The sequence below is a fragment of the Corynebacterium tuberculostearicum genome (assembly GCF_022347385.1).
Lineage (GTDB): Bacteria > Actinomycetota > Actinomycetes > Mycobacteriales > Mycobacteriaceae > Corynebacterium > Corynebacterium tuberculostearicum_M.
Window position 1 is genome coordinate 1 of the sequence record NZ_JAKRDT010000002.1, and the last position, 56,030, is coordinate 56,030.

General features: G+C 62.5%; 55 protein-coding genes and 3 pseudogenes (1 of these 58 running past the window's edge). 36 read left to right on the plus strand and 22 right to left on the minus strand.

Going from position 1 to position 56,030, the window contains the following annotated elements:
* From MHK00_RS01165 to MHK00_RS01250, 18 genes and pseudogenes are all read left to right on the plus strand, one after another.
* A pseudogene (locus tag MHK00_RS01165) lies at positions 1–593 on the plus strand (ribonuclease E); the annotation flags it as partial.
* A 226-nt stretch (positions 594–819) separates the two neighbouring features.
* A complete protein-coding gene (rplU, locus tag MHK00_RS01170) occupies positions 820–1,125 on the plus strand; it encodes a 50S ribosomal protein L21 (RefSeq protein WP_005324077.1) in 306 nt (101 codons plus the stop codon).
* Positions 1,126–1,167: 42 nt separating this feature from the next.
* Positions 1,168–1,446 (plus strand): 50S ribosomal protein L27, encoded by a 279-nt coding sequence (rpmA, locus tag MHK00_RS01175; protein ID WP_005324079.1) that lies wholly within the window; start codon positions 1,168–1,170, stop codon positions 1,444–1,446.
* 236 nt (positions 1,447–1,682) lie between these two features.
* Entirely contained in the window at positions 1,683–3,215 is a 1,533-nt protein-coding gene (gene obgE / locus MHK00_RS01180) for a GTPase ObgE (protein ID WP_250410100.1), read from the plus strand.
* Between the two features lie 59 nt (positions 3,216–3,274).
* Positions 3,275–4,507 (plus strand): glutamate 5-kinase, encoded by a 1,233-nt coding sequence (gene proB, locus MHK00_RS01185; protein WP_250410101.1) that lies wholly within the window; start codon positions 3,275–3,277, stop codon positions 4,505–4,507.
* 33 nt (positions 4,508–4,540) lie between these two features.
* On the plus strand, positions 4,541–5,470 hold the full coding sequence (locus tag MHK00_RS01190; protein ID WP_250410102.1) for a D-isomer specific 2-hydroxyacid dehydrogenase family protein: 930 nt from the start codon (positions 4,541–4,543) through the stop codon (positions 5,468–5,470).
* Entirely contained in the window at positions 5,470–6,375 is a 906-nt protein-coding gene (locus tag MHK00_RS01195) for a D-isomer specific 2-hydroxyacid dehydrogenase family protein (protein WP_179386872.1), read from the plus strand. The genes MHK00_RS01190 and MHK00_RS01195 overlap by 1 nt, the downstream gene beginning before the upstream one ends.
* Entirely contained in the window at positions 6,375–6,872 is a 498-nt protein-coding gene (locus tag MHK00_RS01200; protein WP_250410103.1) for a DUF1707 SHOCT-like domain-containing protein, read from the plus strand. The genes MHK00_RS01195 and MHK00_RS01200 overlap by 1 nt, the downstream gene beginning before the upstream one ends.
* A gap of 72 nt (positions 6,873–6,944) precedes the next feature.
* Complete coding sequence (locus MHK00_RS01205; RefSeq protein ID WP_250410104.1) at positions 6,945–8,213, plus strand: glutamate-5-semialdehyde dehydrogenase; 1,269 nt, start codon at positions 6,945–6,947, stop codon at positions 8,211–8,213.
* Between the two features lie 23 nt (positions 8,214–8,236).
* Entirely contained in the window at positions 8,237–8,854 is a 618-nt protein-coding gene (gene nadD / locus MHK00_RS01210) for a nicotinate-nucleotide adenylyltransferase (protein ID WP_005329234.1), read from the plus strand.
* A 146-nt stretch (positions 8,855–9,000) separates the two neighbouring features.
* Positions 9,001–9,444, plus strand: coding sequence for a ribosome silencing factor (gene rsfS / locus MHK00_RS01215; protein WP_250410221.1), 444 nt, complete (start codon positions 9,001–9,003; stop codon positions 9,442–9,444).
* 6 nt (positions 9,445–9,450) lie between these two features.
* Positions 9,451–10,149, plus strand: coding sequence for a histidine phosphatase family protein (locus MHK00_RS01220; protein ID WP_250410105.1), 699 nt, complete (start codon positions 9,451–9,453; stop codon positions 10,147–10,149).
* Positions 10,149–11,024: a DegV family protein gene (locus tag MHK00_RS01225; protein WP_250410106.1), complete on the plus strand. Its 876-nt coding sequence runs from the start codon at positions 10,149–10,151 to the stop codon at positions 11,022–11,024. Before MHK00_RS01220 ends, MHK00_RS01225 begins: the two co-directional genes overlap by 1 nt.
* Positions 11,025–11,123: 99 nt before the next feature.
* Positions 11,124–11,822 carry a ComEA family DNA-binding protein gene (locus MHK00_RS01230; protein WP_250410107.1) on the plus strand — a complete coding sequence of 233 codons (699 nt, stop codon included), beginning with the start codon at positions 11,124–11,126 and terminating at the stop codon, positions 11,820–11,822.
* A gap of 18 nt (positions 11,823–11,840) precedes the next feature.
* Positions 11,841–13,253, plus strand: a complete 1,413-nt coding sequence (locus MHK00_RS01235; protein ID WP_250410108.1) for a ComEC/Rec2 family competence protein — start codon at positions 11,841–11,843, stop codon at positions 13,251–13,253.
* Between the two features lies 1 nt (position 13,254).
* Entirely contained in the window at positions 13,255–14,232 is a 978-nt protein-coding gene (gene holA / locus MHK00_RS01240; RefSeq protein ID WP_250410109.1) for a DNA polymerase III subunit delta, read from the plus strand.
* 10 nt (positions 14,233–14,242) lie between these two features.
* On the plus strand, positions 14,243–14,632 hold the full coding sequence (locus MHK00_RS01245; protein ID WP_250410110.1) for an ankyrin repeat domain-containing protein: 390 nt from the start codon (positions 14,243–14,245) through the stop codon (positions 14,630–14,632).
* Entirely contained in the window at positions 14,629–15,276 is a 648-nt protein-coding gene (locus MHK00_RS01250; protein ID WP_150851841.1) for a LysE family translocator, read from the plus strand. The genes MHK00_RS01245 and MHK00_RS01250 overlap by 4 nt, the downstream gene beginning before the upstream one ends.
* Here MHK00_RS01250 and MHK00_RS01255 read toward each other — a convergent pair.
* Together MHK00_RS01255 and MHK00_RS01260 are read right to left on the minus strand one after the other, a co-directional pair.
* A complete protein-coding gene (locus MHK00_RS01255) occupies positions 15,273–16,604 on the minus strand; it encodes a type II restriction enzyme (RefSeq protein ID WP_250410111.1) in 1,332 nt (443 codons plus the stop codon). The genes MHK00_RS01250 and MHK00_RS01255 overlap by 4 nt on opposite strands.
* Complete coding sequence (locus tag MHK00_RS01260; protein WP_250410112.1) at positions 16,597–17,439, minus strand: DNA adenine methylase; 843 nt, start codon at positions 17,437–17,439, stop codon at positions 16,597–16,599. Before MHK00_RS01260 ends, MHK00_RS01255 begins: the two co-directional genes overlap by 8 nt.
* A 333-nt stretch (positions 17,440–17,772) precedes the next feature.
* Between MHK00_RS01260 and MHK00_RS01265 the strand changes: the two genes are divergently transcribed.
* Entirely contained in the window at positions 17,773–18,351 is a 579-nt protein-coding gene (locus MHK00_RS01265; RefSeq protein WP_150851156.1) for a TetR/AcrR family transcriptional regulator, read from the plus strand.
* Between the two features lie 118 nt (positions 18,352–18,469).
* Here MHK00_RS01265 and rpsT read toward each other — a convergent pair whose 3' ends face one another.
* A complete protein-coding gene (gene rpsT, locus MHK00_RS01270; RefSeq protein WP_005324114.1) occupies positions 18,470–18,733 on the minus strand; it encodes a 30S ribosomal protein S20 in 264 nt (87 codons plus the stop codon).
* Positions 18,734–18,959: 226 nt separating this feature from the next.
* Complete coding sequence (locus tag MHK00_RS01275) at positions 18,960–19,496, minus strand: type II toxin-antitoxin system PemK/MazF family toxin (RefSeq protein ID WP_005324116.1); 537 nt, start codon at positions 19,494–19,496, stop codon at positions 18,960–18,962.
* Positions 19,497–19,514: 18 nt separating this feature from the next.
* Between MHK00_RS01275 and lepA the strand changes: the two genes are divergently transcribed.
* A complete protein-coding gene (gene lepA / locus MHK00_RS01280) occupies positions 19,515–21,365 on the plus strand; it encodes a translation elongation factor 4 (RefSeq protein ID WP_005324118.1) in 1,851 nt (616 codons plus the stop codon).
* A 202-nt stretch (positions 21,366–21,567) separates the two neighbouring features.
* Here the strand turns inward: lepA and MHK00_RS01285 are convergent.
* Positions 21,568–22,557, minus strand: a pseudogene (locus tag MHK00_RS01285) (HNH endonuclease signature motif containing protein).
* Positions 22,558–22,714: 157 nt separating this feature from the next.
* Between MHK00_RS01285 and MHK00_RS01290 the strand changes: the two are divergent.
* The 6 genes from MHK00_RS01290 to MHK00_RS01315 all read left to right on the plus strand — a co-directional run bounded on the left by MHK00_RS01290 (position 22,715) and on the right by MHK00_RS01315 (position 28,570).
* Entirely contained in the window at positions 22,715–24,091 is a 1,377-nt protein-coding gene (locus tag MHK00_RS01290) for a M20 metallopeptidase family protein (protein WP_005326385.1), read from the plus strand.
* Positions 24,092–24,133: 42 nt separating this feature from the next.
* On the plus strand, positions 24,134–25,372 hold the full coding sequence (locus tag MHK00_RS01295) for a sensor histidine kinase (RefSeq protein ID WP_250410114.1): 1,239 nt from the start codon (positions 24,134–24,136) through the stop codon (positions 25,370–25,372).
* Positions 25,369–25,980, plus strand: a complete 612-nt coding sequence (locus MHK00_RS01300) for a hypothetical protein (protein WP_005326387.1) — start codon at positions 25,369–25,371, stop codon at positions 25,978–25,980. The genes MHK00_RS01295 and MHK00_RS01300 overlap by 4 nt, the downstream gene beginning before the upstream one ends.
* Positions 25,977–26,642 carry a response regulator gene (locus MHK00_RS01305; RefSeq protein ID WP_250410115.1) on the plus strand — a complete coding sequence of 222 codons (666 nt, stop codon included), beginning with the start codon at positions 25,977–25,979 and terminating at the stop codon, positions 26,640–26,642. Before MHK00_RS01300 ends, MHK00_RS01305 begins: the two co-directional genes overlap by 4 nt.
* A gap of 66 nt (positions 26,643–26,708) precedes the next feature.
* A complete protein-coding gene (locus MHK00_RS01310) occupies positions 26,709–27,920 on the plus strand; it encodes a sensor histidine kinase (protein ID WP_250410116.1) in 1,212 nt (403 codons plus the stop codon).
* Positions 27,917–28,570: a response regulator gene (locus MHK00_RS01315; protein WP_250410117.1), complete on the plus strand. Its 654-nt coding sequence runs from the start codon at positions 27,917–27,919 to the stop codon at positions 28,568–28,570. Before MHK00_RS01310 ends, MHK00_RS01315 begins: the two co-directional genes overlap by 4 nt.
* Here the strand turns inward: MHK00_RS01315 and MHK00_RS01320 are convergent.
* Both MHK00_RS01320 and MHK00_RS01325 read right to left on the minus strand, forming a co-directional pair.
* Positions 28,567–28,947, minus strand: coding sequence for a hypothetical protein (locus MHK00_RS01320; RefSeq protein WP_250410118.1), 381 nt, complete (start codon positions 28,945–28,947; stop codon positions 28,567–28,569). The genes MHK00_RS01315 and MHK00_RS01320 overlap by 4 nt on opposite strands.
* Positions 28,947–30,779, minus strand: coding sequence for a BCCT family transporter (locus MHK00_RS01325; RefSeq protein WP_250410222.1), 1,833 nt, complete (start codon positions 30,777–30,779; stop codon positions 28,947–28,949). Before MHK00_RS01325 ends, MHK00_RS01320 begins: the two co-directional genes overlap by 1 nt.
* A gap of 275 nt (positions 30,780–31,054) precedes the next feature.
* Between MHK00_RS01325 and MHK00_RS01330 the strand changes: the two genes are divergently transcribed.
* From MHK00_RS01330 to thpR, 3 genes are all read left to right on the plus strand, one after another.
* Positions 31,055–32,437, plus strand: a complete 1,383-nt coding sequence (locus tag MHK00_RS01330; RefSeq protein ID WP_250410119.1) for a YeeE/YedE thiosulfate transporter family protein — start codon at positions 31,055–31,057, stop codon at positions 32,435–32,437.
* Between the two features lie 85 nt (positions 32,438–32,522).
* Entirely contained in the window at positions 32,523–32,645 is a 123-nt protein-coding gene (locus MHK00_RS11905) for a hypothetical protein (RefSeq protein WP_255342548.1), read from the plus strand.
* A 3-nt stretch (positions 32,646–32,648) separates the two neighbouring features.
* A complete protein-coding gene (gene thpR, locus MHK00_RS01335) occupies positions 32,649–33,191 on the plus strand; it encodes an RNA 2',3'-cyclic phosphodiesterase (protein WP_250410120.1) in 543 nt (180 codons plus the stop codon).
* On the opposite strand, the gene MHK00_RS01340 is transcribed toward thpR, so the two are convergent.
* The 6 genes from MHK00_RS01340 to MHK00_RS01365 all read right to left on the minus strand — a co-directional run bounded on the left by MHK00_RS01340 (position 33,188) and on the right by MHK00_RS01365 (position 40,571).
* The gene (locus MHK00_RS01340) at positions 33,188–34,879 is read right to left on the minus strand and encodes an FUSC family protein (RefSeq protein ID WP_250410121.1); all 1,692 of its coding nucleotides are present in this window, start codon (positions 34,877–34,879) and stop codon (positions 33,188–33,190) included. The genes thpR and MHK00_RS01340 overlap by 4 nt on opposite strands.
* Before the next feature lie 67 nt (positions 34,880–34,946).
* Positions 34,947–36,404 carry an ATP-binding cassette domain-containing protein gene (locus tag MHK00_RS01345; RefSeq protein WP_250410122.1) on the minus strand — a complete coding sequence of 486 codons (1,458 nt, stop codon included), beginning with the start codon at positions 36,402–36,404 and terminating at the stop codon, positions 34,947–34,949.
* Positions 36,401–37,222 (minus strand): ABC transporter permease, encoded by an 822-nt coding sequence (locus tag MHK00_RS01350; protein WP_023020977.1) that lies wholly within the window; start codon positions 37,220–37,222, stop codon positions 36,401–36,403. Before MHK00_RS01350 ends, MHK00_RS01345 begins: the two co-directional genes overlap by 4 nt.
* Entirely contained in the window at positions 37,222–38,190 is a 969-nt protein-coding gene (locus MHK00_RS01355; RefSeq protein WP_250410123.1) for an ABC transporter permease, read from the minus strand. Before MHK00_RS01355 ends, MHK00_RS01350 begins: the two co-directional genes overlap by 1 nt.
* Entirely contained in the window at positions 38,187–39,767 is a 1,581-nt protein-coding gene (locus MHK00_RS01360; RefSeq protein ID WP_250410124.1) for an ABC transporter substrate-binding protein, read from the minus strand. The genes MHK00_RS01355 and MHK00_RS01360 overlap by 4 nt, the downstream gene beginning before the upstream one ends.
* 39 nt (positions 39,768–39,806) lie before the next feature.
* Entirely contained in the window at positions 39,807–40,571 is a 765-nt protein-coding gene (locus tag MHK00_RS01365) for a GntR family transcriptional regulator (protein ID WP_250410125.1), read from the minus strand.
* Positions 40,572–40,771: 200 nt separating this feature from the next.
* Here MHK00_RS01365 and MHK00_RS01370 point away from each other — a divergent pair, with 200 nt between their 5' ends.
* Positions 40,772–41,308: a hypothetical protein gene (locus tag MHK00_RS01370; protein WP_250410126.1), complete on the plus strand. Its 537-nt coding sequence runs from the start codon at positions 40,772–40,774 to the stop codon at positions 41,306–41,308.
* On the opposite strand, the gene MHK00_RS01375 is transcribed toward MHK00_RS01370, so the two are convergent.
* The 4 genes and pseudogenes from MHK00_RS01375 to MHK00_RS01390 form a co-directional block, all read right to left on the minus strand.
* Positions 41,305–42,324, minus strand: a complete 1,020-nt coding sequence (locus MHK00_RS01375; RefSeq protein ID WP_250410127.1) for an LLM class flavin-dependent oxidoreductase — start codon at positions 42,322–42,324, stop codon at positions 41,305–41,307. The two genes, MHK00_RS01370 and MHK00_RS01375, sit on opposite strands and share 4 nt — an antisense overlap.
* 310 nt (positions 42,325–42,634) lie before the next feature.
* Positions 42,635–42,766, minus strand: a pseudogene (locus MHK00_RS01380) (IS110 family transposase); the annotation flags it as partial.
* Positions 42,767–43,072: 306 nt separating this feature from the next.
* Entirely contained in the window at positions 43,073–43,894 is an 822-nt protein-coding gene (locus MHK00_RS01385) for a hypothetical protein (RefSeq protein ID WP_250410128.1), read from the minus strand.
* Positions 43,894–44,454, minus strand: a complete 561-nt coding sequence (locus tag MHK00_RS01390) for a hypothetical protein (protein WP_250410129.1) — start codon at positions 44,452–44,454, stop codon at positions 43,894–43,896. Before MHK00_RS01390 ends, MHK00_RS01385 begins: the two co-directional genes overlap by 1 nt.
* Positions 44,455–44,587: 133 nt before the next feature.
* Between MHK00_RS01390 and MHK00_RS01395 the strand changes: the two genes are divergently transcribed.
* Entirely contained in the window at positions 44,588–45,421 is an 834-nt protein-coding gene (locus MHK00_RS01395; protein ID WP_250410130.1) for a DUF1266 domain-containing protein, read from the plus strand.
* Positions 45,422–45,785: 364 nt separating this feature from the next.
* Here MHK00_RS01395 and brnQ read toward each other — a convergent pair whose 3' ends face one another.
* The 3 genes from brnQ to MHK00_RS01410 all read right to left on the minus strand — a co-directional run bounded on the left by brnQ (position 45,786) and on the right by MHK00_RS01410 (position 50,484).
* Positions 45,786–47,186 (minus strand): branched-chain amino acid transport system II carrier protein, encoded by a 1,401-nt coding sequence (gene brnQ / locus MHK00_RS01400; protein WP_250410131.1) that lies wholly within the window; start codon positions 47,184–47,186, stop codon positions 45,786–45,788.
* 204 nt (positions 47,187–47,390) lie between these two features.
* Positions 47,391–48,521, minus strand: coding sequence for a MalY/PatB family protein (locus tag MHK00_RS01405; protein WP_250410132.1), 1,131 nt, complete (start codon positions 48,519–48,521; stop codon positions 47,391–47,393).
* A gap of 52 nt (positions 48,522–48,573) precedes the next feature.
* Positions 48,574–50,484 carry an ABC transporter ATP-binding protein gene (locus tag MHK00_RS01410; protein ID WP_250410133.1) on the minus strand — a complete coding sequence of 637 codons (1,911 nt, stop codon included), beginning with the start codon at positions 50,482–50,484 and terminating at the stop codon, positions 48,574–48,576.
* A 190-nt stretch (positions 50,485–50,674) separates the two neighbouring features.
* Here MHK00_RS01410 and MHK00_RS01415 point away from each other — a divergent pair, with 190 nt between their 5' ends.
* Together MHK00_RS01415 and idi are read left to right on the plus strand one after the other, a co-directional pair.
* Positions 50,675–51,223, plus strand: a complete 549-nt coding sequence (locus MHK00_RS01415; protein ID WP_005326421.1) for a hypothetical protein — start codon at positions 50,675–50,677, stop codon at positions 51,221–51,223.
* Positions 51,220–51,756 carry an isopentenyl-diphosphate Delta-isomerase gene (gene idi / locus MHK00_RS01420; protein ID WP_250410134.1) on the plus strand — a complete coding sequence of 179 codons (537 nt, stop codon included), beginning with the start codon at positions 51,220–51,222 and terminating at the stop codon, positions 51,754–51,756. The genes MHK00_RS01415 and idi overlap by 4 nt, the downstream gene beginning before the upstream one ends.
* 13 nt (positions 51,757–51,769) lie before the next feature.
* On the opposite strand, the gene MHK00_RS01425 is transcribed toward idi, so the two are convergent.
* Positions 51,770–53,074 carry a carboxylesterase family protein gene (locus MHK00_RS01425; protein WP_005324175.1) on the minus strand — a complete coding sequence of 435 codons (1,305 nt, stop codon included), beginning with the start codon at positions 53,072–53,074 and terminating at the stop codon, positions 51,770–51,772.
* A gap of 38 nt (positions 53,075–53,112) precedes the next feature.
* On the opposite strand from MHK00_RS01425, the gene MHK00_RS01430 reads away from it, so the two are divergent.
* A complete protein-coding gene (locus MHK00_RS01430) occupies positions 53,113–53,328 on the plus strand; it encodes a hypothetical protein (RefSeq protein WP_005324176.1) in 216 nt (71 codons plus the stop codon).
* Positions 53,321–53,560: a hypothetical protein gene (locus MHK00_RS01435; RefSeq protein ID WP_005324177.1), complete on the plus strand. Its 240-nt coding sequence runs from the start codon at positions 53,321–53,323 to the stop codon at positions 53,558–53,560. Before MHK00_RS01430 ends, MHK00_RS01435 begins: the two co-directional genes overlap by 8 nt.
* Before the next feature lie 35 nt (positions 53,561–53,595).
* On the opposite strand, the gene malQ is transcribed toward MHK00_RS01435, so the two are convergent.
* A complete protein-coding gene (gene malQ, locus MHK00_RS01440) occupies positions 53,596–55,719 on the minus strand; it encodes a 4-alpha-glucanotransferase (RefSeq protein WP_250410135.1) in 2,124 nt (707 codons plus the stop codon).
* A 94-nt stretch (positions 55,720–55,813) separates the two neighbouring features.
* Here malQ and MHK00_RS01445 point away from each other — a divergent pair, with 94 nt between their 5' ends.
* Positions 55,814–56,030 carry the beginning of an AMP-dependent synthetase/ligase gene (locus MHK00_RS01445; RefSeq protein WP_250410136.1) on the plus strand. The gene runs 1,616 nt beyond the window's last position, so the window shows 217 of its 1,833 coding nt (coding positions 1–217); the start codon lies at positions 55,814–55,816; its stop codon lies off the right edge, out of view.

The following is a 56,030-nucleotide window of genomic DNA, read 5'->3' on the forward strand; positions in this document are numbered from 1 at the left end:
GCGACGGTAACGCTAGCGGGGCTGAAGCCCAGCACGGACAGAAGGCCTCGCGCGAAGAGCGCAAGGCTCGCGGGCGTGGCCGCCGTCGCTCAGTGCGCACCCAGCCGGCCAAGCGCCGGAGCACCTCGCGCGTCCCGCATGAGGTCAAGGAAAAGGCGCAGGAGCACGAGCACAAGCAGGCGGGCGGGTCCGCCGAGCAGCGCCATGAAAAGGCCGCTGGCGCCGCATGCGCGGGGCGCGCCGGTGGCAAGGGCCGTGGGCGTCGCCGTGCCGTGCGCCAGGCCGCTCCTAAAAAGGCGGTAGCAGAGAATCCGAAGGTAGCGAAGACCACCCGAGACCGTTCGACGCAGCAGGATGGCTCGCCGGATCGTTCCGGTGCTGGCCAGCGGGCGACCACGGGCGATACCAAGGTGCTGCGCCGCGGAAAGAAGAGGGCGGTGCGCAAGAAGGGGGCGTCGGCAAGCGCCAAGGCCCCAAAGGCGCAGGATAACGCCGGGCAGAAGCAGTCTTCCGCGAGCGGTGCGCACAAGGAAAAGTCGCGCGCTAAGTCTGGGCGTGGCCGACGCCGCGTAGCACGGCGACGCACGTCTTAGGGCTACGCCACGCGGGCACAAAAAGCGTGGTTTGTATTTTGTGCCCGCTACGGGGTAGTCTTTGACAGTCGCTGTTTAGTACTCACGGCGCTGGATCAGTCCGACACTCACTTAGTGAGCTGTGCGGGCATGTTCGCGCGGGAACTAAACGCAATGTGTAAGTGTCCATTCGGAACGCGGCCTCCCCGGCTGCTTCCGAGCGAGTTTAGATAAGGGGTAACCCTCTATGTACGCGATCGTCAAGACCGGCGGCAAGCAGTACAAGGTTGCTGAAGGTGACCTCGTCAAGGTCGAGAAGATCGAGGGTGAGCCAGGCTCTGCCGTAGCTCTCACCCCGGTTCTGCTCGTCGATGGCGCCGATGTTAAGTCCAAGGCTTCCGACTTGGAGAAGGTTTCTGTTTCCGCAGAAATCGTTGAGCAGGGTAAGGGCCCGAAGGTCGATATCCTGAAGTACAAGAACAAGACTGGTTACAAGAAGCGTCAGGGCCACCGTCAGCCTGTGACCACCTTGAAGATCACCGGTATCAAGTAAGCCTTAACCGGCTGTAATTATCCCTAAAGGAGGGAAAACCACATGGCACACAAGAAGGGTGCTTCCAGCTCCAGCAACGGTCGCGATTCCGAGTCCAAGCGTCTCGGTGTCAAGCGCTTCGGTGGTCAGCAGGTTAATGCCGGCGAGATCATCGTGCGTCAGCGCGGTACCAAGTTCCACCCAGGTGAGAACGTAGGCCGCGGCGGCGACGATACCCTGTTCGCGCTTGCAGCTGGCTCCGTTGAGTTCGGTATCAAGCGTGGCCGCCGTATGGTCAACATCGTTCCGGCTGAAGAGGTTGCTGCAGAGGCAACTGCCTAACTAAGGCCGCTGAGGTTAATCCTCGAGTCTGCCCCAGTGAGGGTGGCTCGAGGATTTTCTGGTTTTGTGGATACCGAAACGAGGCTCCACTCGGGTAATAGATACACCACGCTGGCGGACACAACCGATGGGATGGCCCACGAGGTAGGCCGTCTCTGTCAGCTGCGGTTGGAGTCCAGCCCAAGACACGCATTACACTGGCGGGGACAAAGATTTAACTAACGGAGGGTTTGACCATGGCACGTTTTATTGACCGCGTTGTCCTGCACCTGCAAGCAGGCGACGGTGGACACGGCTGTGTGTCTGTCCACCGCGAGAAGTTTAAGCCTTTGGGCGGCCCAGATGGCGGCAATGGTGGCCACGGTGGCGACATCATCCTCGAGGTTTCTGAACAAATCCATACGCTTATGGATTTCCACTACCGCCCGCATATTAAGGCGCAACGCGGCGGCAATGGTGCCGGCGATATGCGCAATGGTGGTCGCGGTGAAGACCTGATTTTGGAGGTCCCGGCTGGAACGGTGGTTCGCACCGAAAAGGGCGAAACCTTGGCGGACCTTACTGTTCCGGGAACGCGGTTTGTGGCTGCAGAAGGCGGGTTTGGCGGTCTGGGCAATGCCGCCTTGGCCTCAAAGAACCGCAAGGCACCGGGTTTCGCTCTACAGGGTGAGCCGGGTCAAGCACATGATCTGATCCTTGAGCTGAAATCTATGGCGGATGTAGGGCTGGTGGGCTTTCCATCGGCAGGTAAGTCATCCTTGATTTCGGTGCTGTCGGCCGCGAAACCCAAGATCGGTGATTATCCCTTTACTACGCTGCAGCCGAACCTTGGCGTGGTGGATATGGGAGATAGCTCCTTTACTATCGCAGACGTGCCGGGGCTTATCCCAGGCGCGGCCGATGGCAAGGGGCTCGGTCTAGACTTTTTGCGCCATATTGAACGCACAGCGGTGCTTGCCCATGTGGTGGATACCGCCACCATTGAGCCCGGCCGTGATCCGGTCTCTGATATTGAGGCGATGGAAAATGAGTTGGCAAAGTACCAGGAGGCTTTGCAGGAAGATACTGGTTTGGGGGATCTGCGTGAGCGCCCCCGCGTCATCATTTTGAATAAGGCAGATGTGCCTGAGGCCGAAGAGCTGGCGGAATTTGTCAAGGATGATCTGGAAGAGAAGTTTGGCTGGCCTGTCTTTATTATTTCGGCAGTCGCTCGCAAGGGTCTGGACCCGCTGAAGTTCCGGCTCATGGATATGGTGACCGAGCACCGCAAGGCCCAGCCGTTGCCAAAGAAGGATAAGAACCACACCGTTATCCATCCCAAGGCGCAGGGCCATAAGAAACATACCGGCGCGTTTGCTGATTTCACCGTGAAGCCTGATCCTGAGGTCGAGGGTGGCTTCATTGTTGAGGGCAAGAAGATTGATCGCTGGATTACCCAGACTGACTTTGAAAATGATGAGGCAGTGGGCTTCTTGGCGGACCGCCTGGCCAAGGCCGGCGTGGAGGATGAGCTGCGCGAGCAGGGTGCTGTGGAAGGCTGCCCGGTGACTATCGGCGGCATTACCTTCGAGTGGGAGCCGATGACTGGCGGTGATCCGACGATGGCCAGCCGCGGCGAAGATGCTCGCCTTAAAGGAACCGCCCGTGCTTCTGCAGCGGAGCGCAAGCGCGCCTCTCAGGCACGCCGTGGTCTTATCGATGAATACGATTACGGCACCGATGAAGAGGTCACTCGGGAGGGTGCTAATCGGGATAGGTGGCAGGGCTAGTTCCAGATCCCCCTATTCTTGGGGTGTGCTGGAGGGTGGGCTTTGTAAACTCGGTTGGCATGTCTTCTGATCAACAGAATGAGCACATCCTTCCGCTTCCGGTAGAGCCTTTTGACGGACCTACCGCTGATACCCCTTTCCCGGAGCCGCTCGATGAAAATCCGGTGGCGTCCGGTTTTGAATCGGATCTCCGCCGCGACATCGCGCAGGCAAAGCGCGTAGTGGTCAAGATTGGTTCCTCTTCCCTCACGGATGAAAATTTCCGCGTTTCCCAAGAAAAGATCGATCACATCGTTGATGCCGTCCATGCGCGCATGGGCCGCTCCGATGTCATCATTGTCTCTTCCGGTGCGGTTGCCGCCGGTATGGGCCCGCTCGGCCTGCATCAGCGCCCCACCGATTTGGCTACCAAGCAGGCCTCCGCGTCCGTCGGCCAGGTGCATTTGGCCGCTGTGTGGGGCCAGTCCTTTGCGCGTTATAAGCGCACTATCGGCCAGGTCCTCCTCACCGCGTCCGATACCGGCCACCGCGACCGTGCCCGCAATGCGCAGCGCACCATCGACCGCCTGCGCCAGCTGCGCACCATCCCTATCGTGAACGAGAACGATGCGGTGGCAACGTCCGAGATGCACTTTGGCGATAACGATCGCCTGTCCGCGCTGGTGGCCAACCTGGTGGGTGCGGACGCGCTCTTCCTCTTCTCTGACGTGGATGGCCTCTACGATAAGAACCCGGCCGAGCCGGATGCCAAGTTCATCGATGAGGTGCGCACCGGCAAGGACCTGAAGGGCGTCGTGGCCGGCGATGGCGGCAAGGTCGGCACCGGCGGCATGGCCACCAAGGTCTCCGCGGCCCGCCTGGCTACCCGCGGAGGCATTCCAGTGCTGCTGACCTCCACGGACAATATTGGGCCCGCGCTTGCCGACGCCTCCGTGGGCACCGTCTTCCACACCCGCGAGGAACGCCAGCTGTCCGCCTGGAAGTTCTGGGCGCTCTACTGCGCCGATACCGGCGGAGCCGTCCGCCTCGATGAAGGTGCTAAGGAAGCCGTGACCAAGGGCGGAACGTCGCTGCTGGCTGTCGGCATTACCGATGTACAGGGCGAGTTCACCAAGGGCGAAATCATCGACATCTTGGGCCCGAATGGTGAGGTCATCGGCCGCGGCGAAGTGCGCTTCGATTCCGAGGAGCTACACGCCATCAAGGGCAAGAAGATGGAAGAGCTTCCCGAGGATCAGCGCCGTTCCGTTGTCCACGCGGACTACCTCTCCAACTTCGCCTCCCGCATCTAAACCGAGGGCGGAGATTCCCCGTATGGTTGGGGCATGAAGTATTTCATGGGACCGGAAACCTGGCAGCCGATGGTAGAAGATATCGAGGCTGCCGGGCACCAACGCGTAAGCAACATCGAGGACGCCGAGGTCTATATCAATAATGCGCCCAACCCGCGCCGTATCCCTGAGATGCCGGCGAATATCGGCTGGGTGCAGCATTGTTATACCGGCGTCAACCAGTTCATCGATGCAGGCGTCATTACCCCAGACGGCGTGCCATGGTGCAACTCCGCCGGCGCTTTTGCCCAGCCAGTGGCCGAGTCCGCACTCGGGCTGGCCCTTTCCCAGGCGCACCACCATAAGGCTTTCGCCCAAGCCGCTACCTGGTCGGTGGCCAAGGAGCTGGACGAGTCCCAGGCCTGGCTCTATGACCAGCAAGGGCCGAAGAGGGTAGCGATCTTTGGCGCTGGGGGCATCGGCAAGCAGCTCATTAAGCTCCTGCAGCCCTTTGGCGTGCACATTACTGCGGTCAATCGCTCCGGCCGCGCGGTGGAAGGCGCCGATGAGGTCGTGCCCATGGACCAGGCCGAAAGCGTGTGGGGCGAGGCGGATTTCATTTTCTGCATCCTGCCGGCCACCAAGGACACCGAGGGGCTTATCGATGCCGCCACTTTCCGCGCCATGAAACCCTCCGCCATCTTTATCAACGTCGGCCGCGGCAGCACTGTCGTCACCGAGGATCTCGTAGCGGCCCTGCGCGATGGCGACATCGCCGGCGCCGGCTTGGAGGTTATGGATCCCGAGCCGCTGCCCGATGGCCACCCGCTTCATGACCTACCCAATTGCACCATGACCCCGCACATGGCCGCCTCCGCGCACGTGGCGCAGTACCACCTGGGCACTATCTTCAACGCCAATGCCGCAGCGTGGGAGAGGGGAGAGGCCATGCCCACCCGCGTCGATGCGGAGGCTGGCTACTAATGAAGTACGCGATGCTGCCCACCCCGTGGGAGGAAACCCTGCAGGCCCTCGATGCTGCCGGCCACGAGCGTGTCTCGCTGGAGGAAGCCGAGGTGCTCGTCTTCAACGGCGGTCCCGATGATTTCCCGCAGCCCCTCCCGCCAAGCGTCGGCTTGGTGCAGGTTCCCTTTGCCGGGGTGGACCACCTGCTCGACGTCATGCGAAATACCTCCGCCCGCTGGTCCAACGCGGCAGGACTGTATGATGCCACCGTGGCCGAGTCCACCATTGCGCTCCTGCTCGCCCAATTGCATGCGCATAAGCGCGTGGGGACGAGCTGGGATAACCGCGATGAGGTGGAGGCGCACACCAGCTTCCTCTTTGAGGATAAGACGGTGGCGGTGGTGGGTGCCGGGGGCATCGGCAAGCGGCTCATTCGCATGCTAGAAGGCTTTGGTCCGCGCATCATAGCGGTCAATCGTTCCGGTAACCCGGTTGAAGGCGCCGATGAAACCTATGCCACCTCCGATATCGAGCGCGTGTGGCCGACCGCCGATTATTTCGTGGCGCTGGCACCGCTCACGGACCAGACCCACCAGCTTTTCGACGCCGCCGCTTTCCGCGCCATGCCCAATCACGCCGTGGTCATTAACGTTGGGCGCGGCCCGCTAGTGGATACCGATGCGCTGGTCGAGGCCCTGCGCGCCGGCCAGATCGCCGGCGCCGGCCTGGACGTTACCGACCCCGAGCCGCTGCCCGACGGGCACCCGCTGTGGGAGATGCCCAACGTAGTCATCACCCCGCATCTGGCCAATCCGCCGTATTCGGTGCAGCGCCGCATCGGTGCGCATGCAGCAAAGGTCATGGAGCGCTTCGCCGCAGGCGAGGCAATTCCCACCGAAGTCGACATTGAGGCGGGCTATTGATGAATAACCCCGACAGCCGCGTAGGCGATGCCGAGCGCAATCAGGCCATTGATGAACTGAGCCGCTACCTTACTCAGGGCGCCCTAGATTCCTATGAATATGACCTGCGCACCTCTGAGGCTGCTGCTGCGCAGACCCGCGCCGAGATCGACCAAGTCTTTGCAGACCTTCCGTCTTTAGACCGCGGCTCGGATGATGAGAGTACATTCAACCCCACCGAAGCCGAGGTGGCGGACATGAAGGAGCGCCGGAAGAAGGTAAAGGTGGTCGATTATGCTGCCTGGGCGGCCACCATTCTTTCCATTGTGCTCGGGTATTTCGTCTTCCACTGGTCCTATTTCTGGGTTATTCCTATTATTTGCATGGTGTGCTCGGCCAGAGCCCGCTTCGTTTATGATCTGAGCTATCACGAAGAGGAATACCTCATGTTTGAGCGGCGGTTCGAGAGGCGCCGCCGCCGTGCGGCCGACAAGCGACGCCGCGAGCTCGGCCGATAAGGACACCACCGTGCGGGTGCTTGCCGCCCAACTAGCTGAAATGCGCCCGGCCTTTCGTTAGGCTGGTATGACATGAGCAACACTGAACGCGAAGAAGTTCTGTCCAAAGCCCGTGCTGCTAAGGACGTAGCGCCCGTCGTAGCGCAGCTGTCCACGCCGCGCAAGAACGAAATCTTGCAGCGCGCAGCCGAAAACCTCATTGCCCACACCGAGGATATCCTCGCCGCTAATAAGCAGGACATCGAAGCTGGCCGCGAGCGCGGCATGTCCGAGTCCCTCATTGACCGCCTGTCCCTCGACGCCGCGCGAGTCGAAGGCATCGCCGGTGGCCTGCGCCAGGTAGCCGGCCTGCAGGACCCAGTAGGGGAGATCCTGCAGGGCCGCACCATGGACAACGGCATTCAGATGAAGCAGGTGCGCGTTCCGCTCGGTGTCATGGGCATGGTCTATGAGGCCCGCCCGAATGTCACCGTGGACGCCTTCGGCCTGGCCATTAAGTCCGGTAACGTGCCGCTGTTGCGCGGTTCCAAGTCCGCACGCAACTCCAATGCCAAGCTGGTAGAAATCCTGCAGGATACCCTCACCGAGTTCGACCTTCCGCGCGAGGCCGTGCAGCTTCTGCCATGCGAGACCCACGATTCCGTCCAGGGCCTCATCACTGCTCGCGGCCTGGTGGACCTGGTCATTCCGCGCGGTGGCGCCAAGCTTATTGAGGCCGTCGTCACCGGTGCCACCGTCCCAGCCATTGAGACCGGCACCGGCAACTGCCACTTCTACGTGGACGCCTCTGCGGACCTGAACAAGGCCATCGACATGGTCATCAACGGCAAGACCCGCCGCACCTCCGTGTGCAACTCCACGGAGTGCGTGCTTATCGACGCCGCCTTGGACGACTCTGCCAAGCTGCGCATCGTCACCGCGCTGCAGGAGGCGGGCGTGACCATCCACGGCGACGTCGCCGAGCTCGAGGCTTTCGGCGTCAAGGATGCCGTGCAGGCCACCGATGAGGACTGGCGCGAAGAGTCGCTGTCCATGGATATCTGCGCCAAGGTGGTCGACGGCGTCGACGGTGCCATTGCGCACATCGCCGAATTCACCACCGGCCACACCGAGGCCATCGCCGCGCAAGACGCCGACGTCCTAGTGAAGTTCGGCAACGAAGTGGATGCCGCTGCGGTCATGCTCAATGCCTCTACCGCCTTCACCGATGGTGAGGTCTACGGCATGGGTGCGGAAATCGGCATTTCCACCCAGAAGCTGCATGCCCGCGGCCCGATGGCGCTGCCGGAGCTGACCTCTACCAAGTGGATTCTGCAGGGCACCGGTCAGACCCGCCCTTAGTAGTGCGACTATAATCACCACCCATGACTAGCCCACAGCGCATCGGCATCATGGGTGGCACCTTTGATCCCATCCACAATGGTCACTTGGTAGCGGCCAGTGAGGCCGCCCACCGCTTTGCCCTCGATACCGTCGTCTTCGTGCCCACCGGGCAGCCTTGGCAAAAGTCCCACCGCGACGTCACCGCGGCCGAGCACCGTTATTTGATGACGATGGTGGCTACCGCATCCAACCCGCGCTTTACCGTCTCCCGCGTGGATATTGACCGCGAGGGGCCTACCTATACCATCGATACGCTGCGGGATTTGCGGGAACTCTTCCCAGAAGCGGAGTTCTACTTCATCACCGGGGCCGACTCGCTGGCTTCCATCATGAGCTGGCATAACTGGGAAGAGATGCTGGAGATGGCGCACTTTGTGGGCGTGACCCGCCCCGGCTATGAATTGAGCGCCGATATGCTACCTGCCGATGCGCAAGAGGCCATCGATCTTATCGACATTCCCGCCATGGCCATTTCCTCCACGGCGTGCCGCGAACGCGCCGGGCAGGGGCAGCCCGTGTGGTACCTCGTTCCGGATGGGGTGGTGCAGTACATCACCAAGAACAATCTCTATGGGCCCAACCCAGATAAGCCCCTGTAGAAACTTCCGCGGCCTTCCCAAGATTTTGGGCACGGGCCTGCTAAACGTGCAAGAATAGACTCTCAATAGAGATAGTTCATACCGAAAATACTCAGACGCGAAAAGGGAATTTTTACACATTGTCTACTTCTGATCTCGCCCGCCGCATGGCAGAAACCGCGGCCCACGCCGCGCAAGAAAAGCTGGCCACCAATATCGCGGCCATTGATGTCTCCGATGTCCTCGCTATCACCGAGGTATTCGTGCTCGCTTCTGCAGACAACGAGCGTCAGGTCGGCTCCATCGTGGATGAAGTCGAAGACGAAATGACCAAGCAAGGCTTCGAGCCGCAGCGCCGCGAAGGCAACCGCGAGAACCGTTGGGTGCTACTGGATTATGGCAATATCGTCGTCCACGTTCAGCGCAATGACCAGCGCGAGTTCTACGGCCTAGACCGCTTGTACCACGATTGCCCAGCACTGGAGATCGAGGGCATCGAGGCCCCAGAGCGCCCGGGCGAATGGACCCATGGCGTCAACCCGCGCGAAGTTGATTCCATCGACGAGCTCCCCCTGGCCGATAAGGTCCCTGGTGAGGACGAGGAGCTTTAAACCCGCATGAGCCGCCGCCTGATCCTGATCCGCCACGGACAAACTACCTATAACGCCACCGGTCGCATGCAGGGCCACTTGGACACCGAGCTGTCCGAGCTGGGCTATGAGCAGGCCCGCGCCGCCGGGCGCCTGCTGCAGGATCAGGGCGTGTCTAAAATCGTCGCCTCCGATCTCCTCCGCGCGCGCGAAACCGCCCGCGTCGTCGCCGAGGCCCTCGGCGTGGAATTCACCACGGATGCCCGCCTGCGCGAGACACACCTAGGCCAGTGGCAGGGCAGAACCTCCGCCGAAGTAGATACCGAGTTCCCAGGCGCGCGTGCCATCTGGCGCCACGACCCCACCTGGGCGCCGCCGCAGGGCGAATCCCGCGTAGATGTGGCCGAGCGTGCCCGGCCCGTCGTCGATGAGCTCATGGCAGACTTCGCCGGCTGGGACCACGGCCCCGTCCTCATCGTGGCCCATGGCGGCGCCATCTCAGCGCTGACCTGCCACCTGCTGGGCCTCGACCACGCGCAGTACGGCATCCTTTCCGGACTGAAAAATACCCACTGGTCGCAGCTGACCGCCCGCCCGGACTTTAACCCGGAAACGCCGCTGTCCTCCCTGGAGTTCACCCCAGACAATGTGGGCAGCGCCCAGTGGTATTTCGACGGCTGGAATATGGGCGGCGAGGTCACCGGGGACGGCGGGGCGGATATCTAGTGGCGGTTCGCGTCATTACGGATTCCTCCGCGGGCCTGCCGCCTGAGCTGGCGGAGCAGCTATCCATCACCATCATTGACCTGCACCTTATGGAAAGCCACGGCAAGGATGGCCTGGAGCGCTCCACCTCGGGGTTGAGCGCGCTGGAGTTGGCCGCCGCCTACGGCCGCGAAATGGAGCGTGCCCAGGATGATGGCGTGGTGGCCATTCACCTGTCCAAAGAGCTATCTTCCACCTATTCCGCCGCGGTGTCCGCCTCCGGCGTCTTTCCGCATACGGTGCGGGTAATTGACTCCGGTTCGGCCGGCATGGCCATGGGCGCGGCCGCCATGTCCGCCGCCAAGCTCGCCTCCCGCGGCGCCAGCTTGGACGAGTGCTACGCCGCGGCCATCGATACCCTCAAGCGCGCGTCTACCTGGGTCTACCTGCATTCCACGGAGGACCTGCGCCGCTCCGGACGCCTTTCCCCGGCCACGGCCGTGCTTTCTACGGCGCTTTTGGCCACCAAGCCGATTATGTCGATTACCCGCGGCAAGCTGGAGCTGGTGGGCAAGACCCGCACCCAGACCAAGGCTTTTACCAAGCTGGTGGACCTCATCGCCTCCCGCGCGGACGGCGAGCCGGCCTTCGTCGCCATCCAGCACAACCAGGCCGAAGACGCGGCTGCCAAGCTGGAGGCGCTCCTTGAAGCGGCGCTGCCGCAGGGCTCGTCCTTCATCTGCACTCCGCTTAACGACGTCCTCTCTGTCCACGCCGGCCCCTCCGCCATCGGCGTCTCCGCCGTGTTTAGCTCCGAACCACCCGCCGAACCGGTGCATTCTCACACACGTGGTCGACCCCGCGCCTTCCCGCCGCGCCGATCTGTGGATAACTAGCCCCACCGCGCCGGGTTCGTTGACGCCCACAACAAGTTATCCACAGCCCGCCTCCGCCCGACCTTTCACTGGTGTGCGCCTGCGCTTAGCCTCAGCGCCATGGCGGCACCCAAGATCAGCGAACGACTCCGCGAATTTACCCAACCCACCGGCGAGGAAGAACTCCTCGCTGTCGATTACCCGCGCCCGCGACTGCGCATCAGCCCCTGGCAGGCCTGCGCCGTGGCGGTCATTCTCGTAATCGGCGTGGTGGTCTGGCTCGGCATCAATGCACGCTCCGAAGAATCTTCCGGCATGCCCGAGCCTGCGGCAATGAGCCCAGGCGCGGCCCCCAGCGAAGAGCCTAGCGAGATTATCGTCTCGGTCATCGGTGAAGTTGCAGAGCCCGGTCTGAAAACACTCGAGCCCGGCGCGCGTGTGGCCGATGCCCTCGATGCCGCCCAGCCGCTACCAGGCGCCGAGACCATGGCCCTCAACCATGCCCAGCGGCTTTCCGACGGCCAACAACTCCACATTCTGCCCTCCGGCGCCGCCCCAGCTCCCGCACCCGGCGAACCCGCCCCCGCCGGCGACAACTCCAGCAGCCCCGGCGACAGCGCTAGCGGCAGCGGCGTGAGCCTTAATAGCGCCACCGCCGAGGAGCTCACCGAGCTCAAGGGCGTCGGCGAGGTGACCGCGCAGGCCATCGTGGCCTACCGCGAGGAGCACGGCGGTTTCAAGGATGTAGAAGAGCTCCTCGAGGTCTCCGGCATCGGTCCGGCGAAGCTGGCACAGCTCAAAGACCAAGTCCAGCTCTAGCCCGTACCCGAGTGCGCGATGCGAGAACTGCGGCTCGTCCCCGGCGCGGCCACCGCCTGGCTGGCCGTCATCGCCGTGCTGCTCGCCGGCCGCGGCTGGGCCACCGCACTGATCGCGGCCGTCGTCGCGCTGTGCCTCATTGCCCGTCAGTGGGGCCAAGCGCTCTTCTGCGGAGCGGTCGCTGGGGGTGCGGCGCTCGTCGCCGCGGTGCGCCAGGCTCGCGCCGCCGCCTTCGACCTCGGCACCGAAGTCACCGGGCGCCTTGTCACTGCACCGACGCAGACCAGCACGGGCGGCTGGCTGCTCAAGCTCAAGGTTCCGGGATACCCGACCCAGCTGCCGGTCTTTAGCCCGGAACCGGTCCCGGCGGACGCTGGCGCCGAACTTACGGCCAGGGTGAGGGTCGGGGAGTCGGATAGAGCGGGCGTCGGAAAGCTCAGCGCCAATGCCACCGACGTGCAGGTAACCGCCGAGCCCGAAGGCCTGGCCGGCTGGGCGGCCGAGGTGGCCGAGAATTTCCGCGCGCTGGTCCTCGATACCGTCGGGCCTTCCAGCCAGGGCCTTATCCCTGGCATGGTGCTCGGCGATACCGCGCTACAAGATACCGCCGAGCGCGACCTGTATATCGCCACCGGGCTCTCCCACTTGAGCGCTGTATCCGGCGCCAATGTGGCCATCGTCTGCTCCGCCGCGGCCGTGGTCTGCGCCGCCTTCGCGCTCGGGCCCCGCGCCCGCGTGGCCGCCTCCCTGTGCACGCTGGCCACCTATGTTCTGCTCGTGGGCTTCGAACCCTCCGTCCAGCGCGCGGCCGTCGCCGGGGTAGTGGGGCTGCTCGCCGTGCTCAATTCCACCCGCATGGAGCCCATCCATGCGCTCAGTCTCGGCATCATCGCGCTGCTCTTTGTGGATTCCGACCTCGCCGTGCACTTCGGCTTCGCCCTATCCTGTGCGGCGACGCTCGGCATCGTGGCGCTGAGCCCGCTCATCTATAAGCACTTGGCCGTGACCGGCTGGCCCGCCATCTTCCTGCGCGCGGTTGCCGTGGCCATCGCGGCCGATATCGTCACCCTGCCGCTGGTAGCACTCATGTCCGGTGAGGTATCCGTCGTTTCCGTGCTGGCCAATATCCTGGTCGAGCCTGCCACCGTGCCGATTACCATCGTGGGGCTTTTCGCCGCCATCTTTGCCCAGCTCGGCCCGCTCGATGTGCTGGGCGCCGGCCTGCTGCGCCTCATCGAGCCCTTCTCGTGGTGGATTAATACCGTTGCCCACGGCGTGGCCCACCTGCCCGTGGTCACCATCCCCGCCAACCCGCTTTTTACGCTGCTTGCCTACGCATGGATTATCGCCGGCCTCCTCTATCACCGCCCGTGGCTCACCTTGGCGCTGACGCTGGCGGGCATCGCCTGGCTCGGCCTGGCCGCAGGCTAGAATGGCGGGCATGCCTCCAGTACACCTCATCCTCGGCGACGATGAATTCCTCACCGAACGCGCCCGCCTGCAGATTCAGCGCGCCGCGGCCGAGGAGAGCGGCCCCACCGGTGCTCGGCCCGAGCTGACGAAGCTCAAGGCCTCCGAGGTCTCTGAAGGCGAAATCCTCGAGGCCACCAGCCCGTCGCTCTTTGGCGATAACCGCGTCATCGTCATCAGCGACTGCGAGCGCGCCGGCAAGGAAGTAGTCGATATCCTCCTGCGCGCCTGCGCCAACCCCGCGCCGGGCATGACCATGGTCATCATCTACTCCGTGACGGCCAAGACGCTGAAGAAAAAGAAGAAGCAGCCCGAGCTCGTGGCCAAGCTGCGCAAGATTGCTGAGGTCCACGAGGTCTTCTCGCTCTACCCCAATGAGCTGGGCCAGTGGGCCACCCGCGAGTTTTCCAGCCATGGCGTGCGACCCACCCCGGATGTTATCCACGCCGTGCTCGAGGGCGTGGGCTCTGACCTGCGCGAGCTGGCCTCAGCCATCTCCCAGTTGGTCTCCGATACCGGCGGCAATGTCACCCGCGAGGCGGTGCAAAACTACTACGTCGGCGTGGCCGAGGTAGCCAATTGGGACATTGCCGACGCCGCCGTCGCCGGCCGCGTCGAAGCCGCCGTATCCACCTGCCGCCGCGCCCTCCAGCTGGGCGCGAGCCCCGTGGCGATTGCCGCCGCGCTGGCCAATAAGGTCGGCGCCGTCGCCCGCCTCTACTCCGCGCGCGGGGACCAATACTCGCTGGCGAGCCAAACCGGTCTGGCACCCTACGTGGTCAAAATGACCCAGCCCGTGGCCCGCCGCTGGTCCGCCGATAATGTCACCAAGGCGGTCATCCTCGTCTCAGAGCTCGATGCCGCCGTCAAAGGCCAAGGCGGTGAGCCCGAATTCGTCATAGAGGCGGCCGTCAAACGCGTCGCGGAACTGGCGCGATAAGCTAGAAACCATGTCTGAGACGCAAGTGCAAGAATTCGCCGGTCGACTCTTTGACATGGCGCGCGAGGGCAACCTGGACCTCCTCGCCTATATCGACCACGGCGTGAATATTGACCTCGTTAACCACGAAGGCCAGTCCTTTATCATGCTCGCCGCCTATCACGGCCACGCCGAGCTGGTTACCGCACTTGCCCGCGCCGGCGCGGACGTCAACCTGCTCAATGATCGCGGCCAGTCCCCGCTGGCCGGTGCCATCTTCAAGAAGGAAGACGCGGTTATCGACGCCCTCCTTTCCGCCCACGCCGACCCCACCGCCGGCCAGCCCTCCGCGCTGGATTCGGCCCGCCTGTTCGGCCGCGAGGACCTTATCTCGCGCCTCGAAAGCGAGGCGGGGGAGTGACCTGGACATCCTTTTTCACCCTCTTGCTGATGAACCTGGTGGGCGTCGCCTCGCCGGGGCCGGACATCATTTTGGTAACCCGCTACGCCACCCGCTCGCGCCGCCACGCCATCGCCGCGGCCGCTGGCATCCAGATCGGCGTGCTCTTTTGGTGCGCCGCCACCGTCTTTGGCGCCGCCGCGCTGCTGACCGCCTTCCCGGAAATCCTCGGCGCGGTCCAAGCCATCGGCGGCTGCTTCCTAGTGTTTATGGGAACGCGCGCGCTGCGCAGCGGCATCGCCCAGCGCGCCAACCCGCCCGTGGACTTAGAAGACGCCGCTGCCCAGCTCGGCCGCCTGCGCACCGCCTTCAAGGTCGGCCTGGCCACGAATATGTCCAACCCGAAAATCGTGCTCTTCCTCGCCGCGATGATCGCCCCGCTGCTCCCGGCTAGCCCACCCGTCTGGCTGGCGATTGCGCTGACACTCTCGCTCTCGCTGTCGGCCTTCCTCTTCTTCCTCGTCGTCGCCACGGTAATTTCCACCAACGCGGTGCGCCGCAAACTCATCGCCGCCGGCCCGTGGATCGACATCGGCTCTGGCCTCTTCTTCATCATCGCCGGCATCGTCCTCATCATCTCCGGCGGGCAGAACCTGCTGGCTTAAAACAGGCGCGGCGTGCCCTCTGCCACCGTGTCCAGCACCCACTGGGTCCAGCGAGCGACGGTGGAGGCGCGCCGCCGGGACGTCGCCAAGCTCAGCCCCAGCCCCTCCATGGCCGCACAAATCTCCGCGGTGCTAGCCACCGCGCCGCGGGCCAAGCTGAGCTCCAGCACCTCGCGGAAAACCCGCCGCGCCGCCAGCGCCCGTATGAGCGCCGCATTCCGGGCGTCGCGCTGCGGTTGCTCGATAACCCGCCGCCCGTGCTCCGTCGGCTCCCACGCTTCCTCCACCGGCTCCGCCAGGCCCAGGTAGCGCGCGGCGTTGGCATAATAATCCGCCTGGCGCGGGTCGAAATCATAGCGCTGGGTAATCTCCGCCTTGCTTAGCGGCTGCAGGGCGATGAGCTCCAGCAGGTTGACCACCCGCTCAAAGCTATTGGCCTGGGGGAAGGGCACGGCCGGCTCGGGATCGGGCTCCACCGCCCGCACAATGTCGAGCGCCGCCTGCGCGTCCAGGGTCGAGGCGGACAGCGCGTAGCGGGCACTATCAACCAGCGCAATGCTGCGAAAATCCGCCGGGTCCCGAAATTCATAGCGGTACAGGTGGAAAATACCATTGGAATACACCAGGTAAACCGGCACGACATCCTTGGCCAGGCGCTGCTGGAACCGGCGATACGGAAAATATAGCTGCCGGATATTGAAATCGTCCGAAAGGTGGTTCTTCGCCTCCACCAGCACCAGGTGCTCGAGCGATTCGAAGCCGCCGTCGATCTCCATCTGCGCGCGGTCCACCGCCACATCCACGCCCAAGTCCGGCAGCCGCACCTTAAGCCCGCGCGTGGACATGCGCCCGGCCACCGTCGCCTGCAATGGCCCGCATCCCAAAAAATTTTCCAGCATCCCGCTTGCCGACGCCCCATTCAACGCCACTGCCTCCGAGCTCACCCCCTCCAACGAGAGTGTGTCCAGACCTGCCGGCAGCTCCAGCGTGCGTACCTCGCCGCGCTGCGTTTCTGGAAACCGCTCGTAGAGGTTGAACCGGCCCACCAGATATTCGCTGCGGCTGACCGGTACGATTCCCAGCTGGAGACGCTGAAAAATCCACGGCCGCGACGTAGAAAAATCATGCTTGGCCATCAGCCGCGGCTGCCGGCCCGACAGCCGTTCTAGCTCCCGCGCGCCGATATAGAAATACCCGCGCCGCTCCAGCTCCGCGTCGTATCCCGCCGCCAGGATGCGCAGCCAGCCCCAGTCATTGACGCCGAGCTTCACCGTTTCTGGCACACCAAAGCGCGCCCGCAGCTCCTGCGCTTCCGGCCCGCTAGTCACCGCTGACCTCGTAGTTGCGCACTAGGACCTCGTCGACCTTGCCCCGCTTCGAACCAACGGAATTAATCGCCCGCGTCGCGCCCACGATGCCTACTTCATAGTCCGCATACAGTTCCCGGATGAACTCGGTGGCCGAATTAGACAACAGGAACTTCACCCCGCGCCTATCCAAGTCATCGCAGACCTCTTTGAGGCGCTCTTGTTCCGCACGGTCAAAGCCGCCCTTTTGGTAGCCGGTAAACGAGCTCGTCACGTTCACCGGGTCATAAGGCGGGTCGAAGTACACAAAGTCCCCCTCGCGCGCCTGTGCTACCGCCGCGGCGAAATCACCCTGCGAGAAGGCCACATCATTGTCCGCAAAATAGCGGTGCACCGCGCGTAGCGTGTCCTCATCGCAGATGGTGGGATTCTTATAGCGCCCAAACGGGGCATTAAACTGACCGGCCGCGTTCACGCGGTACAGGCCGTTATAGCAGGTGCGGTTGAGATACAACGTTCGTGCCGCGCGCTCGACGGGGGAGAGGGCGGCAAACTTGTGGGCATCCCGGTCCACTGCGCGCAGCGCATAGAAAAACTCTGCCTCATTGGGGTAGCCCGCGAGCTCCTCAATGAGCTCATCGACGCCGCCGCGCACCACCTCATAGAGGTTGATGAGCTCACTATTGAGATCGTTGACCCGTGCGCTGGCCGGTTCGAGAGAGAAAAGCACCGCGCCGCCACCGATGAAGGGTTCATAAAATCGCCGCGGGGTCTCCGCCGGCAGGGCGGCGTGGATATGCGGCAAGAGCTGGCGCTTCCCGCCCGCCCATTTCACCAGTGGCTTAACGTTTTTCATCGTTGACTCATCTTAGCCGCCCCACCGGACACGAGCACCATCGGGCTTTCGAACGCACGAGCGGATAAGATGTGGGACCGGCCGCGCGAGCGTGGCGGCCTGGTTGTCCAACGTCACAGTTTTCCTGATTAGTGCCATGACGGGCGCAAACTCGCCGCCGCGCAGGCGGGGAATTCCCGCGAAGCGCATGGTGGTTTCCCTGACCGAATATAAGGTAATAAAATCGCCCCAAAATCCCTTAGTTTGTAGGCAAAATAGAATTTCCTCACAATTCCTTAGGGAGAAAGAAAAGATACTGAAGCTTAAAGGGCGTCGGGACAGAAAGGGGCATTTATGCCGCGTATATCAAAAATCCGAGTCGCTGCGCTCAACCTCGTCATCGAGAGAGGTTATGACGGGTTCACCATGGAGGAACTCGCACGCGAGGTAGGCGTTTCCCGCCGTACCCTCTTTAATCACATAAAAGACAAAGAATCGGCAGTTTTAGGCCCCGAAATGTCAGAGGAAGTGGAGAACCAGTTCCAGAATTTCGCTGCCGGCCTGCCCACCGGAAGCCTGCGCGAAGATTCCGAAATCATGGCCATGGCCGAATTCAACCGTGCCGTAGGCAATGAGTTCTTCCCCGAAATTTCCCAGCTCACGGCCCAGGCACTGGCAAAGGACACGAAGCTGCGCGCCCTGTACTGCCAGCGCAATAGCCGCATCATTCAGCGCGTCCGCCAGGCGGTACAGGCCCGTGAGGGTTGGAAGTCCTCCGATCCGCGCCTCACGCCGACCGTCAACATTATCTACACCCAGTTGCTGACCGCCTATGAGACCTTTGTGGAAACCCGTGGCGGCACTTCGCTTGCCGACGCCTTCCACAACGCCGGCGCCATCTTCGAAGACTACTTCAACGACGAACTGGCCTAAGCGCCCCGCCTAAGTCTCACCGGCCCTGCCTGCCGGTTCCGCCGCCCAAAATAAGCTAAGAAAATCCCCCGGGCGCGCTCCGTAGAGCGCGACCGGGGGATAATCTGTGCAATGGCTCTTAGTCCATCTTGTTGAACGCGGAAGCCATGCCGGACTTCTTGTTGGCTGCGGTGTTGCGGTGGAAGACACCCTTGGACACGGACTTGTCCAGGGCGCGGGATGCCACGCGCAGCTGCTTCTCAGCAGCAGCCTTGTCGCCAGCGGCAACGGTCTCGCGGAACTTGCGGATCTCGGTACGGACGGCGGAGCGAACGGACTTGTTACGCTGACGTGCCTTCTCGTTGGTGATAACGCGCTTCTGCTTGGACTTGATATTTGCCATGAAAAATACCTCTTAGTAATCGAAAGTGATTGACGTAGAAACCGACCTACTCGGACTACTCCCGCGGCCAGCAATTACTGGCGCGCTCGGCGCTGGTATTCGAAGAGCGAACCCAAGGTCCTGCCCGCCCCGACCAACGCGCCCGGCAAGTAAGTAACCAACACACAATAGCAGTACCGAACCCGACCTGCCAAAACTCTCCCCGTGGCCGCCGGCCGCGCGGCGGCTAGGCCCAGTGGTAGCGCGCCCGCAGCCTATTCGCGATTCGTTCGAACCTGCGTTCCGGGAAAAGCGTGCCTTGCCGGCGCACCTGCTCCTCGGATACCTCGAGCAGGCGGTCGAGGCGCACCCAGCAATCGCACCCGGACTCGTCCCACTCGCCGGAACCGATTTCCAGCCAGGCGTCGTCAAGCGCATGCTTTGGGTTGGGGGAGATAAGCAAACCCATCACCGTGGTGCGGGTGCGGCCCACGACCAAAATGGCGCGCTCGCGCGGCGGAGACTGCTTTCCCTCGGCCGGCACCCACACCCAGACCACCTCGCCGGAATCGGCCTGGCCGTCCATATCGGGGGAGAAAAATATGGAGCGGGGGTGGGAGGCGGTGGCCTCTACCCGGATATCGGCGGCCTTGCGCGGCTCGTGGAACTCATCCGACCTATCCAGCCCCAACCGGGAATTAATGCGGCTCAGGCCGGTGTCTATGGGCTCGCGCTCGCTGATTCCCAGCGCTTGGCGCAGACGGGTGAGCATGGCGCTTTTCATGTCGACTATTGTAGACGTATGTCTGAAAACTTTGCGGCCACGACGTTTACGGATCCCGCCCGAATCCGAAACTTCTGCATTATTGCTCACATCGACCACGGCAAGTCGACGCTGGCGGACCGCATCCTGCAGCTATCCAAGGTGGTTGCGGAGCGCGATATGCGTGACCAGTTCCTCGATAATATGGACATCGAGCGCGAGCGCGGCATCACCATTAAGGCGCAGAACGTGCGCCTGCCGTGGGTGCCTCAGTCCGGCACCGCGCAGGGGGAGCAGATTGTCATGCAGATGATCGACACCCCCGGCCACGTGGACTTTACTTACGAGGTCTCCCGCGCGCTCGAGGCGTGTGAGGGCGCTATCCTGCTTGTCGACGCCGCCCAGGGCATCGAAGCCCAAACCCTCGCTAACCTCTACCTGGCGATGGAAAACGACCTGGAAATCATCCCGGTCCTCAATAAAATCGACCTGCCGGCCGCCGACCCGGAAAAATACGCACTGGAGATCGCCAATATCATTGGCTGCGAGCCGGAAGAGGTGCTGCGCGTGTCCGGCAAGACCGGCGAGGGCGTCGTCGAGCTGCTGGATAAGGTCTGCGAGCTGGTCCCGCCGCCGTCTTCTGAATTCGACGCCGATGCGCCGGCCCGCGCCATGATTTTTGACTCGGTCTATGACACCTACCGCGGCGTGGTGACCTATATCCGCATGGTGGACGGCAAGCTTACTCCGCGCCAGAAGGTCACCATGATGTCGACCAACGCCAACCATGAGCTGCTGGAAATCGGCATCGTCTCGCCCACGATGCAAAAGTGCGAAGGCTTGGGACCTGGCGAGGTGGGCTACCTCATTACCGGCGTAAAGGACGTCCGCGAGACCAAGGTGGGCGATACCGTCACCTGGTCTAACGGCGGCGCCGAGACCCCACTCAAGGGCTACAAGGACCCAGACCCGATGGTCTACTCCGGCCTTTTCCCCATTTCCCAGGCCGACTTCCCGGACCTGCGCGATGCTCTGGAAAAGCTGCAGCTTAACGACGCCTCCTTAACCTTCGAACCCGAAACCTCCGTCGCCCTCGGCTTTGGTTTCCGCTGCGGCTTCTTGGGTCTGTTACACATGGAAATTACCCGCGACCGCTTGGAGCGCGAGTTCGGCCTCGACCTGATTTCCACCGCGCCTTCGGTGACCTACCGCGTGGTGGCTGAAGACGGCGAGGAAAAGTGGGTCCACAACCCGTCTGACTGGCCGGAAGGAAAGCTCAACGAGGTCTATGAGCCCGTGGTGAAGATGACCGTCATCGTGCCCGAGCAATTCGTCGGCCCCACCATGGAGCTGTGTCAGTCCAAGCGCGGCCAGATGGGCGGCATGGACTACCTTTCCGAGGACCGCGTTGAGCTGCGCTACACCATGCCGCTCGGCGAAATCATCTTCGACTTCTTCGATATGCTCAAGTCCCGCACCAAGGGCTACGCTTCGCTGAACTATGAAGAGGCCGGCGAGCAACTCGCGGACCTGGTAAAGGTCGACATCCTGCTCAACGGCGACCCGGTCGACGCCTTTTCTGCCATCGTTCACCGCGATTCCGCCCAGTGGTACGGCAATAAGATGACCAAGAAGCTCAAGGAGCTCATCCCGCGCCAGCAGTTCGAGGTGCCCGTCCAGGCGGCCATCGGCTCGAAGATCATCGCCCGCGAAAACATCCGCGCCATGCGCAAGGACGTGCTGGCCAAGTGCTACGGCGGCGATATCTCCCGTAAGCGCAAGCTGCTGGAAAAGCAGAAGGCCGGTAAGAAGCGCATGAAGACCTTGGGCTCCGTCTCGGTGCCGCAGGAGGCCTTCGTGGCCGCGCTGTCTACCGACGCCGACGATTAATCCACCCAAGCACGCCGAACCCACCTCGCAGCCGCGCCTTGGTTGCGAGGTCGAGTCCAGCGGTAGTCTTCTGCGGCAGGCTTGAGCGCCCACGCCGCACCCACGCCGCGCCCGGCCCGTACGGTCGGTTTACTGTGGTCGGTTTCCGCGGCCGGGATACGCGGCTGGGATACGTGGTAGGACTGGGGCTTTAGGCGAGTAGCTAGGTTGAATCGGCCCAGGGCGGGACCCAGACTATTCGGCCCTGCCGGCGCTCCAGCCGGCCGCGCACCGGCGGCGCGTGCGGATCGTCGTCGTTGACGCCGTTGTGATACGGGCACGCCACGCTGAGGTTCGCCATATTGGTCTCGCCGCCGTGTTTCCACGCCTGCAGGTGGTGGATTTGGCACTTATCCGCCGGATAGTTGCACTCGGCCCACGGGCAGGTGGGGTTTTCCGCGCCCGCCATCAGCCGCTGCTTTTCCGAGGCATGCCGCGAGGTGCGATACAGGTTTACCGCTCCCTCATAAGGATGAACGAGGGTGACGAGCCCGCATTCGGCCAAGCGCTTTTCCACCAGCTTCGCGCCGCTGATTTCGGCACCATTGGTCAGCCGCAGCGTGATTTACTCGCCTCCACCGCTTAAGATTTCATCCAATTCATCGAGCTGGATGATGATATTCGTCGTGGCAGTAGGCCGCGCCGTAGCCCCACCGCGGAAGAAGATATTCTCTACGGAATCAAGCGGCTTTTCCTCATTGATGCTGGCGTGCAGGTCAGCAATGAAATCGGAATCGCCGGTAATCGAGAGCGTCGACGGGCCGCCCTTGCGCCGCGTCATTCGCACGCCTTTCTCCGGCTGCCGCGGCGGATACATCTCCTTCAATCGCGTGCGCGCGAGCCGCTCCACGTCTTGGTCGGTCGCGCATAGTTCAGCGCGCAGCGCCCACGCATCCCGCTTGGATTTCGTGCGCGAGACGTACTTTTCGATGATCTTCAACGTCGCCAAGCAATGCTTGGTCGCCCGGCACGAGCGCTGCCGGCGGGTGAAGGGGGTGGGGCCAAAGTAGACGTCGGCAAGCGCAAGCAGGCTCCGGGCCTCCTGCCGAGGAAGCCCCAGCCGCCGCAGGTCGGCCTCGCGCGCGCCAGAGACCTCGCCGAGAAGCTCCATCGGCGAGGCAAGTTGGCGGGCGTAGTCCTGCAAGCGGGTCATGCCGGTGAGCCTAAGGCACCCCGCAAGCCCGCGGTAGCCCACCCGCGCCCGCCTGTGGATAACTCGCCCCACCCGTCACACCAACCCCGAACCCGCCGGGCGCCCTGTGGATAACCTGCGGTACCCTCGAATAGGAAAGCGAGAAAAGGAGCTCCCCATGACTGACCCGACCAAGCGAATTCGCCCCACCAACCCCGGCCGCCTGGCCGCCCCGCGCCAGGCCCAGCAGCTGCCGCCCCTGCCGGTGACGCGGGCGCGCATTGGTGAGCGGGTAGCCACCGAGGTATTCCAGGAAATGGGCGAGGGCATGCTCGAGGAGCTGCAGAATTTCCGCCGCGACCTGCACCGCAACCCGGAAATCGGCCTGGACCTACCGCGCACGCAGAAGAAGGTCCTAGAAGCGCTGGAGGGCCTGCCGCTGGAGATACACGTGGGCCAGGATTTGAGCTCGGTGGTGGCTGTGCTGCGCGGCGGCCAGCGCGGCGAGCGGCCGGTGTCGGTGCTTTTGCGCGCGGACATGGACGCCTTGGAGGTGCGCGAGCAGACCGGCAGCCCGTTCGCGTCGACGAATGGGTACATGCACGCCTGCGGCCACGACTTGCACACCGCCGGCCTGGTGGGCGCGGCGCGGATTCTGTGCGAGCACCGCGAGGAGTTGCACGGCGATGTCACCTTCATGTTCCAGCCCGGCGAGGAAGGCCCGGGCGGCGCGCTGCCGATGATTGAGGAGGGCGTGCTCGACGCCGCTGGCCGACGCCCCATTGCCGCCTACGGCCTGCACGTCGGCCCGCAGGATCGCGGCACCTTCCACTATGTGCCAGGCCCGATGATGGCCAGCTCCTCCAACCTGACCATCACGGTGTTGGGCAAGGGCGGGCACGGTTCCCGCCCGCACGATGCCATCGACCCGGTGGCGGCGCTGGCGGAGATTCAGATGTCGCTGCAGACCGCGCTGACCCGCCGTTTTGATGCGCTGGAGCCCATCGTGATTACCGTGACCAACCTGTGGGCGGGCGACGGCGCGTATAACGCCATCCCGGAGCGCGCGGCTTTGGGCGCGACGGTGCGCGTGCTGCGCGATGAAAAGATCGACGCCGTGCGGCAGATGATTACGGAGGTCTCCAGCTCCGTCGCTGCCTCGCACCGCTGCACCGCGCAGGTGGATTTCGAGATTTTGTACCCGACCACCAAGACCAATGCGCGCGAGAACCAATTCGCCGCCACCTTGTGGGGCCAGATGTTTGGCGCCGAGAACGTCCAGCCTTTCGACGCCCCGATGATGGCCTCCGAGGACTTCGGCTACGTCCTCTCCCAGGTGCCGGGCACGTTTATGTGGATGGGCACGGCCAATCCGGAAAAGCCCGAAAATCAGCGCGAGTGGAATCACTCGCCAATGATGCGCTTTGATGATTCCGTACTCGGCATGCAGGCTGCCGCGCTGGCGGCCGTGGCGTTTGAGCGCCTGGCTACCGAGAACGAGCATCCGTCCGCGCAGACGAAGGCCATGCGCGATGCGGCCGGGGTGCAGAAATAAATCATCCCTAGGGACTATGGCCGCGGGCTTAAGCTTGGGGCCATGGTCAGAACGAAGTGGAGTACGGCGGGCATTGTTGCCGCCTGCGCGGTGGCGAATTGGCTCGTCGGCATGGTGCTGATGAACCTCGATATTGAGGAGTACTCGCCGACATTTGAGGAGTACGGGCCCTATATCTGCACCGGGTTTGCGGTGGGCGTGCTGGGTATTATCGCCCTGCCCTTTGCCCTGGAGCACCAGCCGCGCGAGCTTTCCGACGTCGACTATGCCGGCTCCACCCGCAGCTTCATCGCCGGTTGCATCGTACTGCTGGGGTCTAGTTCCTATTTCGGCGCGGTCAGCGGAGTTGTGGCTTTTATTTCCATGGTCTCGCGGCGCTCGACTACGCGCTCGGTGGCCGCGGTGGCATGCTTTGTACTGGCGTTTGCGATAGATACTAGCTTCAACCCGTACCTAAGCTGGGACGAGATCGGATGGGTTGGGGCCATCTTCGTCGTGGTCGTGATGGTCGCGGGCTTGCTGGTAGGCCAAAAGCGCGGCAACCAGCGCGAAAAGCGGTGGCGGGTGGAACAGCAAGCCCGGATGAACCGCGAAGAGATGCGCGCCAAGGTGGAGCATGCGCGGCGAGAGGAGCGCGAGAGCATCGCGCGGGATATGCACGATTCGCTCTCGCATCGGTTGAGCCTTGTGGCTATTCATGCGGGAGCGCTGAGCTATCCGCGCGAGGGTGTGCCGGAGGAGTTTACGGAGGCTGCGCGCACCATCCGCGCTGAAGCCCAAAACGCGGTGGAAGATTTGCGCACCGTCTTAAGCGCCTTGCGCGAAGACCTTTCCCAGGACCCGCGCACCGGTCTAGAGGAGCTGGTCGCGAGCGCGCGGGAGGCCGGCGCAGAGGTGACTGTAACCTATGCGCACGGCACCAGCCCGGACGTTTTTGATGGGCTGTCCACGATGGCGCAGCACGCCGTGCACCGCGCAGTACAGGAGGGCCTGACGAATGCGCGCAAGCACGCCGCTGGCCAGCCGGTGAGCATTACGGTGCGCGAGGTGGCCGGTGAGGTGGGCATCGAGATGCGCAACCCGCTCCCGGCGGCTAAGGCCGATGATCGCGCGGGCAGTAGCGCCGGCGGCTACGGGCTGGTGGGCCTGCGCGAGCGCGTTGAGCTATCCGGCGGGCGCATGAGCATCGTGGCTAACCAGGAAATCCCAGAAGGAAAGGGAGGCGAGGAATTCGGATGGAGTATCCAGCTACCGCTAGCGCACAAGGAGGCCACACGATGAGCGAGATGAGCTGGCAACTGCGCCATCCCGAATACGGGCTCATGCGCATCGACCTAGAAGAAACCACGGCCCGCGAGGGGTGGACGGGAAAGTACTTAGACTTTAAGCGCAGTCTTTTTATCTCCACCGTCAACGGAACCTCGCGCAAGCTCAGCTATACCGATACCGATGACTCGGCCTATAGCCTGGAATTCCTGCGCGGGCACAGCGACGATAACGCGCCCAAAGACGCAGACCGCATCGAGCTGGTGGAGCGCCGCGGTTATGTCGTGCCGGAGTTTCGCGGGCAAGGCGCGAGGGTGCTGTTTGCGGCGGTGGGGAAGCCGGACGTCGATAAGCGGCTGCATCGGGTAAGCCTATGGACGTTGCTCCTGCAGGCTGCGCTGACATTCATCGCGGCCACACTAGTCATCGAATTTTTCCCCAAATTCTTCGAAAAGCTAAACGATATTCTCGTGCCCTCGTTCCTCAATGGCGTAGTGGCGGGCCACGCGGGAATCGTGCCCGTAGCGCTGGCGGCAGTGGTAGCGGTTACTGTGGCTTATACGCCCGTCGCATCGCAGTTGTGGCGCGCGCGGTGGAATCAACCAGTAGGAAAGGGAGCATGATGGCCGATGCCCTGCGCGTAGTGCTCGTTGATGACGAGGAACTTGTCCGCAGCGGCCTGCGTCTGCTGCTATCCAACGCGCCCGATATCGAGGTCGTGGCCGAGGCGAGCAATGGCCGGGACGCGGTGGCTACCGTGCTCGACGCGCAGCCCGATGTGGTGCTGATGGATATTCGCATGCCGGTCATGGATGGCATCGCGGCCGTGGAGAAGATTCTGTCCGTTCACGCAGTGCCGATCATCATGCTCACGGCCTTCGATACCGATTCCTTCATCCTGCGGGCTCTGCGTGCCGGGGCGGCTGGGTTCCTGCTGAAGTCGACGCCGCCGGAATCGCTCATGGCGGCCGTGCGTGCGGCCGCGGCGGGGCAGCCGTTGTTGAGCCCGCAGGTCGTCGACAAGCTGGTAGGCATGCAAGGCCCCGCGCTTGACGACGCCCATTCGCACCACACCCGCACCGCTCGCAACCACCTAGGTAGGCTTAGCTCCCGCGAGCGCGAAATCGCCGAGCTGGTGGCCCAGGGCTTGAATAATCAAGACATCGCCGACCAACTGGTGGTGTCCATGGCCACGGTGAAATCGCATATGCAGCATATTCTGAAAAAGATCGGCGGTACCAGCCGCGTGCACATCGCCATTATGGTCTTAGAGGCGCGTGGCTGAGGACGGAGAATCCTCCCTGCGGGGGATACCGCAGGTGCGGCGGGTCGGCTTAGACTGGTGCGCGTTATGAAGTTATTCCGAAAATCCGACGAGATGCTCCAGCGCCCGCTGTGGCAGAAGCTCATCATTGCGGCGGTGGCAGTGATAGGCGATTTTGCCGTCTTTTCCGTCCGGTTTAGCGAGAGCGACGGATCGCCCGAAAGGCTGTTTATTTTTTTCGCGGCGACGATCGGAACGTGGATCTTATTGCCCTTTGCTCTCCGCCATGCTGCGCGGGAGCGTGACCCGCGTAGCACCCAGCCCGGCCCGCGCAGCGCGTTGGTAGCCGCAACCATTATTTCGGCGACGGTGACGATTGCTGAGCCCCGCCCCTCGGTATTTATAGCGGCGTTTTCTGTGGCCTCGCGCCGCAGCCGGTTGTGGATGGCGACGGTATGTGCGGCCATGGTGGCCTCGAAGCTGGTCACTCTCGATCTATCTCGAAGCGAAGGGCTTAATGCTCCCGGGAAGCTGGGATTTTTCATTGCCATCATCCTCCCAGCAGTAGTGGTTTTAGTCGTCGGGTTGGTTCGCTCGAACCAGAAGGAGCGCACGATTGCGCTGCAGGCGCAGGCGGAGCTCACGCACGAGGAAATGGCCACGCGGGAGAGTTTTGCGCGGCAGGAAGAGCGCGACCGGATCGCGCGGGATATGCACGATACACTCTCGCATCGGCTGAGCATGATTGCGGTCTACGCCGGCGGGTTGGCCTACCGCAAAGACCTAGATCCGGAAGAGACGCGGAAGTCCGCGCGCACGATTCGCGATGAAGCCGAAGCCGCCGTGGGGGATCTGCGCGAGGCTTTGCACTCGCTGCGCAGCGAGGGGCGCATCGATCCGCGCGAGGGCGTGGAATCGCTGGTGGAGCGTTCCCGCCGGGCAGGCATGTACGTGGAGGTGCGCTACCAGCGGGGCGCGGGGCCGCAGTCGCTGGCGGAGCTTAGCACCATGGCCGGCCACGCGCTCAACCGCGCGGTGCAGGAGGGCTTGACCAACGCCCGCAAGCACGCGCCGGGCGAGCCGGTGACCATCACCATCGCCGCGCTTGCCGACGCCCTGTCTATCACCATGGCCAACCCCACCGCCCAGGCTGGGGAAAAGGGGAGTGGGAACAGTGGCGGGTACGGGATCGTCGGCATGCGCGAGCGCGCTAGTGTGGTGGGCGGATCGCTGCAGGTAAATGATGAGGACGATAGGTTCTCGTGGACTCTGTGCCTGCCCAGGAAGGAAGTACAGTGAGTGAGATTCGTGTGGTGCTCGTCGATGATGAGCCGCTGCTGCGCCACGGCCTGCGCATGATCTTGGAAGGCGCGCCGGGCATCAGCGTCATCGGTGAGGCCGGAAACGGCAAGGAGGGAGTCGAGCTCATCCTGGCCGAGGAGCCGGACGTGGTGCTGATGGATATTCGCATGCCGGTCATGGACGGCATCGAGGCGACGGCGCAGCTGCACTCGTTGGCCGGCGCGCGCGATATCCCGGTGGTGATGCTCACCGCCTTTGATACCGACGAATTCATCCTGCACGCCCTGCGCGCAGGTGCCGTGGGCTTTTTGTTGAAGACGACGGCGCCGGAGGCGCTGGTGGCGTCGGTAAGAGCGGCGGCCCAAGGCCAGCAACAGCTTAGCCCGAAGGTGCTAGAAAACCTGGTGGGGCTGGCGGCCACACCGCCGCAGCCGGAGCAGGAGATGATTCAGCCCAGCGGGCTGGCCGGGCTGAGCGAGCGCGAAAATGAAATCGCCCAGCTGGTAGCCCAAGGGCTGAGCAACGCCGAGATTGCCGAGCAGCTGTTCATCTCCCTGACCACGGTCAAGACGCACATGAAGCACATCCTGGCCAAAATCGATGGCACCAACCGGGTGCATATCGCGATTGCGGTGCTCGGCGGTTAGGGCCGTCGGAAAATGGCGGAGGCTAGGCCTACCAGCGCGATGACGCCGACGATGATGGAGGCTGCCGGCCAGTACTGCGGGAAGTACTTGAGTGTGTAGCTGAATACTTGGCCGTCATCGAACTGCTGCCATAGTGCGAAGGGCATCCACCATAGCTTGCTCAGCGCCAGGATCGCGCCCACCAGGCCGGCTGTCACCCGCGCGCCACCGCGCAGGAAGAAGCTTGCCGCAACCAGCAGTACGCCCGCGATGGTCAGGGCGAAGAGGAGGGGAGTTTCGGTGCCGAGCGGAGAGCCGCGCAGCAGGAACTCGTGGTCGATTGCATGTTGCTCGATGAGCGTATAGCCATCGAGGACAACGTCGTCTGGGATGCCCATTACTTCTCCTTCTTTTCACCCTCAAAGTCGGGGTGGTTCTTATCGTGTTTAGGATTGTAGCCGTCGGACCAGACTCCGGTATCGAAGTCGTAGTCGACGTTTTCGCCTTCCTCATCGGTGCGCTGGTACCACTCGGTATAGCGCTCGGCGGAGGAATCGAAATCGTGGCCGGCGCCGCGGTCGCCCTCGGCGTGCTGAACGGTGAACTCGAAGTCATCGCCATGCTCTTCGATGCCGCGCATGACCGCGTTATCCATCGCCGTGCGGGCGTAGGTGCGGCGGATAAACATCGGGTCCGAGCGCAGGTCGCGAATGAAGGCCACCATCATGACCAAAAGGACTACGCAGAAGGGGAGGGCGGCGAGGATGGTGAGGTTCTGCAGGCCAGTTAGCACGTCTTCGCCGCCGGTCAGCAGCATGACGATGGCGATGCCCATCATGCACACGCCCCAGAAGATGACCACGAGCTTATTTGGGGTGGGATCACCCTTGGAGGACATCGTTCCCATCACCACGGAGGCCGAATCCGCCGAGGTGACGAAGAAGACGGCCAAGACCACCAGCAGGATATAGGGCGTAATGGAGCCCAAAGGCAGATCCTGGAACATGGCGAAGAGCACCTGCTCATTAGAGGATTCGCCGTCGAAGCCGGCGATGCCTTCGCGGTTAAAGGAAATCGCGGTGCCGCCAAAGATGGTAAAGGCGAGGATGAGGATGGTGGTAGGGGCGAAAACCGTGACGGCGGTAAATTCCCGGATGGTGCGACCGCGGGAGATGCGGGCGACAAAGAGGCCGACGAACGGCGTCCAGGCAATCCACCAGGCCCAGTAGAAGGCGGTCCAGTAGGACTGGAACTCGATGGTCTCATCGCCCCAGGACAATCCCTTGGCCATCATCGGCAGAAGCTGATCGATGTAGGTGACGATGCCGGCCGGGATGAGGTTGAGTAGGAGCAGGGTGGGGCCGACGAGGAAGACGAAGACCACCAGACCCAACGTCAGCGAGAGATTGATATTGGAAAGGTAGCGCACGCCGCGCGCCACGCCGGAGACCGCGGAGAGGATAAACGCGCAGCCGAGCACGGCGATAATGATGATGAGCGCGGTATTGGTCATGGTGCCCGCACCGCGGATGATGGTGACACCTTCACCGATCTGGATGGCGGATAGGCCCAAGGTGGCGGCGGTGCCGAAGAGGGTGGCGATGAGCGCGAGGACGTCGATAAGCTTGCCCACTGGCCCATCCGTATCGCGGGAGCCGAAAAGCGGCTTGAAGATGGAAGAGACCAAAGGCACGCGCCCGCGGCGGTAAGAGGAATAGGCAATCGCCGCGCCGACCAGCGCGTAGGCCGCCCACGGGGAAATGCCCCAGTGGTAGTGGGCCTGGGCCATGGCTTGGTGCAGGGCCTCGACGGTATTGCCGTCCACCGTGTGCGGCGGCGGGGTGAGGTAGTGCGAGAGCGGCTCGGACGGGCCATAGAAGAAGATGCCCACGCCGATGCCGGCGCCGAACATCATGGCTACCCAGCTGAAGTAGCTGAACTCGGGCTCCTCGTCATCGGTGCCGAGCTTGATGCGCCCCAACCGGGAGCAGCCGATATAGGCCATGGTGACAATGGCCAGCATCATGGTGATACTGAGCAGCCAGCCAGCGTTGGTAATGGCCCAGCCAAAGGCGGAGGAGGAGGCGCTGGCCACGCTATCGGGCATGAGGACGCCCCAGATAATGAAGGCGACGATGAGGATAGCGGTGATGAAAAACAGCGGCTTATCCAGGCCAAACTTATTGCGCTGGTCTTCGACGCTGATGCCGGGCACAAGCCCTGGGTGCATGTTATGGGGGTACAGGCCCACGGCGCTGCCCTTGTCACTTGGTTCAAGGGAACGGTGATACGCGCGGGCGGATCGAGAGGAGTTCACGAGTTCCTTACACGGCAGAGGTTTGTCCCTGCCTTACTAGACGGTTCTCTTATTGTCCTGCACTGCCGCAAAAACCGCAAATGTAGTGCATAAATGACACACTATAAAACAGGGTTGTGCAGTGGATATAGACAATTCTGTCTTTGGTGTCGTAGGCTGAAGCCCTTAACTCGAAACAAGGAGAAATTGTGATTATTACCGGACTTCTCACTGGCATCGTCTTCGGTGCCGTGCTGCAGCGCGGGCGCTTCTGCGTGACCGGCATGCTGCGCGATATTTTCCTCAATAAGACCTGGCGCGGCTTTACCGCCCTGCTCATTTTGATTTCGGTGCATGCTTTTGGCCTGACGCTGTTGACTGGCGCGGGCGTGCTTTCGCCGGAGATTAGCGATTTCAAGCCGGTAGCCGTCATCGTGGGCGGCTTCATCTTTGGCCTCGGCATTATCTTGTCCGGCGGTTGCGCGTCCGGCACGTGGTACCGCTCGGCAGAGGGCCTGGTCGGCTCATGGATTGCGCTGCTGTTTTACGGGCTTTCGGCCGCGGCCATGAAGTCCGGCCCGCTGTCCGGCGCCAATGACTGGTTCAAGCAGTGGAGCCTCCCGGTCACCACCATCCACGGCGCGCTGCACATTTCACCGTGGATCCTGGTGGCGGTCCTGTGGGGCGTGACCTTCCTGCTGTGGCGCCACTACCGGGCAAAGGACGCCGGCCGCCCGAAGGTGGATTTGGGCCAGCCGTGGTACGCCAAGCCGCTGAACATGAACATCGCGGCCGTGCTCGTCGGCATCATCGGCACAGTGGGCTTTGTGCTCTCGGCCAACGCTGGCCGCAACGGCGGCCTCGGCATCACCACGCCGACCGCGGACATCGTCCGCTGGACCGCCACCGGCGATTCCGCGCGCATGAACTGGGGCACCCTGTTGGTTATCGGCCTGCTGGTGGGCGCTTTTATCGCCGCCAAGTCCGCTGGTGAGTTCCGTGTGCGCGTGCCAGATGCACAGACCGCGACCCGCGCCATTTGGGGCGGCATCATGATGGGCGTAGGCGCGTCGCTGGCGGGCGGCTGCACCGTGGGCAATGGCATGGTGGAGACCTCCCTGTTTAGCTTCCAGGGCTGGGTATCGCTATTCTTTATGGCCCTGGGCGTCGGTGCGGGCGCGCGCCTGTGGCTGAAACCCAAGAGTGAGCCGCAGCAGCCGCAGACCTACTCCACCGAGGAATCCGTGGATAACTCGGTGGTCTCCGCCGAGGATAAGGTGCTGCCGAGCTTTGCCACTGCCACCGGGGCGGTAGCGCTCAAGACTAAGCCGCAGGCGAAGAACAAGGCCCGCGCGCTGGGCGGTGGGCGCTATGCGCTCGATACCCTCGGCGCGGTGTGCCCGTTCCCGTTGATCGAGGCCAAGCAGGTCATGGCGGAACTGGAGCCAGGCGAGGCACTGGTTATTGACTTCGACTGCACCCAGGCCACCGAATCCATTCCGCAGTGGGCGGCCGATGAGGGCCATGAGATTCGTGATTTCCATCGCTCGGGGGATGCTGGCTGGCAGGTCACGGTGGTCAAGGGCGGATAATTACATCATTGTCAGCTACTATGTGGAGGCAGAAGAATCGAGCGTGATTCTTGTGCCTCCTTTGTGGTTTGAAAGAAGTTATCGCATGCCCGAGTTTGATGATAATTCCACCGCTGTTGCGGATATTTTGCATGCCTTCGCCGTCTTTGAGCGCGAGGAAGAACACCTGCTGGACGCGGAACTGCGCCTCAACGTCTATGCCAGCTAGGCCATGATCCGCGTCTTTGCTGCACTATTGCCCTCGGCCGCCGCGCGCGAGCATTTGGTGCATACGCTGCGGCCCATCCACGCGGCAACTACTAATGAGCTGCGTTGGACGGATCCGGATAATTGGCATGTGACCATGGCCTTTTATGGCGATCAGCCCAATGATGCCGCGGCGGTGCGCGAGCACCTAGCTCACGCGGTGGCTGGGCGCGGGGCGTTGGATGTGCACCTGAGCGGAGCGGGGAGCTTTGAGCAGCGCACGTTGTGGGTGGGCGTCGGCGGGCAGGCGCGCGGTGTGCGGGAGTTGATGGCGCAGTGCCAGCTTGCCGACGTCCCCTTTAGCCACCACCGCCCCCACCTCACCGTCGCGCGCGCTGGTCGGCGGGCCCGTGAGCCGTGGGCGCTGGCGGATTATGTGCGCGCGTTATCGGTGTATCGGGGACCGGATTTTCGCGCGGACCGGGTATGTCTGATGCAATCGCACCTCGGCGAGGGCCGCGGCGGTGGCCCACGCTACGAAGTTATAGAGGAGTACTCGCTGTTTTAAGCGGCGCGTGCGGTGCGGATTTCGCGGACGAGGGAATCAAGCTCCGCGCGGGTGGCGGTGCGGTCCGGGTGGGTGGTGCAGAAATCTAGCAGGAAGTAGCCGGCATGCTGAACGGCAATGTGGCGGGCCCAGAATTGGCGCACGGCATCGGGGTTATCCACGGCGAGGGACTGGATGGCGCGGCGCTCCGAGAGCAGCTCGTATTGCAGGTCGCGGCGGGCGGACAGTACGGCATCTGGGGTATTGACAAAGAGCAGGCCGAGCAGGGTAGCCATGGACTCCATCGCGCGGACCTGCAGGCGAGCCTGATTGCGCACGGGGGCGCTGCGCTGCCACAGCCATAGCACCGCGGTGGCGATGAGGATGGACAAGATGATTTCGCCGCAGCGGGCCTGGATGGTCGGCCACAGGGGACGGGTGGCGGAATTGCCCATGAGGAGGGCGAGCGGGGTGGAGAAGATAACGCAGATGGCGTAGTTCTTAGCCACGAAGATTTCGGCGCAGAATTGGCACGCGGCCAGCGCGAGCAGGAGCGTCCACCCTTGAATGCCAAAGTAATGGAGGATAGAAAACAGCAGCACGCCGACGACAGAGCCGAGCATGCGGTGGATGCCGCGGACGGTGCCCGGCACATGGTCGGGTCCCCATTGCAGCATGAGGAAGGCAGAGACCACGCCCCAGTCCGGGCGGTCGAAGCCGAGGGTAAGGCCCACGAGCACGGTAATGGCCGCGGAAAGGACCACCTTTTGCGTGGTGACCATGGCGTGCGAATCCCGGACCGCGGCGCGATACAAGCGGTAGCGGCCGGTGGGGCGGGTGTGCGGGATGGCGGTCCGATCCGGATCGACGTCGGTGACATTATCGGTGAGCTGATCCGAATCGGCGCCCAAATCCAAGGCGCGGTTATGCGCCACGATGGTGTGCTGCGCTGCGAGGGTGCGCTCTACTAGGTGGGCTCCCTGGGAATCGATGATGCGGCCGCCGCGGATAATGCGGGCGTCGGAAAGCGCCTGCCAGGCAGCAAAGAGCGCGGTCTGCGCCTGGTGGTGGCGGGCCAAGGAATCGTCGCGGTCATCTTTGAATGCGGCCGCGGCCTTTTCCAGTGCGGCGACCGCGCGGCGCTCGGGGCCGTGGGAGTCAATAAGCGCCGGCGCCATGCCGAGCACGAGGCTGGCTATCATGCCGGTCAGCGCCCAAAAGAGCAGCTGGCCCACGGTGACGTCGGTGCGCGCGAGCATCACCGAACCGCCGCCGACCATGACCAAGAAGAAGGTGCCCGGCGGCGGCAGGCGCAGGGCGTTTTGGGCAAAGCCGCACACGGCGGCCAGCGCTGTGGTGTACAGGCCCGCCAGCAGCAGCCACCAATGGCCGTGGCCAGGCGCAAAGATGAGGTGGCCTACCAGCACGCCCACGGCCGCGACGGTAATGAGTGCGGTGCCGGCGGTGAGCATGACGCGGGGGCGGGTGCGATAAGGGTGGCCCTCGCCAAAGATGACGGTGAACGCGCCGGTGGAAATGAGCAGGATGGCGTAGTCGTGGCCGGTCAGCAGCGCGATGGCGCCGGGAATGAGAATCGCCAAGCCCGCGCGCAGGGCACTGGGCCAGCGCACCGAGGCGCTATTAAACGCGGTGAGTAACTGGGTGGTGCTGGGGCGCTGCGGGATGGGATAGTCAAGCTGGGTGGCCACGGAGCAGCAGGATCCTTTCTCGGCGGAGTTATCTGACCCGACTACCTTACGCCCGAAGCCACCCGCTTTACATGTCGGCGGCCGCGATGAGCCGGCGCGTGTAGTCCGTGCTGGGCGAGGACCATACGGAGTCGGTCGCTCCGTGCTCGATGAGCCGGCCGCGGTCCAGGACCGCGACGCTATCGCATAGGTGGCGCACCACCGCGAGATCGTGGGTGACAAAGAGCAGGGTCAGCTTGCGCTTGGCGATGACCCCCGCCAAAAGCTCCAGCACCTGGGCGCGCACCGACATATCGAGGGCAGAGACAGCTTCATCGGCCAGCAAGATATCCGGCTCGCCGCACAGTGCGCGGGCGATGGAAATGCGTTGGCGCTGGCCACCGGAGAACTCGTGCGGGAAGCGATCGAGGCTCTCGGCCGGCAGGCCGACCTCCTCAAGCGCGGCCGCGGCGCGAGCGCGCTTGTCGGCCTTGCTGGGACTGCCGGGGATGGCCTCTGCGATGGATTTCCAGACTTTCAGCCGCGGGTTAAGCGAGCCCTGCGGGTCTTGGAAGACCATCTGCACGCGGCCGCGGACGTCGATGTCACCGCTCGTGGGCTGGTCGAGCCCGGCGATGAGCTTGAGCAGGCTGGTCTTGCCCGAGCCGGAGCCGCCCACGATGCCGAGGCGCTCGCCGTGGTGCACGCGCAGGTCGATGCCATCGAGCGCCGCATGTGCGCCGTGGACCTTGCTGACCCCGCGTAGCGTCACTATCGCATCCTCCTCCGCCGTGGCCGGAGAAAGGCTCAGCTCCGGCGGCCGCGAGGAGGCGATGAGCGTGCGGGTATAGGGATGCTCGGGGTGGACAAGTACGCGCTCGGTGGGACCGGATTCCACCACCGCGCCCTGGTGCATGACCAAGACGTTGGGGCACATGCGGCGGATAACGCCCAGGTCATGGGTGATAAAGATCAGAGCGGTGCCGTGGGCCTTGGTCACCCGCTCGATGACGCGCAGCACGCCGTCCTGGGTGGTGGCATCCAGCGCGGTGGTTGGTTCATCGCAGATGAGGAGGTCGGGGCGCCCGGCCATGGCCATGGCGATGAGCACGCGCTGGCGCTGCCCGCCGGAGAGCTGATGCGGGAAGCGGGAGGCGACATCGGCGGCTAGGCCCACCTCGTCGAGCGCGGCCGCGCAATCGCGCACCCCGGCCTGGGAGAGCTGGGTGCCTATGCGCATGAGCGGATCTAGCGCGCTCATCGGTTCTTGGAAGACCATCGCCATGGTGGACCCGCGCAAGGGGCGGATGCGGGCATCGCGCGCGCCGATCACCTCGGTCCCGTCCACGGTCACGGAGCCGCTCGCTCGCACCCCATCGGGCAGAAGGCCCATGATGGATAGCGCCGTGAGGGACTTGCCGGAGCCGGATTCACCAATGATGCCGAGCTTCTCGCCGGCCGCGAGCTCGATATTGATGGGGCCTAGCAGGGCAGTGGTGGACCCGGTGGCGGTAACCGTCAGGTCATCTACGTGGAGCAGGCTCATCGCGCGGATCCTTTCAGGCGGGGATCGAGGAGGTCACGGAGGGCGTCGCCAAGCAGGTTAAAGCCCAGCACCGTGGCAGCAATGGCAAGGCCAGGCCAGAAGGCCTGCAGGGGAGCGGTGCCCAGCAGCGACTGGGAATCTTGCAGCATCCGGCCCCAAGAGGCCGCCGGTGGGGCGGTGCCTAGACCGAGGTAGGACAGGCCGGCTTCGGCCAGGATGGCAAGGGCGAAATAGACGGAGGCCTGCACGATGAGCAGCCCGGTGAGGTTGGGAAGGATATGGCGCAGCGCCACCTTCCAACCCGGCACCGCGGAAATGCGCGCGGAGGAAATAAAGTCCTGCGTGATAACCTGCAGCGTGCCTGAACGCGCCACGCGGGCGAAGGAGGGAATGCCGGCGATGCCGATGGCAACCATGGCAGTCAGCGTCGAAGGGCCCCACACCGCGCCGGCAATAATCGCCAACAACAGCGCGGGGAAGGCAAGCAACAGATCCGCGCCGCGCATCACCAGGGCATCTACCCATGTGCCGCGGCGCATGCCGGCCAGGATGCCCAAGGGCACGCCCACGAGGGCGGCGATGCCCACCGCCACCAGACCGACAAAGACCGTAATCTGGGCGCCCGCCATGATGCGGGAGGCGGTATCGCGCCCAAAGCGGTCCGTACCCAGGAGGTGCTCGGCGCTGGGACCGGCAAGGCGCACATCCGGGTGCGCCAGCGTCGGGTCATAGGGGGTCCACACCAGCGAAAGTAGCGCCACCAGCACCGTGGCGGCAACGAGGAAGGCGCCCAGCCAGCCAGAAAAACGCAGCTTCATTACTTCTCACCTGCCGTGATGCGCGGATCGATGAATCGGTAGGCCACATCCGTTAAGGCATTAACCACCAAGGCGAAGGCGACGAGCAGCATGACCAGGGTTTGCACCGTGGTCAGATCGCGCACCGATACCGCGTCCAAGAGCATGGAACCAATACCGGGGATGACAAAGACGGATTCGATCACCACGGCGCCCACGACCATTGTGGTTAGTTGCACGCCGGCTACGGTAAGCACCGGCAGCGCCGCATTGCGCAGGCCATGGCGCTTTAGTGCCTCCCACGGGGACTGGCCGAGCGCACGGGCGGTGCGGATATAGTCTTGATTCAGTACATCAAGCACCGCCGAGCGCACGTAGCGCGTCAGCATTGCGCCTTGCACCAGGGCCAGTGCAATGACCGGCAAGATGAGGTGGCGAATAAACTCGCCCGCGCCCTGGTTGGGCGGCACCCAACCATTGGCGGGCAGCCAGCCCAGATGGACGGCAAAGATAGCCACCAGAATGATGCCGAGGAGGAAGCTTGGCACCGCAATGCCCAGCTGCGTGCCGGCCGAAACCACATCCGCGCCGCGGGTACGGTTGCGCAGTGCCAGCCACATGCCCACCGGGATGGCCCCGGCCAGTGCGAGCAGCATCGCTAAACCAATCAGGATGAGCGTGACCTGGGCGCGGTCTAGCACCAGCGGCGTAATATCCTGCTGCGAGGACAAAGACTGCCCAAAACTGCCGGTAAATAGGCCTTTTACCCACTCCCAATATTGCGTAAGCAGCGGGCGATCCAGGCCCAACTCAGAGCTGAGCTTGCCGACGGCCTCTTCTGTCGCATTCACCCCCAGCGCCACCCGCGCCGGGTTGCCCGGCACCGCGCGCATGAGCGCAAAAATGATGATGGAGGCTACAAAGAGCGTCAACGCGAAGCGCAGCAGCGGGCGCACGATGGCGCGCCCCGTGGTGCGAAGGGAACTCATCGGGCCTCCTTTTCGGTGTTATCTGCGGCGGTGGTTTTAGCGTCTGCGTCCGCGTCGGCAGAGGTCAGGTCGCGCAGGATGAGCGCGTCAGTGACCTGATCCGGATGCAGTCCGCTCACGCCGGCGCGGGTGAGCACGATATTGGGCATATTCATGAGCGTCAGCGCGCCCGCATCCGCCATGATTTGGTCCACGGCCTGCGCCATGAGCTTGGGGTAGTCCTTCTCGGGGGCGGAATCGGCTTGGGCCAAAAGCTCGCGGGTGCGTGGGGAATCGTAATTGAGGTAATAATCCGGATCGCCGAACAAGGTGGGCACATCGCGCGGCTCCACGTGGGAGATGAGCGACATCTGATAGTCCTTGGCGCCCATGACCTGGCCCAACCACACGGCCGGGAACTCGGCGGAGTCCAGTGTCACCTTAAAACCAACTTCGGTAAGTTGCGAGTACAACAGCTCGGCGACGGTCTGGGCGTAGGGCAGCGTCGGCGTAGTTAGCGTAATTTCGGCGCCTTCCGCGCCGGCCTCCGTGAGCAGCTGGCGGGCCTTGTCTGGGTCGTAGTCGTAGTAGTGCTTGTCCTCGAACCACGGATCCGTAGGCGGGATGGGTGCGCCGCCGGTGTCTTTAGCCATCCCATTCCACAAAATGTCATTGGCCGCCGTGCGGTCTACAGCATAGGCCACGGCCTGGCGCACCCGTGGATCGTCGAAGGGTGCGCGGGCATTATTCATGGACAACAGCACCTCACCATTGGTGGTGCCGACCTCGGTAGCGATGCCCTCCTTGACGTCGTCAAGAAGCTCCGGGTTTTGCACGCCCCAGACCACGTCCACGCCGCCGGCCTGCAGTGCATTGACCGAGGAGATGGTATCCGGGAAATAGCGCACCGTGACATCCTGCGCGGCGGGTTTTCCCCAATATTCGTCGCGAACGTGCAGCTCAACGAATTCCGAGGGCGCAAAGCGGGACACCTCATAGGGGCCGGTTCCCACTGGTTGCGCGGCGAGGTTATCCATGCCGTGTGGCGTCATCATCGCGCCGGTGGCCGTTCCCATGGACCACAGCCAGCCATTGGAGGGCTGCTTGAGGTGCACTTTTAGCGTGTGTTCCTCGGCTGCGGTAGCTGTGTCTACCGGATCCATGGCGGCGGCGATTCCGTTGGTCCACTTCTCGCGCACATAGTTAATGGAAAAGGCTGCGGTCTCAGCGTTAAAGGCATCGCCATTGGAAAAGGTGACGCCGTCGCGCAGGTGGAAAGTATAGGTGCGGGCATCGTCGCTGATATCCCACGAAGTGGCAAGTCCTGGGGTAATGGAGCCGTCTTCATCGATGCGCACGAGGGTCTCGTAGACGTTATCCATAAGCACTGCGGGAATGGCGGCGCCACCGGTGGTCGTGAAATCCAGCGAGGTGGCGGCCGAGGTGGAGGCCACGGTGAGGAAAGAAGGTGCGGTGTCGCTGCCTGCCTGGGTGGTATCAACCACCGCGGTATGGCCCGCGGAACATGCCGATAGTGTTCCTACAGCGGCTGCCATGGCGAGGCTGCCCAGCGCCCTACTGGCGCGAAATCTTCTCATAGAAAGCAGGGTAGCCGGTGGGTATATCTGCCGTGAAACTTATGCAAAATTTCCAGGGGTGGGGATAACTTCTAGGGGTGATACACCCCCGCGCACGTTATTCATCGCTAGCTTCATGCGGTCCGAACGGTAGAGGTAGACCGCCAATTCCACCGGCTCGCCGGAGTGGTTGGAAATCTCCATCTGCAGACGCCACAGCGGGGTACCCGTAGCCACGCCAAGCGCTTCGGCGTCTTCGGCATTGGCTTCCTCCAGTGTGAGTTCGCGGCGCACATTATCAAAATCCACGCCGCAATCGCGCAGGTGCGCATGAATGGAGCCGGCATCCGCATCGAAATCTAGGATGTGCTTTCCCACCACCATGGGGAAATACATCCGCTCGATGGCAATGGGGTGGCCCTCGGTATAGCGCACGCGGTGGACGAAGACGACATTTTGTTCTGGGTCTACGCGCAGAAAGCGGGTGATATCCCGCGGCGCGCGGCGGCGAGCCAGCCACAGGGTGTGCTGCTGCGGATCCACGTCATATTCGCTCAGCCAGCTGGAAATGGAGTAAATCGATTCAAAAAGCTCAGCCTGGGTGGAGGCCAAAACGGTGGAGCGGCGCCCGCGGCCTGAGGACACTAGCCCTTCGGCCCGCAAAGCCGCAACGGCTTGGCGCACGGGTCCGCGGGAGGAAGAAAACTTCTCGCACAAGTCTGCTTCACTAGGCAGGAAATCGCCTGGTTGCAGCACGCCGGAGCTGATCTGTTCTCGCAGGTAATCAGCGATCTTCTTATGCTGCTGTTTATCGCGTGGGCTCATTCAACCTTTGTCCTTAGTTTCTCCGGGGCCTTTCCCAGCGGAGCGAAACACAGTAATGCTATTCCATTTTGCAAAGGCGCGCTAATGCAACAGCGTCACGGAGAAACAACGCGTTGCCCGGGTAAAGGCGTTCAAATAATAAGTCACGCGCCGTCCGACCAGCACCGAGATGCTAGGCGAGCACGCTAGGCTATGTGACCGTGGACGAGAGCACCGAAACGATTGAAGTACGCGCGGCCAGCGGCAGCGCGCGCCTGGGCAAGGCGGTAGCGGTGGCGGGCATCATCGCCGTCGCGCTGCTGGTTATCGGTGGGGTGCTTATTTACTCGGCGTTGCAGGAACCGGCCGATTCGCGCCTGCATTCCGTTTATCTCATTGCCGCGCTCATGCCCCTAGGCGGGGCGCTGTGCGCCATGCTGGCGGTGGTGGCCTCCGGGCGGCGCCGGGCACGTCCGGTGCTGCGGATCGGCGAGGAGATTTCCTTGCCCCACCAGCGGACCAGTTTCGCCGCCTCTGAGCTAGAGCGCGTGCAGTTCTATTCGCTCGGGCCGGATCAGAATTTCCTTGCCCTGATTCCAGGCGGGGTGCGCGTTTCTACCTTGGACGAGGCCCAACGGTATTCGGCTCGCCTGCCGGAGCAGGCGAACCTGGGCCCGCGGGAACTCGAGGGAAAGCTCCGGGAACGGTTTCCCGGCGTTCCCATCGACCACCTGGGCCAGGTGCGGGCCGAAGACTAGCTCGGGGTGCCGGCTACGCGTGCCGGATCGAGCTGCCAGCCCTGCGCGAGCAGCTGCATATTTTTGATTACTTCCTCGTGCGAGCTGGACTGCAGCGAGACCATGAGCTCATCGGCCTTGGCGTGTTCTTGGAAGGTATCGAGGTAGTTGGCCACCTCATCGGCGGTACCGACGGCGGAGTACTTCAGCATGTCTAGGATCTGCTGGCCCTGGTACGAGCTAATGATCTGCTCTACCTGCTCATCGGTGAGGTGCTTGCCGCGGCCGGCGAAGGCCTTGACGCGGTTGAAGCACACGCGCTCGTATTCTTCCTGTGCCTCTTGGGTGGTATCGGCGGCAGTGACGTTGACGCCGGCGATGACATAGGGCTTGCTAAAGCGCTCGGAGGGTTGGAAGTGCTCGCGGTAGTAGGTGGTGGCTTGCTCGAGGTGCTGCGGGGCAAAGTGGGAGGCAAAGGCATAAGGCAGGCCGAGCTTGGCGGCCAGCGAGGCGCCGAACATGGACGAGCCCAAAATATAGATCGGCACGTTGGTATTGGCACCTGGAACGGCGCTGACCCCCGGGATATAAGACTTGCCCTCGAGATAGGAGTTGAGCTCTTTGACGTCTTCGGGGAAGCGTTCGGCAGAGTGGGCGTCACGGCGCAGCGCGCGGCCCAGGGTATTCATGTCCGTACCGGGGGCGCGGCCCACGCCCAAGTCAATGCGCTCGGGGTACATCTCCTCCAAGGTGCCGAATTGCTCGGCGATGACATAAGGCGAGTGGTTGGGCAGCATCACGCCGCCGGAGCCCAAGCGGATGCGCTCGGTCTTCGCACCGATGTGGGCAATGAGCACGGCCGGGGAAGAGGACATGATGGACTTCATATTGTGGTGCTCGGTGTACCACATGCGGGAGTAACCCAGCTTTTCTGCTTCCTGTGCCAATTGCACGGAGCGGGCGATGGACTGTGCTGGAGTTTCGCCCTCATAGATGGTGCAGAAGTCCAAGACGGAAAGATGCGCGCGTTCGGTCACGGGGGAGCCTTCCTTTTGCTTTCGGAAAATTCTGTCTAAGTTCTCTTCTTCCAACGGTACGCGCCGCCTGACTATTCCGGGCGAGGTGATACCGCATCGCCGCCGGGACCTGTTGACATAAAAATCCCCTCCGCCTCGGCACCGTGGTGAGTTGCGGAGAGGTGTTCCTATAGGGGGTGTCAAGTTCGTGGGTGAGGTTGTTGAGGGGCGTGAGGGGCTTCTGCTTTGCTTTGTGGATGTTGTTTTCGGGCATCTTGAAGAGGCGATTGGGCTTGCTGTGCAATCGCCTTGGGATGAGGTTCTGTTGGTTCTAGGCTGCTGCGGCCTCCTGGATTGTGGAGATGTCTCGGTAGAGCTCGCCGTTTCGCATCATGGTAAAGAGAACGTTTAGGCGTCGGGGTGGGAGTTCGACGACTGTGGCGTTGTGTCTTTTGCCTTCTTTGTCTTAATCACTGGGACTGGGTAGACAAGGTTGGTACTGGCATCCACAAGACTGTGAGGCCTCATGCCGCCTGGGTTGGGTCAGGTTCTTATTGGCAGTTTGAGCATGCCGCCCCAGAGCATTTTAAGACAGGGACAGCATTAAGCCATACCGAATCCAGTGACTAGTTCTAGCGTCCTTTCAGAGGGGGAACGGAAATAAACATAGCCTGCCCAATCGGGTGGACAGGCTATGAATCTTCGGTGCCCTAAGGGGAACCGCTAACAACGTAATGGGCTGTCTCTACAAGCGTGGGTAAGCCTATTTCTACTTGGCCACGCCGAGGTTAACTAGCGTTTTCTTTGCCACCTCAGGGTCATTGCTTTGGATCGTGTACTCAACAATTCCTTGGCTATCTGGGAGGATTTCCGCGACGCTCGTGAAAGAATCCAATTTCTGGGCCTTGAACGTTGATCCGCGCGTTGATTCTGCCGGAATCTCAACGGTATCGAGGAGAGGCTTGCCGTCACGAACAGCGGCGGTGGCGGAAGGATCGTCGGTAAAGAGTACGAAGCCAACCTCAGGTGCCTTCGCAGTATCCACGCCACAGTTAGTGCCCTTCGCCTTTGGAGCAGGTGAACCGTCCGCACCGTAGTAGTTAAACTGCACGTCATAATCAGTGCAGTACTTCGCGAAGTCAGCAATCGGTTCGGGTGCGTGGTCGGCAGGAGTAAAGTCGCTCAGTGTGTCGCCCGTGGTATCTCCTCCGGTCTCGTTAGTAGCGTTATCGTCGGCGAAACCGGAATTAGCGGGTGCGTCAGCAGCGGGCTGTTCCGGAGGAGCGGACTCTTCGGACTTGGAACCAAAGAGCGCGTCTTTGGCTGCAAAATAGGCAATCACTACCACAACGATGACGGCTATCACTACCGGAACGAGCAATAGCTGCTTTTTGGTGCTGAGACCTGGCGACCCGCCATTGCCGCGAGCGTCTGCCGCATTCGCTGGAGACGCACCTTTACTTGGCAACGACCCGTGCTCGATGTATCCGCGATAGGTATTCTCCGCTTTCGATGAGGAGCGCTTGATGTGTGACGTATCTTCTGCCCCATTAAGCCGGTCGGGCGAACCGGGGTATGCAAGTCGGTTCATTATTCAGTCCACCACCGTGAATCAATGTCGGAATATAGGGAACGCATCGACTCAACATGCTCTTCCAAGCTATTGCGGTTGAGTCGATCCTTGTTATCTTTCCATCGCTTGAAGAGCTCCGTGGAAGACACCGAGCGCGAGGCTTCCGTCCGTGTTTCCCTGCCTGCTGTCAGAGCCCACTGGGCAGCAAACTGTATACGTTCTGCCGCTTTTTCAGTGAAACCACTCCACACTTTGTACGTGTCGTAGAGCTGTGCCACGACCGCCCAACCGTCTTCGTAAGGCAGGGCAATGACGTTTCCGAGGTTGTCAAGCTCAAGAAATTCAAAATGAGATGGGTCTTTTTTGTTGCTGGATACTAGAATCCTTCGGTTGGTGACAAAAGCAGCACCGTCCACCCCACTGGCTTTAGTAGTGGCGGCTTCCAGCACGATCTCGTCGACACCAAGGCCTTCCACAACGGCCACGGCGGCAGCGCGCAAGATCTCGGAATCGCCGGCACGTTCAAGTGCAGCACCGAGGTCTGGTCGGTCGGTCAATGCGGTTTGGGGGTCTGTCATGCAATCGAGGTTAACAATCCAACTAAATTTGCGGCTTGGGAGTGTCAAATTAGCACGTAAAACAACCCAAATATGGGGGTACTCTCGGAGGATCCACTGACTCTAGGCTAAATTCTCGGTACTTTGTTGGGTTATGAGCCCAACGTTCACGCCCGCAAAGTTTGATGATTCTACGCCCTACATGCTTGCCAAATTCCCATGGCCGGAACCGGAGCCAAGCGCAGATGAGGTACGCCGTCACTCGTGGGGGATGGTGTATAAGGAAAATAAATCGTTTGCCACTCCGTTAGGGGGCAAGGAGATCGGCAAGGTGACGGCTGAGCAGTACAAAGAATTCCTTGAGCAAAGCTATGGGGTAGCCGGTGTGCAGGAGGCTCATCAGGTTATTGATCATTTCCTCGAGGGGGGCCAACATGTGGAAAATGATTTTCTATTACCGCTTGCTTACGCCGTGAAGGATGTTCCAGAACACGAACTTGCGGCGGAAATCGAGGAAAAGGTCGAGTTTCTCAAAGACTTCTTCGCTGGAACGGGTGTAGATACGCGCGGCGGAGAACATAAGTTCCGTCATCTCGTTCGGTTATTGCGTTCGGAAAAATTTGTCTCGGCAACAGCTCCGGCACTCCCCACGACTACTCGTGCATGGGACATTATCCGAGTCCACAACGTCGGCGGACCAGCAACGGAGTTGGGATGGATCTCGCCAGAAGAGTTTCTGCAGATTTCAGATAAGGCCGTGGCGGCGCTGCAGCACCACTTCGTCTCGTGGGCCGACGTCGCCGCGAGCTTCTGGTGGGGAAGAATGATCTGGGCATGTGATGGCGAGCCCGACGTCGCCACGGCTATGAAGCAACAAACAGTACGTTTCACCGAGCTACTCGCCAAAAGTAAATCGCCTTGGGTGCGCGTGCCCTTGCATGGCAACTCGGCCGAGGAGCCATTTTCATCCTTAGACGGTCTGCGCTAGCTTGTTGTTTCCGCTTTTTGCGTGGCGATAGCAGCCATCGGTGACACGAGTTTGGCCCTGAGTCTAGAGCCGGTCAGCGCCTCGACATCGGCGCCGAACGCGCGATAATCGGCGCCCAGTTGCATGGCTTGGCCGCGCAGAATGTGGTCCTTCGGTTCTCGGCCCGATGTAGTCGAAAACTACCAAGCGGACGTCGCGATTGTTAAACCTACTGTGGACGGGGCGCTCGTAACCCAAACCCAGTGAGGGCATCAGCGGCGTACACTGTCCCCATACCCCGAGGCCGCGCGATGCACCCAAGAATCTGCTCGACCGCGGGTTCTGGGTGCATACGTCCCAGCGGGGGTAAGGCAGGACTAAAAGACTAAGCCTCAGCGAGGGCATCGGCCTCCGCCGGCTCTGCCGCCGGCGGGTTGGCAGCGGCGTGCTTTTCGCCGGCCTTGGTGGCGATATCGACAACGAGGCCGATGACTGCCGCGATAGCGGTAGGAACAATCCAGCCCAAGTCCACGGACTGGCCGGGCGCCAGGCTCAAGATGGGATCGAGTGCATCGGCGCCCCAGCCCTGTGCGGCGATGACGGACAGAGCCGACCACAGCACCGATACCCACAGCGCTAGGCGGTAGGTCCAGTAAAAGACGACGGACTTCTTTACCACCGGCTGGATCAGGGTGAGAGCGATAAGGGAGATGGCCGGCGGGTACAGGAAGGTAATGAATGGAACCGCAATGGAGAGCACTGTATCCAGGCCTTGGAAGGCAAAGAGGATGGACAGTGCAGTAAATAGGCAGGCCCAGACGTGGTACTTCACCTTGGGCATCAGCATTTCAAAGAAGGCCGAGGTGGAGGTGATAAGGCCCACCGCGGTGGTCATGCAGGCCAGAATGACGATGGCAGAGAAGACGGCCTGGCCGATGGTGCCCATGGTGAGATTGGCGGCGTCGGCAAGCAGGGGCGCTCCCGACTCATAGGACTGGCCATTAGGAATGGTTTGGCCTACCCAAGCCAGACCGAGGTAGATGGCGGCCAATAGGCCGCCGGCCACAAGTGCGGCGGTGATAGTGCCGTTAACCAGGGACTTCTTGGTCTTAAAGCCCTTGGAGCGCAAAGAGCCGACAATCACGATGGAAAAGGCCAAGCCGGCAATCGCGTCCATGGTGTTATAGCCCTCGAACAGGCCGGTGACCATGGGGGAAGAAGAATAATCCTCAGTAGGGGTCTGGGGATCGCGGCCGTTGCTAAAAGCGGCCAAAGTGATAAGGACGAACAGCAGCGCTACCAGGGCTGGGGTAAGGAACTTGCCCAAGGTATCGATGATGGTGTTTGGGCTCCAGGCCAGCACTAAAGCGATAAGGAAGAAGACGATATTGAAGATGCCATTGGCCATCGTTCCTTCCCAGCCCAGAAGCGGGGTGATGGCGGTTTCCATGGACACGGCGCCGGTACGCGGCAGGGCGTAGAAAGCACCGATGGCCAGGTAGGCCATCACGGAAAAGACCAGGCCGAAGAGGGCGCCGCCGTTGGAGCTCAAATCGCGCACGGAGCGGCCAGAAATGGCAACGGCAACAATAGCTAGGACCGGAAGGAGCACGCCGGCGGCCAAGAAGCCGAGGACGGCGGGCCAAAAGTTGGTGCCGGCCGAAACGCCCACCATGGGCGGGAAGATGAGGTTGCCGGCGCCGAAGAACATCGAAAACAGCATCAGCGACGCAATTACGATGGTGGCGCCGGGCTTAGAGGTGCTTGACGCAACTGGGGTAGCCATTGTGGCTCCTTAATTTTCCATGTACAGCTAGAATGCGGGGAAGCTTTCCCATTCCGCCGAGGGTGGTGGCGGAGGCGGGGTGCCTCTTCGCGGTCCGAGGTGGCGGGTCACGCCTGTTCGCGTAATGAGACATTACCGCCCATATGGTGAGAAATCAAAGCGTGGGGGTGACGCAGAATACATGGTGGCTCCAGCTGGGACGGCCTAATCGAGGGCCGCAAAGGCGCGCTCCATGCGGTCGAGCGCTTCTTCCAAGATTTCGCGCGAGGTAGAAAAGTTCAACCGCGCATGGCCCGGGCCGCCGGTGCCGAAGGTATCGCCCTCGTTGAGCGCCACCTTGGCATTCTCGCGCAGCCATTTGGCCGGCTGCGGATTGCCACCGATGGCGGTATCGGCAAAGTCCAACCACAGCAGGTAGGTGGCATCCGGTTTGCTGGTCTTTAGGCCGGGAATGCGCTTGGGCAGCTCCTCCACCAACCAATCGCGGGTCTCGCGCAGGTAGGCCACCTCCTCATCGAGGAAGTCGCCGCACTCGCGGTAGGCGGTCTCCGCGGCCAACACGCCCAAGGTGCCCGTGCCATCCTTGGCCACGCCAGAAAGGCAGTTCCAGGTCTGAACATCGGCCGCGTTGGAGAAAATCATCTGGGCGCACTTGAGCCCGGCGGTATTAAAGGCCTTGGACGTAGCGGTGACCGTGATGGTGCGCTCCGCGGCCGCCGCGCCGAGCGAGGCTACCGGGATATGCCGGCCCTCATAGACCAGCGGGGCATGGATTTCATCGGCCAAGATGCGCGCGTCATACTTTTCCGCCAGTTCGACCAGGCCGGTGAGGTAGTCCTCGTCCAACACACGGCCGAGCGGATTATAGGGGTTGGCCAGCAAAATAGAGCCCGCGCCCTGCTGGAAGGCGCGCTCAATATCGTCGAGCTCCAAGCTGGTCTCGATCTTCTCGCGGCCCGCGGTGCGTGGTAGTTCCAAAAGCGGTGGGTAGGAGGGAACCGGCACGATCACGGGGGAGTCCTCGCGGGTGAAGTACTGCACGCCGAGCAATAGGCCGCGCACCACATCGCCGATCCAGAAAATATGGTCGGAGTTGGGGCGCCAGCCATAGCGGTCGTTGTAGAAATTGGCCACTGCTTCGCGCAGCCCCGAAGCCTTGGGCGCTGGGGTATAGCCAAAGGTTTCCTTATCCACCATCTCTTCCAGCGCCTTCTTTACGGCGGGCGCGGTGGGGAAATCGGACTCGGCGATCCACAGTGGCAGGACGTCTTCCTCGAAGACGGTCCACTTGCGGGTTCCGCGGGCTTGCAACTCTTCTAGGCTAGGAAACTCCATGGCCATAACCATAACGCGAAGCCCGCGGCCACCCCAGCGCTTTTATGCGCTTTTATTCATCTGCCTTGTCGGCCCAGCGGGAGTCCTCCTCCGCGTCCTCGGATTCGGAGGCAGAGCCGGAGACAAAGCCATACTTCTTCAACCGGCGGCGGTCTGCGGCCGAGGTAGATTGGGTGAGCTTGAGTAGCTCGGCATAAATGCCACCGGATTGCGCCAGTTCGGCCGGCGAGCCCATTTCATCTATGCGGCCGCGATCCAGGGTGATGATGGTATCCACATCCGCGATGGTGGACAGGCGGTGGGCAATAATCAGCGTGGTGCGGTCCTTCATCAGCTCATCTAGGCCGGCCTGCACGGCGCGCTCGGACTTGGTATCCAGCGCCGAGGTGGCCTCATCCAGGACCAGGATGGGCGCGTCCTTGAGCATGGCGCGCGCCACGGAAACGCGCTGCTTCTGCCCGCCGGAAAGCTTCAGACCGCGCTCGCCAATGACCGTGTCATAGCCGTCCGGGAAGGCTTGGATGAACTCATGGGCATTGGCCCGCTTGGCGACGTCCACGATTTCCTCCTCCGTCGCCCCCGGCTTGCCATAAGCGATGTTCTCGCGAATGGTGCCGGAAAAGAGGTAGGACTCCTGGAAGACCACGCCCACTGAGGCGCGCAGGCGTGAGGCGGTGAGATCGTCTACTCGGTGCCCCAGTACATCCAGGTGTCCGGCCGAGGGATGGTAAAGGCCTAGCAAGAGGTTGACCAACGTGGACTTGCCGCCGCCGGACTCGCCTACGAGCGCCACCTTGTGGCCCTCAGAGGCGGCGAAGGAAATATCCTCCACCACGGGCTTGCCCTCCTCGTAGGCGAAGGAGACGTGATCAAAGGAGAAGACCGGCGCGCCGGGTGTGGGCTCCAGCGGGCTGACCGGGGTGAGGTCGAGCTGCGGGGTATGCGAACCGGTGGTGGCCGCAACCAGCTCGCGCGGGGCGGTGGGCTCGAGCTCTTCTTCCATGACCTTGAAGTAGTCCTTGGAACCGGCGATGGCGCGCTGGGCGGTATCGACAATCCAGCTCATCATAAAGACCGGCTGCTTCGCACTGGAGACCATCTGCAGCAGCATGACCATATCGCCCAAGGAGAAATGCCCCTCGAGCGTGCGCCAGAAAATTACGCCGTAAATGCCCAGGAAGATAACAGCCATGGCTAGGCCACGGAAGGTATCCATCATGTGCCACCAGCGGGACTGCGGCTTGGTGGTATCGACCACGGTGCGGTAGCGCTTGGCAAAGTGGGAGAGCTCGCGGGTTTCGCTCACGAAGGACTTAGCCACCTTGACCTGGCCGATGACCTCCGCGAAGCGGCCGTTGGCGACGTCGATATTCTCGTTCTTGACCGCCTCAAACTTCTGCCAGCGCTTCGAGGTGAGCGCGGTAAGCCACATATAGACCGGGAAGAGCAGCGCGAGCAAGATGGCCAGCGGCCAGTAATACCAGGCGGTAATGGCCAGCACCGCGAGGGTCTGGATGATCATCGTGAAGAAGTTATTGGCAAAGGACTGCACGAACTGCGTGATATTAGCAATCGAGCGGTCCAGCCGGGCGATGATCGTGCCGGTGACCTGGTTATCGTAATAGCCCTGCGGGAGGGCTAGCAGCTTGGCAAAGTAGCGCGTGGACAAAATCTCGCGCAGACGCGAGACCATGACATCGCCGATATAGCCGCCGATATTGCGGAAGAGGGCATTGGCGGCGTCGGCAAGAAAAAGCGCCACTGCCAGCAACAGCACCGTGCGCAGCGCATCGCCCAGTGGGGCGTCGTTCTGCAGGGCGTCCACGATGGTATCGGTGGCTTCGCGCGTCAAAAACGGCGAGACCAGTGCAACGACCGCCGTTATCGTGGCGGTCAGCAGCACGCCTAGATAGTAGGGCCACAGGGCAGAGGCACTGCGGGTAATGCGCAAAATGGAATTCATAATAAGACCACACTCACTTCGAAACGGCGGTTAGTGCGCGGAATTAGGGAAAAGGAGGGAGAGATTTAAGCGACTGCCCAGTATGCCACATGCGGCGTTAACGAGCGTAAATACTTAAGTTCAGGGTGGTTTAGGCTAAGGTACTTGTGCAGAAATACAACAATCTTCGCGTGCAAAGGATCCATCCACGGTGAAAATTTCCCACACACTCGGCGCGGGCGTAGTCAGCGTACTCGCCGTGACCCTGACCGGATGTAGCGTTCTCCAGCCGGAAGAAACCGGGCTGGGGGACCATATCACCGTCTCCAGCTCCGAAGAGGCCCCGTACGAGGCCAAGGACACCGACGATAAGGAAGTCACCTCTAATCTGGGCGAGCCGGTAGAGGATAAGGGCCTTGGTGTGAGCTGGGAGTTGCAGGGTGTGTATACCGATAGCAACACCGGTGGCACCGTAGTGACCATTCTGCTCAAGAATAAAAACGATGTGCCCCTGCCTGTCGACGCCTTTGAGGACCCCACCCTGGAGCGTGCCGACGGCAACGGCGGCTGGGCCAAGATCAACTCCTTGCCCTATGACAAGGAATCTGCCCCAGACGTGGAGCCCCCGGGACTCGATCTCCCGCTGGGTGCAGGCGCTTCGGTCAACCTGCAGTACCGCTTTGACGTGACGCCTGGCAACCTGTGGAATGCGCGCTTGCACATTGGCAACGTGACCTGGGTAGGAGACCTTAATCTATGACGGAACTTGTAGTCTTGGCCTCTGCCGAGGGCGAACCCATCGGCACCGCTCCCAAGGCCGAAGTTCATACCACTGATACCCCGCTGCACTTCGCCTTTTCTGCCTGGTTGACCTGCGGTGGCAAGGTGCTGGTCACCCGCCGCGCCCTGAGCAAGCGCACCTGGCCCGGCGCGTGGACCAATGCCTTTTGCGGCCACCCCGCACCCGGCGAGGAGACCGCGGATGCGGTGCTGCGCCGCGCTTCCTTTGAGCTGGGCATTGCGCCGGCGGATCTGTCCGCCCCGCGGCTTATTCTGCCGGACTTTTCCTATCGCGCGGTGGATTCCTCCGGCACGGTAGAAAATGAAATCTGCCCGGTATATACCGTTGAGCTTGCTGCCGACGCCACCTGGGAGCCTAACCCCGACGAGGTAGATTCCTACCAATGGGTCGAGCCAGCAAACCTCTTCGCCGCCGCCGATGCCATGCCTGGTGTTTTTAGCCCGTGGATGATTGACGAGCTCGCGGATAGCGCGCTGCGCGCCGCGTTGTAATTTTCGGCGCCCGCTACACCCCAAGCTCGTCGTCGTTATAGAAGGCCGCGGCCACATAGTCCAAGGTGGCATAGGCTAGCCGACGCTCTCCCGTATCCAGGTTGAATTCCAACACCTGGTGGTCATCGCCGTAGCCGGGGAAACCGGGCTCGCCCGTGGTGGCATAGTGGCGCAGCCACTCGTTGAGCTCACCGGCCGGGGAAGCGTCGGCCTCCTCGCCTCCGCTGCCGCCAAAGAGCGGGTCTAACTCGGCGCAGTGCACCGCGGGGGCTTCGGTCCGGGTAAATTCCATCATCCAGGTCGGGCCTGGAGCCTCCTCGGCTACCTGCGCGGTCCAGCGGCGCACGGCGGCATCACCAATGAGCCGGCCCATTGGCCGCTGCGGATCGACGTAGTGCGCTAGCTGCCGCCACTGTTTGAAACGATCGTGTGACATCCCGAACTTGGGCGAGAGGTAGCTGGTAATAAAGCCGGCAAACGCCATCTTGTCTATGCGCTCGGCCGCGGGCATGGTGTAGAACTCATCGCGGGTGGAGGTCACCACGATAGGGATATCCGCTAGTTCTTCGGCGCGCAGTGGTGCGGGGCCCAAGGCGACGTCGAAGCGGTACTTCTTGCGGAATTTGGCATAGCCCTTGGCCAGTGATTCAGGATCCATCTTTTCCAGCGCCTGGCGCGTGACCGGCACGCCTAGGGCCCGGCGCAGGTCGGTGATGCGATGCTCAAAACGGTCGCGCGGGAATGCCGGCGAGAGCGCCAGCACGCGGCGGAACCCGCCCCGGAAATGATCGCGACGCGTCAGCCACAGGCTAATCGCCGCCCCGGCGGATTGGCCCACCAGGGTGATATTGGTCTTATCGCCGCCAAAGGCTTCGATATTGTCCTGCAGCCACTCCAAGGCCAAGAGGCAATCATCAATGCCGCGGTAGCGGTCCGCCTCGTCGCCGTCGAAGCGCGCAAAGCCGGCCAAGCCCACCCGGTAACCCACGTTGACCTGGACTACCCCATGACGGGCATTCTTCGTTCCCGTAAGCCGTGGGTCCTCGTGCGAGCCATGCTCAAAGCGGCCGCCGTGAATATAGACCACGACGGGGCACTCGGCGGCGTCGGCAGGCGCGGTAATGCTCAGCGCAATGTCATTTGGGCGCGGCTCGCGGGCATCCTGATCAAAGGCGCCATCCAGCGGCTCGGCAGGCGAGTAGGGGCTGGGGATGGTGCTATAGCGCACCGAGTGGAAGTAGTGCAGGCCATCGCGGCGCACGCCGGTGATCCGGCCGGAGGCGGTGGTGACGGTAACGGGAATCTGGGCGCTCGACATGTCAGCCAGATTACCGCGAGCAAGTAGGATAAGTAGCCATGGAGTGGTTGACGAGCTTGGGCAGCACGCTATCGCAATTGTTGGTGCAGGCGCCCGTGTGGATTCAAATGGTCATCGTGGTGGCCATCGCCGTGCCGCTCATGGTGGTCATAGCGTGGTGCCTGATGTGGGCGGTTGACCGCGTGGCCAATCGGGCCGCCGGAGTGATTTCCCAGCAGCGCAGCCGCAGCACTAAGGTAGACCACCATGGCTGAGGAAAATAACGAGCGCGCGCGGCAGGAGCGCGCCGAGCTGCGCGCTAACCCCCGCGAGGGCCTTTGGGACCCCGAAGCCAAGCGCGCCGGCCAGTCTTCCGCCCCGGCAACTAAGCCCGGCGCTCAGCCGGCAAAGCGCAAGCGCGCCCTGCCCAAATCGCGCGTCTCACTCACACTGTGGACGATGATCGCGCTGGTCATCGTCGTTGCCCTCATCGGCCTGTGGACCTAGACGCGCCCACTGCGCGCAGAGGCTTAGGCCCAGCGCTAGTCCTTCCTGCTGGTGGCTGCTAAGCGCTGGAAGAATTCCAATCCGGGAAGATCCTCGATAAGCAGGGCAGTGCCGTTGGTATCGCATAGCGGCACGCACCAATTGGGATAGAGCTCGTGCGTGGTGCCCGGCTGATTCTGCGCACGTACATCGCCCACCATGTCCACCAAGCTGGTGCAGGAAAGCGCCGAAGGCGTGCCCGCAATATAGCGGTGCAGCGCCACAGAGATGTCTTCCTCCGCGCCGCGGGAGGCGCGCTCGGCCGGATCCACCAGGTAATCGCGCTGCGGCAAGAGGCCTCGGTCCGCTACCGCGCCCAATACGCGGGCCTGCCACTCAATGTCATCGCGCTGCTCGTCCTCCACCGAGCGGGTCAGCACGCCTAAGCGCGCGCGGAGGGAAATATGATCGCCGCGCAGGTACGCCAAGGTCGGCGGCAGATCGTGGGTATTGACTGAGGACAGCGCCAGCTGGCGATACTTGTCCTGCGGCAGCGGGGAGTAGTCATCATCGTCGCGCTCAAACCACACGATGGAGGTACCCAGCACCGCCTTCTGCGCGAGCACGTCTTGTACCCACGGCTCGACGGTGCCGAGGTCCTCACCGATGACCACCGCACCGGCGCGCTGCGCCTCTAGCGCCAAGATGCCCACCATGGCCTCAAAATCATAGGAGACATAGGTGCCCGTCAGCGGGCTGGCCATGCGCGGGATCCAATACAGACGGAAAAGCCCTAAGATGTGGTCCACGCGCACCCCGCCGGCATGGCGCAGCACGGTGGAGAGCATCTCGCGCCACGGGGCATAGCCCGCGGCGGCCAGGCGCTGCGGGTGCCATGGCGGCTGCGACCAATCCTGGCCCTGCTGGTTATAGTCATCCGGCGGGGCACCCACCGAGCACTGCGGCGCCAAATACTCAGTGAGGTTTACGGCATCGGCGCCGCCCGGGTGCACACCCACGGCAAGGTCAGTCACCAGGCCCAGGCGCATGCCGGCATCGAGTGCGCGCTGCTGCGCGGCGGCTAGCTGCTCATCGCACAGGAACTGCAGCCAGGAATAAAAGCGCGTGAGCTTGTCCATGTCTAGGCCTTCGGCATGGCGCTGGCCCGACTGTGCGGCGGCGTCTTGTTGCGCGCACCAATACGCAAAATCGCGCAGGCCGCGTCCCTCTTCGCGGGCGTAGCGCACGAAGGCCTCTTCGCGCTCCGGGGAGGGCTGGTAGTTAAAGAGCTCGCGCAGCACCTGCAGTTTGGCCTCAAAAATGGTGTCGCGGTCAATCTCCTCGGCGCTGCGGTTGCGCTGGCGAAACTCCTCCGCCAGCTCGCGCACATCATCCTGTAAGTCCTCCGGTAGGAGCTTGAGCTCCGGGATGGATTCGATGTGCAGGTAGAGCGGGTTGATAAAGCGCCGCGTGGTGGGCAGGTACGGCGAGTCCTCGACCGGAGGCAGCGGCTCGGCGGCATGTAGCGGGTTGACCAGCAAAAAGTCCGCGTGCGGTGCGAGTGTTTCAGCCAGCTGCCCCAAATCTTGGAAATCGCCGATACCCCAAGAGGACTCCGAGCGCACCGAATACAGCTGCGCCATCACGCCGCTAATGGGGTGCTCCACATACTCATCGGCCGTAGAAAGGCGCGCCGGGGTGATAATTAGCGGGCAGGCATGCTTGCCGATGCCCCCGGACTCCAGCACCAGCTCGTGGTACCCCATGGGCAGATCGCCGGGGATGTGGAAGCTCGCCTCGCCCCACAGGGTGCCATCAACGTCAGCATCCGGGGCGTCATTGGGGTCTTGGTAGACCTCGCGGGTGCCTCCTTCCTCCAGCTCAATGTGTACGTTGGCGGCATCGCCCGCGTGCACGTGGACCACGAACCCGCGTTCCTGACCCTGGGGCGCGACAACGCAGTGGGGTAGGGGCTGGGAGGAGCGGTCCAGGTAGTCGTCGTAAAGCAGCTGCGTTAGCGCCGCATCGTCCGGATTGTCATCGATGGCCACGCCCAAAGCGCGCAGGGTATAGGTAATAGTGTCTTCAGCGACGTGGACGGGGAAACCAGACTGGGAGGTATAGCTGGTGGCCACGCCGTGGCGCTGAGCGAGTTCTTCAAGCAAGTCGCGGGTAGTCACAGGCCACATTGTGCCACGGGGACAACGCGCCTGCTGGGAAACAGATTGGTACAGTAGGCGGAGATTAATAATTAGCTGTTCGAAAGGACACCGCGTGACCCTGCAAGAAGTGCATACCCCGGCGCAATTTACTATCGAGCCGGGCGAAACCTGCCTGACCGCCCTGATGGACACCGCGAAGAAGCGTCCGCACGGCGTCATGTTTACCCGCCCGGCAAACTACGAGTGGGTCAATGTAACGGGCAAAGAATTCATCGACGAGGTCTTTGAAGTAGCCCAAGGGCTTATCGCCCTAGGCGTGCAGCAGGGGG

Coding starts and splice junctions, on each gene's coding strand:
- rplU (WP_005324077.1), top strand. CDS start 820: ATGTACGCGATCGTCAAGACCGGCGGCAAGCAGTACAAGGTTGCTGAA.
- rpmA (WP_005324079.1), top strand. CDS start 1,168: ATGGCACACAAGAAGGGTGCTTCCAGCTCCAGCAACGGTCGCGATTCC.
- obgE (WP_250410100.1), top strand. CDS start 1,683: ATGGCACGTTTTATTGACCGCGTTGTCCTGCACCTGCAAGCAGGCGAC.
- proB (WP_250410101.1), top strand. CDS start 3,275: ATGTCTTCTGATCAACAGAATGAGCACATCCTTCCGCTTCCGGTAGAG.
- MHK00_RS01190 (WP_250410102.1), top strand. CDS start 4,541: ATGAAGTATTTCATGGGACCGGAAACCTGGCAGCCGATGGTAGAAGAT.
- MHK00_RS01195 (WP_179386872.1), top strand. CDS start 5,470: ATGAAGTACGCGATGCTGCCCACCCCGTGGGAGGAAACCCTGCAGGCC.
- MHK00_RS01200 (WP_250410103.1), top strand. CDS start 6,375: ATGAATAACCCCGACAGCCGCGTAGGCGATGCCGAGCGCAATCAGGCC.
- MHK00_RS01205 (WP_250410104.1), top strand. CDS start 6,945: ATGAGCAACACTGAACGCGAAGAAGTTCTGTCCAAAGCCCGTGCTGCT.
- nadD (WP_005329234.1), top strand. CDS start 8,237: ATGACTAGCCCACAGCGCATCGGCATCATGGGTGGCACCTTTGATCCC.
- rsfS (WP_250410221.1), top strand. CDS start 9,001: ATGGCAGAAACCGCGGCCCACGCCGCGCAAGAAAAGCTGGCCACCAAT.
- MHK00_RS01220 (WP_250410105.1), top strand. CDS start 9,451: ATGAGCCGCCGCCTGATCCTGATCCGCCACGGACAAACTACCTATAAC.
- MHK00_RS01230 (WP_250410107.1), top strand. CDS start 11,124: ATGGCGGCACCCAAGATCAGCGAACGACTCCGCGAATTTACCCAACCC.
- MHK00_RS01235 (WP_250410108.1), top strand. CDS start 11,841: ATGCGAGAACTGCGGCTCGTCCCCGGCGCGGCCACCGCCTGGCTGGCC.
- holA (WP_250410109.1), top strand. CDS start 13,255: ATGGCGGGCATGCCTCCAGTACACCTCATCCTCGGCGACGATGAATTC.
- MHK00_RS01245 (WP_250410110.1), top strand. CDS start 14,243: ATGTCTGAGACGCAAGTGCAAGAATTCGCCGGTCGACTCTTTGACATG.
- MHK00_RS01260 (WP_250410112.1), bottom strand. CDS start 17,439: ATGAAAAACGTTAAGCCACTGGTGAAATGGGCGGGCGGGAAGCGCCAG.
- MHK00_RS01265 (WP_150851156.1), top strand. CDS start 17,773: ATGCCGCGTATATCAAAAATCCGAGTCGCTGCGCTCAACCTCGTCATC.
- rpsT (WP_005324114.1), bottom strand. CDS start 18,733: ATGGCAAATATCAAGTCCAAGCAGAAGCGCGTTATCACCAACGAGAAG.
- MHK00_RS01275 (WP_005324116.1), bottom strand. CDS start 19,496: ATGAAAAGCGCCATGCTCACCCGTCTGCGCCAAGCGCTGGGAATCAGC.
- lepA (WP_005324118.1), top strand. CDS start 19,515: ATGTCTGAAAACTTTGCGGCCACGACGTTTACGGATCCCGCCCGAATC.
- MHK00_RS01290 (WP_005326385.1), top strand. CDS start 22,715: ATGACTGACCCGACCAAGCGAATTCGCCCCACCAACCCCGGCCGCCTG.
- MHK00_RS01295 (WP_250410114.1), top strand. CDS start 24,134: ATGGTCAGAACGAAGTGGAGTACGGCGGGCATTGTTGCCGCCTGCGCG.
- MHK00_RS01300 (WP_005326387.1), top strand. CDS start 25,369: ATGAGCGAGATGAGCTGGCAACTGCGCCATCCCGAATACGGGCTCATG.
- MHK00_RS01305 (WP_250410115.1), top strand. CDS start 25,977: ATGATGGCCGATGCCCTGCGCGTAGTGCTCGTTGATGACGAGGAACTT.
- MHK00_RS01310 (WP_250410116.1), top strand. CDS start 26,709: ATGAAGTTATTCCGAAAATCCGACGAGATGCTCCAGCGCCCGCTGTGG.
- MHK00_RS01320 (WP_250410118.1), bottom strand. CDS start 28,947: ATGGGCATCCCAGACGACGTTGTCCTCGATGGCTATACGCTCATCGAG.
- MHK00_RS01325 (WP_250410222.1), bottom strand. CDS start 30,779: ATGCACCCAGGGCTTGTGCCCGGCATCAGCGTCGAAGACCAGCGCAAT.
- MHK00_RS11905 (WP_255342548.1), top strand. CDS start 32,523: ATGCCCGAGTTTGATGATAATTCCACCGCTGTTGCGGATATTTTGCAT.
- thpR (WP_250410120.1), top strand. CDS start 32,649: ATGATCCGCGTCTTTGCTGCACTATTGCCCTCGGCCGCCGCGCGCGAG.
- MHK00_RS01345 (WP_250410122.1), bottom strand. CDS start 36,404: ATGAGCCTGCTCCACGTAGATGACCTGACGGTTACCGCCACCGGGTCC.
- MHK00_RS01350 (WP_023020977.1), bottom strand. CDS start 37,222: ATGAAGCTGCGTTTTTCTGGCTGGCTGGGCGCCTTCCTCGTTGCCGCC.
- MHK00_RS01355 (WP_250410123.1), bottom strand. CDS start 38,190: ATGAGTTCCCTTCGCACCACGGGGCGCGCCATCGTGCGCCCGCTGCTG.
- MHK00_RS01360 (WP_250410124.1), bottom strand. CDS start 39,767: ATGAGAAGATTTCGCGCCAGTAGGGCGCTGGGCAGCCTCGCCATGGCA.
- MHK00_RS01365 (WP_250410125.1), bottom strand. CDS start 40,571: ATGAGCCCACGCGATAAACAGCAGCATAAGAAGATCGCTGATTACCTG.
- MHK00_RS01385 (WP_250410128.1), bottom strand. CDS start 43,894: ATGAACCGACTTGCATACCCCGGTTCGCCCGACCGGCTTAATGGGGCA.
- MHK00_RS01390 (WP_250410129.1), bottom strand. CDS start 44,454: ATGACAGACCCCCAAACCGCATTGACCGACCGACCAGACCTCGGTGCT.
- MHK00_RS01395 (WP_250410130.1), top strand. CDS start 44,588: ATGAGCCCAACGTTCACGCCCGCAAAGTTTGATGATTCTACGCCCTAC.
- brnQ (WP_250410131.1), bottom strand. CDS start 47,186: ATGGCTACCCCAGTTGCGTCAAGCACCTCTAAGCCCGGCGCCACCATC.
- MHK00_RS01405 (WP_250410132.1), bottom strand. CDS start 48,521: ATGGAGTTTCCTAGCCTAGAAGAGTTGCAAGCCCGCGGAACCCGCAAG.
- MHK00_RS01410 (WP_250410133.1), bottom strand. CDS start 50,484: ATGAATTCCATTTTGCGCATTACCCGCAGTGCCTCTGCCCTGTGGCCC.
- idi (WP_250410134.1), top strand. CDS start 51,220: ATGACGGAACTTGTAGTCTTGGCCTCTGCCGAGGGCGAACCCATCGGC.
- MHK00_RS01425 (WP_005324175.1), bottom strand. CDS start 53,074: ATGTCGAGCGCCCAGATTCCCGTTACCGTCACCACCGCCTCCGGCCGG.
- MHK00_RS01430 (WP_005324176.1), top strand. CDS start 53,113: ATGGAGTGGTTGACGAGCTTGGGCAGCACGCTATCGCAATTGTTGGTG.
- MHK00_RS01435 (WP_005324177.1), top strand. CDS start 53,321: ATGGCTGAGGAAAATAACGAGCGCGCGCGGCAGGAGCGCGCCGAGCTG.